This window comes from Streptomyces kurssanovii (assembly GCF_040677245.1).
Classification (GTDB): domain Bacteria; phylum Actinomycetota; class Actinomycetes; order Streptomycetales; family Streptomycetaceae; genus Streptomyces; species Streptomyces kurssanovii.
The window spans coordinates 1-44,919 of record NZ_JBFAQK010000063.1; the positions used below are offsets into that span (position 1 = coordinate 1).

Annotated in this window: 44 protein-coding genes, 1 tRNA gene and 1 pseudogene; 22 read left to right on the forward strand and 24 right to left on the reverse strand. The window is 70.9% G+C overall.

All coding sequences use genetic code 11. From position 1 onward, the window contains the following. Window positions 1-111 precede the first annotated feature (111 nt). Window positions 112-2,277 carry an MMPL family transporter gene (locus tag AB0K36_RS29450; RefSeq protein ID WP_364600121.1) on the reverse strand — a complete coding sequence of 722 codons (2,166 nt, stop codon included), beginning with the start codon at window positions 2,275-2,277 and terminating at the stop codon, window positions 112-114. A gap of 120 nt (window positions 2,278-2,397) precedes the next feature. Further along, the gene (locus tag AB0K36_RS29455; protein WP_159691093.1) at window positions 2,398-2,970 is read right to left on the reverse strand and encodes a TetR/AcrR family transcriptional regulator; all 573 of its coding nucleotides are present in this window, start codon (window positions 2,968-2,970) and stop codon (window positions 2,398-2,400) included. 262 nt (window positions 2,971-3,232) lie between these two features. Here AB0K36_RS29455 and AB0K36_RS29460 point away from each other — a divergent pair, with 262 nt between their 5' ends. Next, the gene (locus AB0K36_RS29460) at window positions 3,233-6,547 is read left to right on the forward strand and encodes a S41 family peptidase (protein ID WP_364600123.1); all 3,315 of its coding nucleotides are present in this window, start codon (window positions 3,233-3,235) and stop codon (window positions 6,545-6,547) included. 234 nt (window positions 6,548-6,781) lie between these two features. Here the strand turns inward: AB0K36_RS29460 and AB0K36_RS29465 are convergent, their stop codons facing one another. Continuing rightward, on the reverse strand, window positions 6,782-7,408 hold the full coding sequence (locus AB0K36_RS29465) for a MerR family transcriptional regulator (RefSeq protein WP_189469478.1): 627 nt from the start codon (window positions 7,406-7,408) through the stop codon (window positions 6,782-6,784). A gap of 172 nt (window positions 7,409-7,580) precedes the next feature. Here AB0K36_RS29465 and AB0K36_RS29470 point away from each other — a divergent pair, with 172 nt between their 5' ends. The 4 genes from AB0K36_RS29470 (at window position 7,581) to AB0K36_RS29485 (ending at window position 11,256) form a co-directional block, all read left to right on the forward strand. Continuing rightward, window positions 7,581-9,131, forward strand: a complete 1,551-nt coding sequence (locus AB0K36_RS29470) for a flavin-containing monooxygenase (RefSeq protein ID WP_364600125.1) — start codon at window positions 7,581-7,583, stop codon at window positions 9,129-9,131. Beyond that, entirely contained in the window at window positions 9,128-10,036 is a 909-nt protein-coding gene (locus tag AB0K36_RS29475) for an alpha/beta fold hydrolase (RefSeq protein ID WP_364600127.1), read from the forward strand. The genes AB0K36_RS29470 and AB0K36_RS29475 overlap by 4 nt, the downstream gene beginning before the upstream one ends. After that, window positions 10,033-10,914 carry an SDR family oxidoreductase gene (locus AB0K36_RS29480; protein ID WP_364600128.1) on the forward strand — a complete coding sequence of 294 codons (882 nt, stop codon included), beginning with the start codon at window positions 10,033-10,035 and terminating at the stop codon, window positions 10,912-10,914. The genes AB0K36_RS29475 and AB0K36_RS29480 overlap by 4 nt, the downstream gene beginning before the upstream one ends. A 108-nt stretch (window positions 10,915-11,022) precedes the next feature. Then, the gene (locus tag AB0K36_RS29485) at window positions 11,023-11,256 is read left to right on the forward strand and encodes a hypothetical protein (protein ID WP_364600130.1); all 234 of its coding nucleotides are present in this window, start codon (window positions 11,023-11,025) and stop codon (window positions 11,254-11,256) included. A gap of 252 nt (window positions 11,257-11,508) precedes the next feature. Here AB0K36_RS29485 and AB0K36_RS29490 read toward each other — a convergent pair whose 3' ends face one another. Continuing rightward, window positions 11,509-12,204 carry a hypothetical protein gene (locus AB0K36_RS29490; RefSeq protein ID WP_364600131.1) on the reverse strand — a complete coding sequence of 232 codons (696 nt, stop codon included), beginning with the start codon at window positions 12,202-12,204 and terminating at the stop codon, window positions 11,509-11,511. Between the two features lie 167 nt (window positions 12,205-12,371). Here AB0K36_RS29490 and AB0K36_RS29495 point away from each other — a divergent pair, with 167 nt between their 5' ends. Then, complete coding sequence (locus AB0K36_RS29495; protein ID WP_364600133.1) at window positions 12,372-13,460, forward strand: helix-turn-helix domain-containing protein; 1,089 nt, start codon at window positions 12,372-12,374, stop codon at window positions 13,458-13,460. Between the two features lie 24 nt (window positions 13,461-13,484). On the opposite strand, the gene AB0K36_RS29500 is transcribed toward AB0K36_RS29495, so the two are convergent. Further along, complete coding sequence (locus AB0K36_RS29500; RefSeq protein ID WP_364600135.1) at window positions 13,485-14,282, reverse strand: exodeoxyribonuclease III; 798 nt, start codon at window positions 14,280-14,282, stop codon at window positions 13,485-13,487. 50 nt (window positions 14,283-14,332) lie between these two features. Here AB0K36_RS29500 and AB0K36_RS29505 point away from each other — a divergent pair, with 50 nt between their 5' ends. Further along, window positions 14,333-14,821, forward strand: a complete 489-nt coding sequence (locus AB0K36_RS29505) for a GNAT family N-acetyltransferase (protein WP_364600137.1) — start codon at window positions 14,333-14,335, stop codon at window positions 14,819-14,821. A 109-nt stretch (window positions 14,822-14,930) separates the two neighbouring features. After that, complete coding sequence (locus AB0K36_RS29510) at window positions 14,931-15,875, forward strand: trypsin-like serine peptidase (protein ID WP_364600139.1); 945 nt, start codon at window positions 14,931-14,933, stop codon at window positions 15,873-15,875. A 191-nt stretch (window positions 15,876-16,066) separates the two neighbouring features. On the opposite strand, the gene AB0K36_RS29515 is transcribed toward AB0K36_RS29510, so the two are convergent. The 6 genes from AB0K36_RS29515 to AB0K36_RS29540 all read right to left on the reverse strand — a co-directional run bounded on the left by AB0K36_RS29515 (window position 16,067) and on the right by AB0K36_RS29540 (window position 19,194). Continuing rightward, on the reverse strand, window positions 16,067-16,324 hold the full coding sequence (locus AB0K36_RS29515; RefSeq protein WP_364600141.1) for a hypothetical protein: 258 nt from the start codon (window positions 16,322-16,324) through the stop codon (window positions 16,067-16,069). Then, window positions 16,321-17,346 carry an HTTM domain-containing protein gene (locus AB0K36_RS29520; protein ID WP_364600143.1) on the reverse strand — a complete coding sequence of 342 codons (1,026 nt, stop codon included), beginning with the start codon at window positions 17,344-17,346 and terminating at the stop codon, window positions 16,321-16,323. Before AB0K36_RS29520 ends, AB0K36_RS29515 begins: the two co-directional genes overlap by 4 nt. Continuing rightward, window positions 17,343-17,987 (reverse strand): DUF5819 family protein, encoded by a 645-nt coding sequence (locus tag AB0K36_RS29525; protein ID WP_364600145.1) that lies wholly within the window; start codon window positions 17,985-17,987, stop codon window positions 17,343-17,345. Before AB0K36_RS29525 ends, AB0K36_RS29520 begins: the two co-directional genes overlap by 4 nt. After that, window positions 17,984-18,328, reverse strand: a complete 345-nt coding sequence (locus AB0K36_RS29530; protein WP_364600147.1) for a hypothetical protein — start codon at window positions 18,326-18,328, stop codon at window positions 17,984-17,986. Before AB0K36_RS29530 ends, AB0K36_RS29525 begins: the two co-directional genes overlap by 4 nt. A 32-nt stretch (window positions 18,329-18,360) precedes the next feature. Then, window positions 18,361-18,657, reverse strand: coding sequence for a hypothetical protein (locus AB0K36_RS29535; RefSeq protein ID WP_364600148.1), 297 nt, complete (start codon window positions 18,655-18,657; stop codon window positions 18,361-18,363). Window positions 18,658-18,858: 201 nt separating this feature from the next. Further along, window positions 18,859-19,194: a helix-turn-helix domain-containing protein gene (locus tag AB0K36_RS29540; protein WP_364600150.1), complete on the reverse strand. Its 336-nt coding sequence runs from the start codon at window positions 19,192-19,194 to the stop codon at window positions 18,859-18,861. A 189-nt stretch (window positions 19,195-19,383) separates the two neighbouring features. Here AB0K36_RS29540 and AB0K36_RS29545 point away from each other — a divergent pair. Beyond that, window positions 19,384-20,070 (forward strand): annotated as a pseudogene (locus AB0K36_RS29545) (phytoene desaturase family protein); the annotation flags it as partial. A 51-nt stretch (window positions 20,071-20,121) separates the two neighbouring features. Further along, complete coding sequence (locus AB0K36_RS29550; RefSeq protein WP_364600192.1) at window positions 20,122-20,862, forward strand: phytoene desaturase family protein; 741 nt, start codon at window positions 20,122-20,124, stop codon at window positions 20,860-20,862. A 103-nt stretch (window positions 20,863-20,965) separates the two neighbouring features. Here the strand turns inward: AB0K36_RS29550 and AB0K36_RS29555 are convergent. The 7 genes from AB0K36_RS29555 to galU form a co-directional block, all read right to left on the reverse strand. After that, window positions 20,966-21,039: transfer RNA gene (locus AB0K36_RS29555), tRNA-Ala, on the reverse strand. A 157-nt stretch (window positions 21,040-21,196) separates the two neighbouring features. Beyond that, window positions 21,197-22,315 (reverse strand): divisome protein SepX/GlpR, encoded by a 1,119-nt coding sequence (gene sepX / locus AB0K36_RS29560; protein WP_364600152.1) that lies wholly within the window; start codon window positions 22,313-22,315, stop codon window positions 21,197-21,199. A 136-nt stretch (window positions 22,316-22,451) separates the two neighbouring features. Beyond that, window positions 22,452-23,081, reverse strand: a complete 630-nt coding sequence (locus AB0K36_RS29565; RefSeq protein ID WP_364600154.1) for a GNAT family N-acetyltransferase — start codon at window positions 23,079-23,081, stop codon at window positions 22,452-22,454. Then, window positions 23,078-23,584, reverse strand: coding sequence for a MogA/MoaB family molybdenum cofactor biosynthesis protein (locus AB0K36_RS29570; protein ID WP_364600156.1), 507 nt, complete (start codon window positions 23,582-23,584; stop codon window positions 23,078-23,080). The genes AB0K36_RS29565 and AB0K36_RS29570 overlap by 4 nt, the downstream gene beginning before the upstream one ends. Then, window positions 23,581-24,090, reverse strand: coding sequence for a cyclic pyranopterin monophosphate synthase MoaC (moaC, locus tag AB0K36_RS29575; protein ID WP_364600158.1), 510 nt, complete (start codon window positions 24,088-24,090; stop codon window positions 23,581-23,583). The genes AB0K36_RS29570 and moaC overlap by 4 nt, the downstream gene beginning before the upstream one ends. 72 nt (window positions 24,091-24,162) lie before the next feature. After that, the gene (glp, locus tag AB0K36_RS29580; RefSeq protein WP_364600160.1) at window positions 24,163-25,464 is read right to left on the reverse strand and encodes a molybdotransferase-like divisome protein Glp; all 1,302 of its coding nucleotides are present in this window, start codon (window positions 25,462-25,464) and stop codon (window positions 24,163-24,165) included. 4 nt (window positions 25,465-25,468) lie between these two features. Further along, window positions 25,469-26,395, reverse strand: a complete 927-nt coding sequence (gene galU, locus AB0K36_RS29585; protein ID WP_364600162.1) for a UTP--glucose-1-phosphate uridylyltransferase GalU — start codon at window positions 26,393-26,395, stop codon at window positions 25,469-25,471. Between the two features lie 94 nt (window positions 26,396-26,489). Between galU and AB0K36_RS29590 the strand changes: the two genes are divergently transcribed. After that, complete coding sequence (locus tag AB0K36_RS29590) at window positions 26,490-27,107, forward strand: 5-formyltetrahydrofolate cyclo-ligase (RefSeq protein WP_364600164.1); 618 nt, start codon at window positions 26,490-26,492, stop codon at window positions 27,105-27,107. On the opposite strand, the gene AB0K36_RS29595 is transcribed toward AB0K36_RS29590, so the two are convergent. After that, a complete protein-coding gene (locus AB0K36_RS29595; RefSeq protein ID WP_364600166.1) occupies window positions 27,073-29,904 on the reverse strand; it encodes a penicillin acylase family protein in 2,832 nt (943 codons plus the stop codon). The two genes, AB0K36_RS29590 and AB0K36_RS29595, sit on opposite strands and share 35 nt — an antisense overlap. A gap of 216 nt (window positions 29,905-30,120) precedes the next feature. Between AB0K36_RS29595 and AB0K36_RS29600 the strand changes: the two genes are divergently transcribed. The 6 genes from AB0K36_RS29600 (at window position 30,121) to mscL (ending at window position 36,089) form a co-directional block, all read left to right on the forward strand. Next, a complete protein-coding gene (locus AB0K36_RS29600; protein ID WP_364600184.1) occupies window positions 30,121-31,632 on the forward strand; it encodes a potassium/proton antiporter in 1,512 nt (503 codons plus the stop codon). Between the two features lie 287 nt (window positions 31,633-31,919). Continuing rightward, window positions 31,920-33,191, forward strand: coding sequence for an MFS transporter (locus AB0K36_RS29605; RefSeq protein WP_364600168.1), 1,272 nt, complete (start codon window positions 31,920-31,922; stop codon window positions 33,189-33,191). A gap of 68 nt (window positions 33,192-33,259) precedes the next feature. After that, a complete protein-coding gene (locus tag AB0K36_RS29610; protein ID WP_189469090.1) occupies window positions 33,260-33,586 on the forward strand; it encodes an FmdB family zinc ribbon protein in 327 nt (108 codons plus the stop codon). An 81-nt stretch (window positions 33,587-33,667) separates the two neighbouring features. Beyond that, the gene (locus AB0K36_RS29615) at window positions 33,668-34,531 is read left to right on the forward strand and encodes an S-methyl-5'-thioadenosine phosphorylase (protein ID WP_364600170.1); all 864 of its coding nucleotides are present in this window, start codon (window positions 33,668-33,670) and stop codon (window positions 34,529-34,531) included. Between the two features lie 340 nt (window positions 34,532-34,871). Further along, a complete protein-coding gene (locus AB0K36_RS29620; protein ID WP_364600172.1) occupies window positions 34,872-35,447 on the forward strand; it encodes an RcpC/CpaB family pilus assembly protein in 576 nt (191 codons plus the stop codon). Window positions 35,448-35,570: 123 nt separating this feature from the next. Beyond that, complete coding sequence (mscL, locus tag AB0K36_RS29625) at window positions 35,571-36,089, forward strand: large conductance mechanosensitive channel protein MscL (RefSeq protein ID WP_364600186.1); 519 nt, start codon at window positions 35,571-35,573, stop codon at window positions 36,087-36,089. Window positions 36,090-36,121: 32 nt separating this feature from the next. Here mscL and AB0K36_RS29630 read toward each other — a convergent pair whose 3' ends face one another. Then, a complete protein-coding gene (locus tag AB0K36_RS29630; protein ID WP_005316407.1) occupies window positions 36,122-36,328 on the reverse strand; it encodes a hypothetical protein in 207 nt (68 codons plus the stop codon). 317 nt (window positions 36,329-36,645) lie between these two features. Here AB0K36_RS29630 and AB0K36_RS29635 point away from each other — a divergent pair, with 317 nt between their 5' ends. Continuing rightward, a complete protein-coding gene (locus AB0K36_RS29635) occupies window positions 36,646-37,698 on the forward strand; it encodes a P1 family peptidase (RefSeq protein ID WP_364600188.1) in 1,053 nt (350 codons plus the stop codon). A gap of 144 nt (window positions 37,699-37,842) precedes the next feature. Further along, entirely contained in the window at window positions 37,843-38,631 is a 789-nt protein-coding gene (locus tag AB0K36_RS29640; RefSeq protein ID WP_364600174.1) for a DUF6227 family protein, read from the forward strand. A gap of 104 nt (window positions 38,632-38,735) precedes the next feature. Here the strand turns inward: AB0K36_RS29640 and AB0K36_RS29645 are convergent, their stop codons facing one another. Then, window positions 38,736-40,349, reverse strand: coding sequence for an MFS transporter (locus AB0K36_RS29645; RefSeq protein WP_435877959.1), 1,614 nt, complete (start codon window positions 40,347-40,349; stop codon window positions 38,736-38,738). 63 nt (window positions 40,350-40,412) lie between these two features. Here AB0K36_RS29645 and AB0K36_RS29650 point away from each other — a divergent pair, with 63 nt between their 5' ends. Beyond that, window positions 40,413-41,372 (forward strand): helix-turn-helix transcriptional regulator, encoded by a 960-nt coding sequence (locus AB0K36_RS29650; protein ID WP_364600176.1) that lies wholly within the window; start codon window positions 40,413-40,415, stop codon window positions 41,370-41,372. Window positions 41,373-41,463: 91 nt separating this feature from the next. Here the strand turns inward: AB0K36_RS29650 and AB0K36_RS29655 are convergent, their stop codons facing one another. Then, complete coding sequence (locus AB0K36_RS29655) at window positions 41,464-42,465, reverse strand: sigma-70 family RNA polymerase sigma factor (protein ID WP_189469078.1); 1,002 nt, start codon at window positions 42,463-42,465, stop codon at window positions 41,464-41,466. A 148-nt stretch (window positions 42,466-42,613) separates the two neighbouring features. Here AB0K36_RS29655 and AB0K36_RS29660 point away from each other — a divergent pair, with 148 nt between their 5' ends. Next, a complete protein-coding gene (locus AB0K36_RS29660; RefSeq protein WP_364600178.1) occupies window positions 42,614-43,165 on the forward strand; it encodes a GNAT family N-acetyltransferase in 552 nt (183 codons plus the stop codon). 75 nt (window positions 43,166-43,240) lie between these two features. Here AB0K36_RS29660 and AB0K36_RS29665 read toward each other — a convergent pair whose 3' ends face one another. After that, on the reverse strand, window positions 43,241-44,038 hold the full coding sequence (locus AB0K36_RS29665; protein ID WP_364600180.1) for a dioxygenase family protein: 798 nt from the start codon (window positions 44,036-44,038) through the stop codon (window positions 43,241-43,243). Window positions 44,039-44,167: 129 nt separating this feature from the next. Here AB0K36_RS29665 and AB0K36_RS29670 point away from each other — a divergent pair, with 129 nt between their 5' ends. Continuing rightward, complete coding sequence (locus AB0K36_RS29670) at window positions 44,168-44,683, forward strand: MarR family winged helix-turn-helix transcriptional regulator (RefSeq protein WP_189469073.1); 516 nt, start codon at window positions 44,168-44,170, stop codon at window positions 44,681-44,683. 55 nt (window positions 44,684-44,738) lie between these two features. Here AB0K36_RS29670 and AB0K36_RS29675 read toward each other — a convergent pair. Continuing rightward, window positions 44,739-44,919 (reverse strand): hypothetical protein (locus tag AB0K36_RS29675; protein ID WP_364600182.1); only part of this gene is annotated, 181 nt, incomplete at its 5' end.

A 44,919-nucleotide genomic window follows, 5' to 3' on the forward strand; every position in this document is an offset into this window, starting at 1 on the left:
GCGGGCGTGGGGGGGGGGGGGGGCGGGCGGGGGGGGGTGTCGGGGGGGGGCGCGGCGGACGCCGCGCCACGGGGCACCTCCGGAGTTCATGTCCTCCCTGGTCGGGGAGCGTCAGACGCGGACCAACTCGCGGTCCCCGTCCGGGTCGCCGGGGCTCTCGGCGAGCTCTTTGTGCAGCTTCTCGCCCTCCACGTCGACGTTCGGCAGCACCCGGTCCAGCCAGCGGGGCAGCCACCAGGCCTTGTGGCCGAGCAGGGCCAGCACCGCCGGCACGATCGCCATGCGGACCACGAACGCGTCGAAGAAGACGGCGATCGCGAGACCGAAGCCGATCATCTTGACCATCTGCTCGCTGGAGCCGATGAAACCGGAGAAGACAGCGATCATGATGACGGCCGCGGCGGCCACCACCCTGGTCCCGTGGCGGAAGCCGGTGACGATCGCCTCGCCCGGCCGCTCGCCGTGGACGTACGCCTCCCTCATCCGGGTGACCAGGAAGACCTCGTAGTCCATGGCGAGACCGAAGACGACGCCCACCATGAAGATCGGCATCATCGACATGATCGGGCCGGTCTGCTCGACCCCGAACACCGAGCCCAGCCAGCCCCACTGGAACACGGCCACGACCGCGCCGAGTGCCGCGACGACCGACAGCAGGAATCCGAGGGCCGCCTTGAGCGGCACCAGCACCGACCGGAAGACCACCATCAGCAGCAGGAAGGCGAGCCCCACGACGAGCGCCAGGTAGGGCAGCAGCGCGTCGTTCATCTTCTGCGAGAAGTCGATGTTCATCGCGGTGGCGCCGGTGACGAGGACCTCGTCACCGCTCCGGTCGCGGATGTCGTGCACCAGGTCCTCGGTCTGCACAGAGGAGGGCCTGTCCTTCGGGATCACCGTGATCATCGCGGTGTCGCCGGCCTTGTTGAGGGTCGGCGGGGTGACGGCGGCGGCGCCGTCGAGGCCCTTGATGACCTCGACCGTGCGGTCCGCCACGCTCTTGTCGCCGTCGACGACGACCATCAGCGGACCGTTGAAGCCGGGCCCGAAGCCGTCGGAGAGCAGGTCGTACGCCTTGCGCTGGGTGGTGCTCGTGGGCTGCGCGCCGTCGTCGGGCAGACCCATCTCCAGCGATGCGGCCGGTATCGCCATGGCCCCGAGGCCCACGACGCCCGCGAGCAGCACGGCGACCGGGCGGCGCAGCACGAAGCGCGCCCAGCGGGTGCCGGCGTTCGGCTTGTCGGAGACGGGCGCGCCCTTGCGCACCTTGCGGCCCAGCACCCGCTTGCCCGCGAAGCCGAGCAGCGCCGGGATCAGGGTGAGGGCGATCAGGACGGCGATGACGACGGTGCCGGCGGCGGCGAAGCCCATCTTGGTGAGCATCGGGATGTTCACCACGGCCAGGCCGACGAGGGCGATGACCACGGTCAGGCCGGCGAAGACGACAGCGGAGCCCGCCGTGCCGACGGCCCGTCCGGCCGCCTCCTCGTGCTCCTTGCCCTCGGCCAGCTCGGCACGGTAGCGCGAGACGATGAACAACGCGTAGTCGATGCCGACCGCCAGGCCGATCATCATCGCGAGGGTCGAGGTGGTCGAGCCGAGGTCGAGGACGTTCGCCAGGGCGGTGATCGTGGAGATGCCGATGCCGACGCCGATGATCGCGGTGAGCAGCGGCAGCCCGGCGGCCACCAGCGAACCGAAGGTGATGACGAGGACGATGCCCGCGACGACGACGCCGATGATCTCGCCCGCCCCGGTCTCGGGGACCGCCTGCAGCGCGTCACCGCCGATCTCCACCGTCAGACCCGCTTCGCGCGCCTCGGTGCCGGTCTCCTCCAGCGCCTCACGCGTCGCGTCGGTCAGCTCCATCGAGCTGACGGCGTAGGTGACGGAGACGTACGCGGTGGAGCCGTCCCGGGAGACGGCCTTGGCGGTGTACGGGTCGGTGACCGCCGCGATCTGGTCGGAGCCGTCCTTGAGCTCGGAGACGGCCTTGTCCACCTCGGCACGGTGACCGGCGTCGGTCATCTTCTCGCCGTCGGGGGCCTTGAAGACCACCCGGGCGGTCGCGCCGTCGGCGCTGCCGCCGGGGAAGCGCTCCTCCAGCAGGTCGAAGGCCTTCTGGGCCTCCGTCCCCGGGATGGAGAAGGAAGAGGACGTGGCGGTGGACGCGGTGGCCGCGCCGACCCCGGCGACGGCGAGCAGCGCCACCCACAGCAGGGCGACGAGACGGCGGCGCCGGAAGGCCGACCGTCCTAGCTTGTAGAGAAACGTGGCCACGAGGGCTACTCCCGTAAATGAGGGTGAACAGGGCATGGGGAGCCGGCCCGACGACGAGAGCGGCGCGCGTCAGGTGCTGTGCTGTGGTGCAGCGGGGAGGGGTGTCGCGACCCGGGGAGGTCAGACGCCGAGGGCGGGGAGGACCACGGCGTCGAGATAGTCGGTGAGGAAGGCTTGGTCGGGGGTGCGGTCCTCGATCAGATGCCGGACGACGAACGCGCCGACCAGCATGTGCGGTACGTAACCCAGTGCCGGGTTGTCCGCGCTGACCTCACCCCGGTCCACGGCCCGCCGCAGCAGCGCGTCGAGTCCGGTGATCTCCGGCTCGATGAGCAGCTCACGCAGGGCTTCGTGGAGATCGGGATGGGCGTGGATCGCCTGGGCCAGACCCCGCATCAGCGCGGAGTCCTTCTCCATCTGACAGTCGTCGGTGCGTCCGATCATGGCGTGGAAGTCGCCGCGCAGGGTGCCGGTGTCGATGTCGCCGACATGCACCGGCTTGCCGTGCTTGAGCGCCGTGGCGACCAGCTCGGGCTTGCTCTTCCACTGGCGGTAGAGCGTGGCCTTGCTGGAGCGCGTACGGGCCGCCACGGCGTCCATGGTCAGGGCGTCGTAACCGACCTCGCGGAGCAGGTCGAGCACTGCTTCGTACAGCTGCGCCTCGCGCTCCGGGGTGAGCCGGCTGCGTGTCATGCCTGCCTCCCGGGTCGCGGTGATCGAACGAAACCGTTTCGTACACTTCGAGAGTACCCGGGGCGCCATCGAAACGAAACCGTTTCGATTGTGGCCTCGGTCACGGACGTTCCCGGCCACCGAGTTCCGCGCCACGGACGTCGCGGGCCGCGGACGTTCCTCCCGGTCAGGCCCCACGGGGTCGCGCCGCACAGCCGGCCGCCCCGCGATTCACCCCGCCCCACAAGTTGCCGCGGCCCTTGGGCGCGGAAAGCATTGGGGGGTGAGTGACGACGCCGCGTATCTCCGCTACCCGCATCTGTACGGCGACCTGCTGTGCTTCGCCGCCGAGGACGACCTGTGGATCGCGCCGCTGGTCCCGGAGGGGAAACAGCCCGACCGGGCATGGCGGCTGACCGTCGACCGCACCAGGGTCGGGCACCCCCGGTTCTCGCCCGACGGCAGGCACATCGCCTACACGAACTGGCGCAGCCTCGACCCGGAGATCCATCTCGCGCCCGTCGAGGGCGGCCCCGCGCGCCGGCTGAGCTACTGGGGGTCGACCGACACCCGGGTCTGCGGGTGGACCCCCGACGGCCAGATCCTCGCCGTCTCCTCGCACGGCCAGCCCTTCTCGTACTTCTCCTGGGCCTACAGCGTCCCGACCGACGGCTCCCCCGGCGGCCGGCTCCCCTGGGGACCGGTCTCCGACATCGCCGTCACCGACGAGTCGGAGGGGCCCTCCCACCCCGGCGGCACGGGCTGTGAACGGCGCACCCTGCTGCTCACCGGCAAGCCGCCGCACGAACCCGCCGCGTGGAAGCGCTACCGCGGTGGCGCGACCGGCCGGCTGTGGCTGCAGGGCGAACAACTGCTCCCCGACCTGAACGGGCACCTCGACTGCCCCATGTTCATCCACGGCAACGGCACCTCCCGGTGGTCGGAGGACGACGGCCGGATCGCGTTCCTCTCCGACCACGAGGGCGTGGGCAACCTCTACTCCTGCCGCCCCGACGGAACGGGACTGCTGCGCCACACCGACCACGACGCCTTCTACGCCCGGCACGCCGCGAGCGACGGCCACCGGGTCGTGTACCAGTGCGGCGGCGATCTGTGGATCGTCGAGGACCTGACCAGGCCCGACTCGGTGCCGCGCAAGCTGGAGGTACGGCTCGGCGGGCCGCGCGCCGGCCGCCGCACGTATCAGGTGCCGGCCGCCAACCATGTGGGCGCGGTCTCGGTCGACGAGACGGGGCGGGCCAGCGCCGTCAACGTGCGCGGCAGCCTGTACTGGCTCACCCACCGCGACGGCCCCGCCCGCACCATCGCGGACACCCCCGGCGTGCGGGTACGGCTGCCGGCGATGCTGGGCAGCGGCGGGCAGGTCGCCTACATCACGGACGCGGACGGCGAGGACGCCGTCGAGATCGCGTACCTGCCGCGGGCGACCGGCGACCGTGAGCCGCGCCGGCTCGCGTCGGGACAGCTGGGGCGGGTGCTGGAGGTGGCCGCCGACAGCGAGGGCGAACGGATCGCCATCGCCTCCCACGACGGCCGGCTGCTCCTGATCGACACCACGGAGGAGTCCACGGGCGAGGTCACCGAACTGGTCCGCTCCGTCAACGGGCCCGTGCGCGACCTGTCGTTCTCCCCCGACGGACACTGGCTGACCTGGTCGCAGCCCGGCATCGGCCGCTCGCTGCGGCAGATCAGGATGGCCCGGATCGCCGACCGCACGATCGTCGACGTCACCAACGGCCGTTTCGAGGACGAGAATCCGGTCTTCACCCGCGACGGCCGCTACCTCGCCTTCCTCTCCTGGCGCGGCTTCGACCCGGTCTACGACGTGCACACCGGCGACCTGTCCTTCCCGCTCGGCTGCCGCCCCTATCTGGTGCCGCTCTCCTCCGCGACGCCCTCGCCCTTCGCTCTCACACCGGAGGGCCGGCCGGCCGCCGGCGGGCTCGACCCTCTGGAGGAGTCGCCCGACAGCGCGGTGCTCGTCGAGATCGAGGGCCTGGAGAACCGGGTCACGCCGTTCCCGGTCGCCGCGTCCAAGTACTCGGCGCTGCACGCGGTCGCCGGCGGCGGCCTCGTCTGGCTGCGCTGGCCCATCTCCGGCGCGCTGGGCGAGACGTTCGTCAACCCGGCCGACACCTCCGGCAGGCCCACGCTGGAGCACTTCGACATCTCCAAGGCACGCAAGACCGAACTGGTCGGCCATCTGGACTGGTTCGCGGTGAGCGGCGACGGCACCCGGCTCGTCGTCGTCGACGAGGGCGACCTGCGCGCCGTGCCCGCCACGGAGACCGGCGACCTCGACTCCACCGTCTTCCTCGACCTGCGCCGCATCCTGCACGAGGTGGACCCGGTGGCCGAATGGCGCCAGGCGTACGCGGAGGCCGGCCGCATCATCCGCGGCTACTTCTGGGAACCGGACATGTGCGGGATCGACTGGGACGGGGTGCTGGAGCAGTACCGTCCGCTGGTCGAACGGGTCGCCTCTCCCGACGAGTTCGCCGACCTGATGCGCGAGGTCCTCGGGGAACTGGGCACCTCCCACGCCTACGTCACCGCGGCCCGGCGCAACGAGGGACCGCCGCACTACCAGCGCGCCATCGGCCTGCTGGGCGCGAACCTCGTCTGCCGGGACGGGAAATGGGTGGTCAAACGCATCCTGCCGGGCGACTCCTCCGACTCCAAGGCCCGCTCCCCGCTGGCCGGCACGGGAATCAGGGAGGGCGCGATCCTGACCCATGTGGACGGCCGTCCGGTCGACCCGGTGGCGGGGCCGTACCCGATGCTGTCCGCGGCGGGCGGCACGACGGTGGAGCTGACGTTCCTCCCCGCGGAGGGTGAGATCGGCGGCCCCCCGCGAAGGGTCGCGATCGTCCCGCTGATCGACGAGCGGCCGCTGCGCTACCAGGACTGGGTGGCCAAACGGCGCGCGGTGGTACGGGAGGCCAGCGGGGGCAAGTGCGGTTACCTGCACATCCCCGACATGGGCGGCTCCGGCTGGGCGCAGTTCAACCGCGACGTGCGGATGGAGGTCTCCCGGCCGGCGCTCATCGTGGACGTCCGCGGCAACGCGGGCGGCCACATCAGCGAGCTGGTCATCGAGAAGCTGACCCGCAGGATCCTGGGCTGGGACCTCACCCGCAACGCCCAGCCGGTCTCGTACACCTCGAACGCGCCGCGCGGGCCGGTCGTGGCGATCGCGGACGAGGCGACCTCGTCGGACGGGGACATGATCACGGCGGCGTTCAAACTGCTCGGCCGCGGCCCGGTGGTGGGCACCCGCACCTGGGGCGGCGTGGTCGGCATGACGGGCCGTCACCGGCTGGGCGACGGCACGGTGATCACGGTCCCGATGAACGCGGCATGGTTCGACGCCTACGGCTGGTCGATCGAGAACCACGGCGTCGAGCCGGACGTGTACGCCCTCCGGACACCGCTGGACTGGGCCGAGGGGCGCCATGTGGGCCTCGACGACGCCATCCGGCTGGCCCTGGACATGCTCAAGGCGGCTCCGGCCGCGGTGCCCCCGGACTACTCCGAGGTCCCCGACCTGCGCAGGCCGCCGCTGCCGCCGCGCTGAACCGCTCCCGGGGCAAGGGCCGGTCATGTCTCTGGAGCGGGGCGCGGCCGGGCCTCCGGACCGGGGCGCGTCCGGCTCCGAACCAGCCCCGTCCGGCTCCGGACCGGGCCGGCCAGGGCCTTCGGACCGGGGCGCGGCCGGGCCTCCGGACCGGGCTGGCCAGGGCCTTCGGGCCCCGGGGTGGTCACGGCCTTCGGGCCCCGGGGTGGTCACGGCCTTCGGGCCCCGGGGTGATCAGGCCGGAGGCGCCTGGCGCAGTCGGCGGTCCATCGCCATGGACAGCTCGGCCTCCACCACGCTCTTCGCGAGCGGACGGAGCTTGTCCAGCTGCCCGTCGGCGCTGTGGGTGGTGAGTACGTCGACGAACAGCCCGGCCAGGGCCTCCGCGTGGACACGGACCCGGCGGCCCGCATCCAGCACCACCGACAGCGGCACACCCTCGCGCACCAGCGCGGCGGAGACGTCCAGCAGTCGGCGGCTGATGTGGACGATCTCCTCGCCGTCCGTCGCCAGATAGCCGAGCTCCAGCGCGGTGGCCAGGTTCTCCGGGGTGACCTGCCCCTCGAAGTAGTCGGCGAGCGCTTCGGGGGTGAGGCGGACCGGGGTCTCCTCCGTCGGTTCGCCGAGGCCGAGGACCTCGCCCACGTCCCGTCCGCTCTCGAAGGCGGTGGCCAGGTCCGCGATGCCGTTGAGGGTGTGACCGCGCTCCAGCAGGGCGGCGATCGTGCGGAGTCTGGCGAGGTGGTGCTCGTCGTACCAGGCGATCCTGCCCTCGCGGCGGGGCGGCGGTATCAGCCCCCGCTCGCGGTAGAAGCGCAGTGTGCGCACCGTGATGCCGGCCTTCTCGGCCAATTCCTCCATGCGGTACTCACGCGCTTCCTTCACACCAGAAGCCTATGTTGTACCGCCGGTAACTTGTGGCGTCCTACCCCTACCGCTCGGTATGGAGCTGCTCTACCCTCCCAACCATGCCAGTGATTGCTGGCAACGTTTTTGTGTTCGGTACGGGACCGTTCCAGCGGGAGGCGGCGGCATGAGCCAGCAGCAGCACGAGCACGTACGAGTGGCGGTGATCGGATCCGGATTCGGGGGCCTCGGTGCAGCCGTCCGGCTGCGCCGCGAGGGGATCACCGACTTCGTCGTCCTGGAGCGCGCGGACTCGGTCGGCGGCACCTGGCGGGACAACGACTACCCGGGCTGCGCCTGCGACGTCCCGTCGCACCTGTACTCGTTCTCCTTCGCCCCCAACCCCGACTGGCCCCGGACCTTCTCGGGCCAGGAGCACATCCGCGCCTACCTGGAGCACGTGGCCGACACCTTCCGGCTCCGTCCGCACCTGCGGCTGAAGCACGAAGTGCTGATGATGCGCTGGGACACCGACGAGCTGCGCTGGGAGATCGAGACCTCGCAGGGCACGCTCACCGCCGATGTCGTCGTCTCCGCGACCGGGCCGCTGTCCGACCCGAAGATGCCCGACATCCCCGGCCTCGCCGGCTTCCCCGGCAAGGTCTTCCACTCCGCCCGCTGGGACCACGACTACGACCTGCGCGGCAAGCGCGTCGCGATGGTCGGCACCGGCGCGTCCGCGATCCAGATCGTGCCGTCGATCCAGCCGGAGGTCGCGAAGCTCACCCTCTTCCAGCGCACACCTCCGTGGGTGATGCCCCGTGTCGACCGGAAGATCTCGGGGGCGGAGCGCTGGCTGCACCGGCAGCTGCCGTTCACGGGCACCGCGCGGCGCGGACTGCTGTGGGGCATCCGCGAGTTGCAGGTCCAGGCGTTCACCAAGCGGCCGAACGAGCTCGGGCTCGTCGAGCAGCTCGCCAAGGCCAACATGCGCAAGGCGATCAAGGACCCGGCACTGCGGGCCAAGCTGACGCCCGACTACCGCATCGGCTGCAAGCGCATCCTGCTCTCCAGCACGTACTACCCGGCGCTCGCGCAGCCCAATGTGGACGTCGTCGCCTCCGGGCTGACCGAGGTGCGCGGCTCGACCGTGGTCGCCGCCGACGGGACGGAGGCCGAGGTCGACGCGATCGTCTTCGGCACCGGCTTCCACGTCACCGACATGCCGATCGCCGAACGGGTCGTCGGCGCCGAGGGCATCACGCTCGCCGAGGCGTGGAAGGACGGCATGGAGTCGCTGCGCGGCGCGACCGCCGCCGGCTTCCCCAACTGGATGACCATCATCGGTCCGAACACCGGACTCGGGAACTCGTCGATGATCCTGATGATCGAGTCCCAGCTGAACTACATGGCCGACTACATGAGGCAGTTGAAACTGCTCGGCGCCGGCTCCGCCCTCGCCGCCCGCCCCTCCGCCGTCCACGCGTGGAACCGGCGGGTGCAGGAGCGGATGAAGCGGACCGTGTGGAACACCGGCGGCTGCACCAGCTGGTACCTGGACCAGAACGGCCGCAACACCACCATCTGGCCCGGCACCACCACCGAGTTCCGTGGCGCGACCCGCCACGTGGACCTCGCCGAGTACGAAGTGGTCCGGGCCGGCGCCGGCAAGCAGCCGGTGGAGGCCGCCGGCGCACAGGGCGGCACGGGCACGAAGGACGCGGAGGTCGTCGCATGAGCCGGCTATTGCGTCGCACCGACGCCCCGCCCGTCGCCGACCGCGAACTGACCGCGGTCTCCGCCGACGGAGCCCGTATCCACGTCGAGGTGCACGGCCCCGAGGGAGCCCCCACGGTCGTGCTCGCCCACGGCTGGACCTGCTCCACCCTCTTCTGGGCCGCCCAGATACGGGACCTGGTCCCCGACCACCGCGTCGTCGTCTACGACCAGCGGGGCCACGGTCGCACGCCGGCGGGAGCGGTGGGCACCGAGCGGCTGGCCGACGACCTGGAGGCGGTGCTCGGAGCCGTCCTCGCGCCCGGCGAGAAGGCCGTGCTCGGCGGGCACTCCATGGGCGGCATGACGATGATGGCCGCGGCGGGCCGGGCCGGCTTCCGCGAGCACGCGGCGGCCGTGCTGCTGTGCAGCACCGGCAGCGCCCGGCTGGTCGAGGAGTCCGTCGTCCTGCCGATGCGGCCCGGCCGGCTGCGGACCAGGCTCACGCATCTGATCCTCGGGGCCCGCGCACCGCTCGGACCGGTCACGCCCGTGTCCCGGCGCATCCTCAAGTACGGGACGATGGGCCCCGGTTCCTCTCCGGAGCGGGTCGACGAGTGCGCGCGCATCGTGCACGCCTGCCCGCGGACCGCCCGGGTGGCCTGGTCGCAGGTCCTCGGCGAACTCGACCTCGACAAGGGCGTACGGGCCCTGGACGTGCCCGCGATCGTCGTCGGCGGAACCGCCGACCGGCTCACGCCGATGGTTCACGCCAGGCGGCTGGCCGCCGAACTCCCGCAGTGCCTCGAGCTGGTGGAGCTCGCGGGGATGGGCCACATGACGCCGGTGGAGGCCCCGGAGGCCGTCACCGCCAAGATCCGTGAGCTGACCGGCGCGTACCTGGACACGAAGGAGGAAGCCGCATGAGCAGGGTGAGCCTGGAAGGGCAGGTCGCGGTCGTCACGGGCGCGGCGCGCGGCGTCGGCGAGCTGCTGGCACGCAAACTGTCCGCACGCGGCGCGAAGGTGGCGCTGGTCGGCCTCGAGCCGGACGAACTGAAGAAGGTCTCCGAGCGGCTCCACAGCGAGAGCGACCACTGGCACGCGGACGTCACCGACCACGAGGCGATGGCCAGGGTCGCGCAGGAGGTCAAGGAGCGTTTCGGCAAGGTCGACATCGTCGTCGCCAACGCGGGCGTGGCGTCCGGCGGTCCGTTCCTGCACTCGGACCCGGTCGCCTGGCGGCGGGTCATCGAGGTCAATCTGATCGGAAGCGCCGTGACGGGGCGGGCCTTCCTGCCCGTACTCCTGGAGAGCCGCGGGTACTTCCTCCAGATCGCGTCGCTCGCCGCGATCACGCCCGCGCCCATGATGTCGGCGTACTGCGCGTCCAAGTCGGGGGTGGAGGCGTTCGCGCACAGTCTGCGGGCCGAGGTAGGCCACCGCGGTGTGCGGGTCGGTGTCGGGTATCTGTCCTGGACGGACACCGACATGGTGCGTGGCGCCGACCAGGACGACGTGATGCGCGAACTCCGGCAGCGGCTCCCGTGGCCGTCGAACCGCACCTACCCGCTCGGCCCCGCGGTGGACCGGATCGTGGCCGGCATCGAACGCCGTTCCGCGCATGTGTACGCGCAGTGGTGGCTGCGGGGGATGCAGTCGATCCGCGGTTATCTCCCGGCGGTCATCGGCACGGTGGGACAGCGCGAGATGCGCCGGTTCGAACCGCGCCTCGACGGCGTCTCCACGGGCCTCGTGGGGGCCGGCGGGGCGGCCGACGAGGCGGGCCGGAAGCAGAACCACTGAGCGTAACTGATCGAAATGCGTGCTTTGTCCGTGCGTGCAACGCTGGTCGCAGCCCCGGGGGCATGACTGCCCCCGAACCCCCCACACCCCTCTTAGGAGTGACATTTCATGGGCATCTCAGACCAGTTCAAGGACAAGGCGCAGGAGCTCGCGGACCAGGCGAAGCAGAAGGCCGGCAAGGGCGACCAGGCGGAGCGCGCACGCCGCGCCCGCGAAGAGGTCTCCGAGCGGACCCAGCAGGGTCGTGAGCAGCAGGGCGCCCGGTCCCGGGAGTCCATGCAGGAGCGTGGCGAGAGCGCGATGCGCGAGCGCCGCGACAGGGTCGAGGACTACGACGCCTGACGAGGCGGCGTAGGTCTGCGGCCTACGGGCCGCGCAGGGCGCACCCGCCCATGGCGGGTGCGCCCTTCCTTGCGTGGGCCGGGCCACCGGACCGGACGCCCCGTGTCGCCCGGCCCGGCCGCCCGGCCGGCTCCGGTCCCCGGCCTTCCGGCACCGGATCACCGGCCCCGATCACCGTCGCCGGTGTCGGTGTCGGTGTCGGCGTCGGCCCGGCCACCGGGTTCGGCCCGCGCCGGCACCGGTGGCCGGAGCTCAGCCCGCCGCCAACGAAGCGGCGCCCACCGGGCGTTGCCAGACCTCCGCGACGGCGAGGTAGGCCGTCGACGTGGGCCGCGCCGCCGTACCTCCGACACGCGGCAGTCCGGCGACGGCGCGCCCGCCGACTCGGACAGAGCCGTGCCCGCACGGACCGAGGACGAGACTGAGGCTGTGCTCGAGCCCGCCGCCGAGAGGGAACGCGTCGGTGGCGAACGCACGCCTGCCGAGGACGTCGCCCATGGCGACGCGCACGTCGGCCGCGTCGGCCCGCAGGCCGTGCGCCAGGTCCACCCGCACCCGCACCGGCACCCGGTGCACGACCGGCGCGGGCCACAACAGGCCCTCCGCCTCCGGGAAGTGGCGCACGAAGTCCCGCTCCAGCCACAGCGCCAGCCGCGGATCGGAGCCGTAGAGGTGCACCTGGTCCCGGTGCCACAGGACGAGGACGTTCCCGGCGCCGTAGGGGGACCAGTCGACCTGCCAGACCGAGGCGTACGCCGTGAGCCGGTCCCCGTCGTAGAGCACCAGACCCGGATTGGCGCCGACGACGACCGGCTCCCTGGCAGCCGGGGCGTTCGCCGGGCGGGCCGTGGCCGCGGCGGCATGACCTGAGAGGCCGGCTCCGCCGACGACGGCGAGGGCGCCGGCGGCGGTACCGCTCAGAAGGAAACGGCGACGATCGACGGGCATGAGGTGCACTCCTTCACCTGGTACGGGGTGACGCGGTGACGACGACGACCCAACAGGAGCCGGAGTCCGCGGCCCACGGATTCGAGCGTGCTCGAATCGGATCGGTCCCCCGGGCCGCGTGGCACACTGGGCGCGCCCGGACCGGGGGCGCGGGGGAGGCGGACGGCGTGACGGTACGGATTCCGGTGTCGGCGGACACCCTCGGGCGTTCACGGTTCGCGATCTGTGCCGCGACGGAGACGGTCAGCGGCATCCGCCGAAGGGCCCTGCGGCTGCAGCCCGCGCACCTCCGTCGCCGCCTCGACCGCGCCGCGACGGGAGCGGATCCCCGTTCTCTCGAACTGCTCCACGGCCTGATCCCGCACGACCACCCCTACACGCCCGACTTCCTCACCCCGTCGCCGGGCAGCGCCCTGGTCTCCGTGGAGCGGGCCGCGGACGTGGTACGCCGGACCCCGCCGGACGAGGTCGACCACCACCTGGACATCGCCTTCCGCGGGCGCGCGGTGCGTCCGGAGGTCGCCGACGCCTTCCCGAGCACCGCGGCGTACGAGAGGTGGCGTCGCCCCATGCCGCCCCCGGTCGCCGACGCGCTGCGGGCCGGCCCCGCCGCACTGGCCTCGCGCGTGGCGGACGCCCTCGTCGACTACTTCACCGCCGCGCTCGCACCGGAGTGGGACGCGATCCGTGCCGTTCTCGAGGACGATGTGAGCCACCGCGCCGAGAAAATGGCCGGCCTCGGCGCGGGAGCCATGATCGACGACCTGGGGGACGGGGTGCGCTGGCGGGACGGCGAGATCCGCGTCGCCCGCCCGTACGACGTGGTGGTCGACTGGGCCACCGACGGTTTCGTCCTGGTCCCCTCCACCGCCGTGGACGCGCAGGTCCTGTTCAGCGCCGAGCGTCCACGGCCGCCCGTCCTGACCTACCCCGCGCGCGGGGTCTCCCGGCTGTGGGGTTCCTCCCCGGAACAGGGCGACGATGCGCTGCGCGAACTGATCGGCGACACCCGGGCCCTGCTGCTCGCCGGCCTCGACGAACCCCGCTCGACCTGGGAGTTGAGCCGCGACATGGCTCTGGCGCCCGCGACGGTCTCCTACCACCTGGGCATCCTGCGACGGGCCCGGCTGGTCCGCGGCCGCCGGCGACGCCGTGTGGTGCTCTACCAGCGGTGCCCGCTCGGCACCCGGCTGCTGGGCCGGGAGGAGGGTGACCCTGGCGACCTGGGCGACCTGGGCGACCTGGGCGAGAACTGACGGTCCGCGCCGTCCGGACCGGGCCTACTGGCCGTAGACGACCGTCACCGGAGCATGGTCGGACCACCGCTCCCCGTGCGTCGCCGCCCGCTCGACGTGCGCCTTCACCGCGCGGGCGGCGAGCGCGGCCGTCGCCACCTGGTAGTCGATGCGCCAGCCCGTGTCGTTGTCGAAGGCGCGTCCGCGGTAGGACCACCAGGTGTACGGGCCTTCCTGGTCCGGGTGGAGGCCGCGGACCACGTCCACGTACTCCGCCTCGGAGAAGACCCGGCCGAGCCACTCACGCTCCTCGGGGAGGAAGCCGGAGCTCTTCCTGTTGGCCTTCCAGTTCTTGAGGTCGGCCTCCTGGTGGGCGATGTTCCAGTCGCCGCAGACCACGACCTCGCGGCCGTCCGCCGCCGACCGGGCCCGCAGTTCCTTCAGGTACGGCAGGAACTCGCTCATGAAGCGCATCTTCTCGTCCTGGCGCTCCGTGCCGACCTCGCCGGACGGCAGATACAGGCTCGCCACCGTGACACCGGGCAGGTCGGCCTCGGCGTACCGCCCGCTGCCGTCGAACTCGGCCGAGCCGAATCCGATGCGCACCGCGTCCGGTTCACGCCGTGTGTAGAGGGAGACGCCGGCACGGCCCTTCGCGGCCGCGGGAGCGTGCACCGTGAACCAGCCCTCGGGGTTCCGGACCTCCGGGGGCAGCTGATCGGCCTCGGCGCGTACCTCCTGGAGGCAGATCACGTCGGCGGCGGTGGTGGCCAGCCACTCGACGAAGCCCTTTTTCGCGGCGGCACGGAGACCGTTCACATTCACGGAGGTCACGGTGAGCATCCCGGCACCATACCGGCCGACACCATTCGCATACACGTACGCTTCTCAGCATGCATGTCAGAACCGTGAGCTTCGACCACCCGGACGCCGTGAAGCTCAATGACCAGGTCCAGCTGGAATACGTGGAGCGTTACGGGGACGACGAGGGCGACGCGACGCCGCTCGACGCCTCGATGTTCGTCCCGCCGAGTGGCCTGTATCTCATCGCCTACGACGACCAGGACCGCCCGCTGGCGACCGGCGGCTGGCGCACCCAGGACGAGAACCCGGAGGGGTACTCGGACGGCGACGCCGAGCTGAAGCGGATGTATGTGATCCCGGAGGCACGCGGCCTGGGCCTGGCCCGCCGCATCCTGGCCGCGCTGGAGGAGGACGCCCGCGAGGCGGGCCGGACCCGCATGGTGCTGGAGACCGGAGACATGCAGCCGGAGGCGATCGCGCTGTACACCTCCAGCGGCTACGTGCCGTGCGCCAAATTCGGCCACTACCGGGAGTACGAGAGCAGCCTGTGCATGGCGAAGTCTTTGACGCGCCCCTGACATAGTTGCGCGTTTCGTGGCACCCTGCCTCACGCACGTCGATCCGCACCGTCCTGTCCCCCACCCCGCCCGGTGATCCCGCGGGCGGGCACGGCAGAAGGAGACATGCGTGAGACGCCACCGCTTAGCCGCCTCGGTCCTGACCGCCGTCGGCGCCCTGCTCGCCGGGGCGCTGTCCGCCACCTCCGCCGGCGCCGCCCCGTCCCCCTCCCCCACTCCCGCGTCCTTCGCCCCCGAGCAGGCGGCCAAGGGCTTCTGGACCGCCGAGCGGATGCGCGGCGCCACCCCGCTCGACGTGATCCGCGCCACGCCGGGCACCTTCCGGGCCCCCGCGTCACCGGCCGGCGAGGAGACGGTCGTGGCGCCCACGGCCTTCCCGCAGGCCGGCGGCCCGTGGACGGGCGGCGGCTCGGTGGTGAAGACCTCCGGCCGCGTGTTCTTCACGTTCCAGGGCCGTACCGCATCCTGCTCCGGCAACTCGGTCACCAGCACCAACGGCAGCACGGTCATGACGGCCGGCCACTGCGTGAAGTACCAGGGCTCCTGGCACACCAACTGGATCTTCGTCCCCGGCTACGCCGACGGCCAGGCGCCGTACGGCCAGTGGAGCGCGACCAAGACGCTCGCCACGGACCAGTGGGCAGCGAGCGAGGACATCAACTACGACGTCGGCGCCGCCGTCGTCGCCCCGCTGAACGGCAGGACACTCAGCCAGGCCGTCGGCGCCCAGGGCCTGAAGTTCAACGGCGGCTACAACAAGGCGATGTACGCCTTCGGCTTCCCGGCCGCCGACCCGTACGACGGCTCCAAGCTCATCCACTGCAGCGGCAACAGCTCGAAGGACTTCCTCTTCTCAAAGGACCACAGCCTCGGCTGCAACATGACGGGCGGCTCCAGCGGCGGCCCCTGGTTCGAGTCCTTCGACGAATCCACCGGGACGGGTCTGCAGGTCTCCGTGAACAGCTTCGGCTACACGTTCCTGCCGAACCGCATGTTCGGCCCGTACTTCGGGGCGGAGGCGAAGGCCGTCTACGACAAGGCCCAGGTGTCGTGAGCCGTCCCCCTGGGCTGAACCGCCAGGTATGACGAGAGCCCTGGCCGCTCCCCGGCCGGGGCTCTCCCGCGGGCCGGACAGGCGCCCGGGAGAGCCCTGGCCGCTCCCGGGCCGGGCTCTCCCGCGGGCCGGACAGGCGCCCGCTGTGCCCGGCAGACGCACCGGGACCCGCGTCGCTCGGCAACACGGGCCTACGTGCGTGCGCGCTCCGCGTCCGCCAACCGGGCCCTGGCGAACGGATACACCAGCGCGTAGCCCAGGGCGACGCAGCCCGCGGCGATGCCGGCCCAGCGCAACGACACGTCCCACTCCTGGCCGAAGAAGCGCGCCAGGCCGGACAGTACGAGGAACGTGACAGCCGTCATCAGCACGGCCGACCAGAGGTACGCAAGCCGTGACTTGAGCCGGCCCGGCAGGAAGTTGCTCAGTAACTCCGCCAACAGCATCATGTCGTGACCTCGGACTCTCGGGGTGCGGGCTCGGGCAGTCGGGTGGGCCGGGGGCGCTCGGCTTCGGCACGCGCCCGATCTTTCCACGTCCCCTTGCCGGTGATCCGTTCCGCTGTCCGACGGGCGAGGGCGAGCGCCCTGTCGATGCCCCCGCTGAGGAAGATGAGATCGCAGGCGATCATCGTCAGGGCGAAGCTGGTCAGGCCCATGAGCGCCGCGATCGACACATGGAAGCCGATGGAGGCGAGAGCCGCCCAGGCACGCAGCCGCGGCACCAGGATGCTGACCGGAAAATAGACTTGAAAGAGCACCGAGGCATAGGTGCCGAGATAGACGAGGAGATCGCTTCCGTAGACCAGGTCGGACACACCGGGCCAGGTGAACTCGGGGATGCGGAGGATGTAGAAGAGGGCCGTGCCGTCCTGCCAGACGTCTCCCTGCACCTTGTACAGGCCACTGACCATGTAGACGAGGCAGATCTGGGCCGCGATCGCGAGGACTCCGAGGTTGTGCAGGGGCGTCGACAGGGCTCGCACACTGCCCGGCAGGCGCCGCGCGACTGCGCGGGCCGCTCCGGTGGAGAACGAGAAACGGTCGTAGCAGCGGGTGAGCATCAGCATGGGGATGACGAGATAGGCGAGGTTGTCGCCGCCGTCGATGATGGCGAACTGACGCTGGTAGACGGACCACAGGAAGACCCAGTGCAGCGCGAGCCCCACCCGTCCGCCGACGCCGAGCGTCACGGCCAGGGCGACCAGCGCCCCACCGTGGAAGACAGCCTCCGACCAGGCCGGGGAGGCGCTCCAGGCGTAGAGACTGAAGGTGCCGGAATCGCGGATCTGGCTGACGAACTCGTGCTGGGGGACGACTCCGTCGGGGCCGAAGAGATAGGCCCGGTCGCCGTACTGGCTCACGTAGTACATGAGGCCGACGAACCCGAGCAGACAGCGGGCGGCCGACACGCCGACGATGCCGGCGGGACGCGACGTCCAGGCGTCGAGGGTCGAGAGCAGCTTCCTCACCGCAGCTCCTCCACCTTCCGCCAGGCGAAGTCCTCCACCTCGACCTTGCCCTCGGCCTCGGGGTCCTTCCGCTTCGACCACGGGGGCAGTTGGTGGATGTACATGCGGACCTGTATCTCGCTCGGTCGCCCGCCGCCGCACGGTGCCGGCATCTGTCCCATCGAGTACCGGGAGAGGAAGGTGATCGTCTCGTTCCTGGAGGACTTCTCGAAGGGGGTCGCGGGGATGAGCGGCTTCTTGTCGTTCTGGGCGTTCTGACGCAGCCGGTTCATCAACTCGTCGTGGTTGCTGATGGACTGGAGGCCGTTGGTCACGAGCCGCGACATACGGGACGGGAAGAACCGGCTGTCCTGGGCCGCCTTGATGTGCGGGTACGTGACGTCGTAGAAATCGGTCACGCTGCCGTCGGAGCACTTGGCGCGAGCGAGGATTCCCCGGTCATCGGTGATGGGATCGGGGGCGAAGAGCATCCAGTTCTGCGCGAAGTAGGGCTCCAGGTAGGAGTTGACCGTCTCTTCGTAGCGCACCTTCGCGGGGCTGAGCGGGGCCTGGGAGAGCGCGGACATGGTGAAGTGCCCGCCCAGGAGGGCGGTGCCGACGAGCAGCACCGCCCTCCTGAGTGCTTGGTGCGGCAGTCTCACTTGTCGAAGGCCACGTCAGCCGTGACGGGAGCCTGGTGGGGCACACCGGCCGGCGGCGCACCCCAGAGGCTGCCGATGAGGCTGTGGTTGCTGGCGCCCGAACCGGTGGCGGCCTTGCCGTGGACGTAGGCCTTGCCCGCGGCCTTGCCCACCGCCTTGGCGGCCTTTCCTGCGAGGCTGCCGATCACCTGCGGTGTGTCGATCGGGCCGGCCTGGGCGGTGGCCGCGGCCTGCGAGACGGGGGCCGCGGGGGCGGCCTGGGCCGAACCCTGCAGCGTGACGGCGATCAGCGAACCGCCGAGCGCAACGCCCACCGCGGCGGCGGCGAACTTCTTCTTCATGGGGATCCCTCGTTTCAGGTGATGATGAACGGCTACTTGTCGAACACCACGGCGGCGTCGACCCCGGGAGCGGGGATGTGCGCCCGCGCCGACTCGTCGCCCCGCACGCCTGCGGCCTTGGCCGCTCTCGTGGCCTTGGCCGCGTTGGTGGCGAGGTTGGCCGCCTTCAGCGCGGCGCTGCCGACCCACTGCTCGGACTTCGTGCCGTGGGTGGACGTGACGACTCCCGGGTTCTGCGCGACGGGCGCGGCGAGTGCGGAGCCCTGTGCGGAAACGATCAGAGCCGCTCCACCCGCCACGACCGCGGCGGATGCGATCAACTTCTTCAAGTCGCTTCTCCTCAGCGATGTCCCGAATTCCGACTGAAAGGAACCGACGGGAACAACAGAAAGCGGGCCGACGAGGCGTCGACCCGCTCCACTATTTCTCAGGGAAAACGATCTGACCAGTGACATCTTCGGCATCGCCGCCCCCGGCGACACCGGCATTGACAATGCCGAAGACGGCAATGCCGGACATGGCAATGCCGATTACGACAGCAGAACCTCGCGCTGCCGGTCCCCGACCAGAGCCGCCTGAAGACGTGACTCCACTCCCAGCTTTCTGGTTATATTTGCGAGATGAGCGCGCACGGTGCGCGAGGCGATGCCGAGCTCGCGCGCCAACTCCTTGTCCGGCATCCCGTCCGCCAGCATGAGGAGGACTTCCCGTTCACGCCTGGTAAGCTCCAGAACCCTCTCGGATGCCGCATCCATATTTGCGGACCCAGATCGGGAATTCACTTCTTCGTGACTCACTGCTTTCCCCCTGGACATATGTTTCGCAATTTCACTTCCCCGCGTTTCTTCCGCCTGTCGACCGGTCACGCCAACAGGCAACAGCGACCCAACACCTTACCCGCGATCAGAGGGCTCACCTCGGCCCTCACGGCGGAAGGGGGCATTCCGGTAACCGGAGGGAAAGCGCCCCGCATGCCACGCGTTCGAGCCATATGACGAACACATCCGGCCGCACCCTCCAACCGCTCGCCGGTGGATCCCGCCCCAGGAGAAGTAATGCCAATTGACGCGGTGGTCGTGGGCACAGGCCCGAACGGCCTGGCAGCGGCCGTCACGCTAGGACGAGCCGGCCTGTCGGTCGAACTCCACGAGGCCGAGGACACCATCGGCGGAGGCCTGCGAACCGAGGCCGTCTTCGAATCGGACATCGTTCACGACATCTGCTCTGCCGTGCACCCGATGGCCGAAGCCTCCCCGTTCTTCAAGGAGTTCGACCTGGCATCCAGAAATGTGCGAATGCTCCACCCCGCCGTCAGCTATGCCCACCCGCTCGACCGGGGAGCTGCCGCACTCGCATATCGTGACCTCGATTCGACCTGTGAGCACCTGGGCGAGGACGGAACACGGTGGCGCCGTCTCATGCAGCCTCTTCTGGAGCGATCCTCAGGGATTGCCGATCTCATATTGAAGGGGCAGCGCCGCCTCCCTGAGGATGTCCCCGCTTCCCTGCTCATGGCGAGCCGTGTTCTGACGCACGGCACACGGTTCGGCGTCGGCCGATTCGCCACGGAGGCGGCCAGATCCCTTCTCGCCGGGGTGGCCGCGCATGCTGTGGGCCCGCTTCCTTCGATCCCGGGCGCGGCAGTAGCCATGCTGCTCGGCCATCTCGCCCACGGAACCGGGTGGCCTCTCCCACAAGGCGGGAGCGCCCGAATAGCCGACGCCATGGCGCAGGACATCACGGCGCACGGAGGAGTTTTCCGGACCGGCCATCGTGTGACAGATCTCCAAGAGGTGCTGCATTCCGCAAAGCTGGTACTGCTGGATGTCAGCCCCAAGGAATTCCTGAGGATGTCGAACGGCCGGCTCCCTCCCCGGTACCGGCGCGGCCTCGAGCGCTACCGCTACGGGCCGGGGGCGGCGAAGGTCGATCTCCTCGTCAGCGAGCAGGTCCCGTGGAAGAACCCCGCCGTCGGCGGCGCGGCAACGGTGCACCTGGGAGGGACACATCGGGAGGTCTTTGCCGCCGAGACGGCCGTCTCCGCCGGCGTGCCCGCTCCCGAACCGTTCGTTCTCCTGGTGGACCCGTCCGTCGCCGACCCCGGCAGAACCAGGCACGGGAAGCGCCCCCTCTGGGCCTATGCGCATGTCCCCAACGGCGACGACAGCGACCCGACGCAGCTGATCACGTCACGCATCGAGCGGTACGCACCCGGATTCACCGACACCGTGATCGCCGGTCGTGGCATCAGCGCCGCGTCCTACGAGGGGTACAACCCCAACTACGTGGGAGGCGACATCGGGGGCGGCGCGATGACCCTCCGGCAGTCGGTCCTCCGCCCCGCACCCCGCTGGGATCCGTACCGCACGCCCCTGCCGGGCGTGTACCTCTGCTCGGCCTCGACCCCGCCCGGACCCGGAGTCCACGGCATGTCCGGGTACCTCGCCGCACTGTCGGCGCTGCGCCACGAGTTCGGTGTCCGCAAGCCTCCGGCTCTGGGGCCGTGCTCGCACACCGCCGCACATCTCGGCTGAACCCTGCGCCCCGACTACACCGGACTCGTCGTCGGGGGTGAGTACTTGGCACAACAGGCGAGAGCCCCTGTCGGATGACTCCGACAGGGGCTCTCAGCTGCGGTGGACCTGTGGGGATTTGAACCCCAGACCCCCTCGATGCGAACGAGGTGCGCTACCAGACTGCGCCACAGGCCCTTGCAACGAGTGAAACTCTAGCATCCCGATCGGGGTGCTTGGAAATCCGTTCCCCGCTGGTCACCCGGCCGGTCTTCTTGCTGGTCACGGACGACGAACGGGGGGCGCTGCCGGTCGTCGGCAGCGCCCCCCGGGGCGTCTCGATCCGCCGGTGGTGTCACTCGTTGGCGGCGCGCGGCCGGTCCTCGTCGGCGTACTGGTCGAAGAGCGGTGTGCGGCCCCGGTCGCGGGCGCGGCGCGACTGGGAGGGGGTGCGGCGGCCCGGCGCGGCGCCGGCCTCCGGGTCCGGTGTCTCGCGCGGGGCGGGCGCCGGCTCGGCCACCGAGGAGCGGGCCGCGCTCCAGGTCTCCGGGTCGCTGACGTCGACGCCGCTCGACGCGCGGGGCGCGACCGGAGCGGTGACGTACGTGGGCAGCGGTACCGGCACCGGCTCCCAGCTGTCGCCGGTCACGGGGCCGCGCTGGCGCTGCTGGTCCACCCATTCCGCGTGATCGGTCTGCTCGACCAGCGCACGGCGGCCCGCCTCCTGCGGGGAGAGCTTCGGCGCCGGTTCGGGCTCGGCGTCCTCCGCCTGCTCCATGGGCCCGTCCCCCGGCTCGGCCGCGGCCGGCGCCGGCTGGTGGCGGCGCGGGCGGTTCTCGCGCAGCCGCTGAGCCGCGGCCTCCGCCCGCCGCCGGTCCATGGTGAACGCGAAGCGCCGCCGCTCCTGGGCGCGCATCTGCACGATGTAGGCGCTGAGGAGCACGGCCGGCAGGGCGGGCGCCCACAGCAGCCCCAGTCCGCCGACCGCGGCGACCACCGCGCCGAGGGTGAAGGCGAGGAAGAGGACGATCGTCGTCCGTCTGCGCCGGGCGAGGACCTTGCTGCGCCGCGCGCGCTCGGCGGCCGCGGCACGGTCGGACCGGCGGCGTGGGGCGGGGCGCCGGGCGGAGGTCCGACCGGCGGGCCGGTCCGTCTCCTGCTCGGTGTCCTCGGTCACGTCCCGGCGGACTTCGGTGCGGGGCGCGGCGAAGGCCCGGACGTCCACGGAACTCAAACGGTCCGTGTCAGCGTCCGGGTCCACGTCGTGCTCGGGCTGCTCAGCGGTGCGTTCCCGCAGCTCCTTGGCGTACCGGCGCTCCATCGCCGCTCGTCCGGACAGCAGCCGGATGGCGGTGGAGAAGCGTTCCGTCGGACGGGCTTCGTTCAGCTCGTCCTGCCTGCGGAGCCACATCGGCACCAAGTAGGCGGCCCAGGCCCCGACGATGACTGCGTAGATGAGGCCGCTGCTGCTCACGCAACACACCGTAGAGGGATTTGCACAAGGGCATCCGCCAATTGGCCCGGTGTGTCGCACGATCTGGCTGATATCACGGACTTTTTTTGTGATTGTTCAGATCGGTTCATGGCTACCGCTGACCAATTTCGAACACTTATTTTATTTCCCGGGCGGTTCCGGGTCGTGCCTGGTGCCAGCGCCTGAGCAGCCCCTCCGGCACCTCCTCGGCCGTCAGCGCGAACACCAGGTGGTCCCGCCAAGCGCCGTCGATGTGGAGATAGCGGGGCCGCAGACCCTCTTCCCGGAATCCGAGTTTCTCCACCACCCGGCGGCTCGGTCCGTTCTCGGGCCGAATGCAGACCTCGATGCGGTGCAGACCCACCGAACGGAAACAGTGGTCCACGGCCAGGGCGACAGCCGTCGGCATGACCCCGCGGCCAGCGATGCTTCGGTCGACCCAGTAGCCGACATGGCCGGAGCACATCGAGCCCCAGGTGATCCCGGCCACGGTCAGCTGCCCGACGAGCCTGCCCTGGTACTCGATCACGAACGGCAGCATCCGGCCCGCGTTCGCCTCCGCCCGCAGATGGCGGACCATCTGCCGGTACGTCGGCCGCTGGATGAGCGGCCCGCCCGGCGCCGGGGGCGGGATCGTCGCCTCCCAGGGACGCAGCCAGTCGCGGTTGCGCCGGTTGACCTCGCGCCAGGTGCGCTGGTCGCGCAGCTTTATGGGGCGGAGGGTGATGTCACCGTCCACCAGGACGACCGGCCAGCTGACGCTCATGACGGTCTGGGATGGTCGCCGCCGCGCAACTGGTCGACGGCATGGCGCAGGATCTGCTCAAGCACCGCGAGCCCGTCCCGCACGCCCCCGGTGGAGCCGGGGAGGTTGACGATCAGGGTGCGGCCGGCGACTCCGGCGACTCCGCGCGAGAGCACGGCGGTGGGCACCTTCTCGCGTCCGTACGCGCGGATCGCCTCCGGGATGCCGGGGACCTCGTGATCGAGGAGGGCGCGGGTCACTTCGGGCGTGCGGTCGGTGGGCGAGACGCCCGTACCGCCGGTGGTGACGATGACGTCGTACCGGTCGGCCACTCCGGCGCGCAGCGCATCGCCGACCGGGTCTCCGTCAGGGACGACCCTGGGGCCGTCCACGGCGAAGCCCATCGCGGTGAGCTTCTCGGCGATGAGCGGGCCGCCCGTGTCCTCGTACACCCCGGCCGCCGCCCGGTTGGAGGCGGTGACGACGAGCGCGCGGTACGGGGCCGTGGCGTGGTCGGCGGTCATGCGTGCGCTCCTTCTGCTCCCTCGTGTCCCCCGCGGGTCCAGTCGCCGGACTTGCCGCCCGTCTTCTCCTCGACGCGGATGTCGGTGATCACCGCCGCCTTGTCGACGGCCTTGACCATGTCCACGACCGTGAGGGCGGCGACGGAGACCGCCGTGAGTGCCTCCATCTCCACCCCCGTGCGGTCCGTCGTCTTCACCGTGGCGGCGATCTCGACCGCGTCGTCGGCGACGACAAGGTCGAGCTTCACGCCGGAGACGGCGAGGGGGTGGCAGAGCGGGATCAGGTCGGGCGTGCGCTTCGCGCCCATGATCCCGGCGATCCGTGCCGTGGCGAGCGCGTCACCCTTCGGGACGCCTTCGCCGCGCAGCAACTCCACGACGTACGGGGAGACCAGGACGCGGCCGGTGGCGCGCGCGGTGCGGGCGGTGACGTCCTTCCCGGATACGTCGACCATGCGGGCCGCCCCCGCCTCGTCGATGTGCGTCAGCCTGCCGTGCGTACTCATGTGCGCCTGTGCTCCCGGTCCGGTCCCGTCAGGGCCTGTGTGGTCAGACACGGTACCGCCACAGGGGGCCGGTCAGCCCAGGAGGACCACGCCGACCTCCGTGCCGGGCTCCACCGAGGTGTCGGACTCCGGGACGACGATCAGGCAGTCGGCGTGGGCGAGCGCCGCGATCAGATGGGAGCCCGAGCCGCCGACGGGAGTGACGCTGCCGGCCTCGGCGTCGTACCTGCCGCGGAGGAACTGGCGCTTCCCTGCCGGGGAGCCGATCGCCTTGTCCGCCTTCAGCACCGCCCGTGCGGTGGGGCGGTGCACGTCCGGCAGGCCCATGAGCGCACGGATCGCGGGCCGGACGAACAACTCGAAGGAGACATAGGACGACACCGGATTGCCGGGCAGGGCCAGCAGCGGCGTGTGCTCGGGGCCGATGGAGCCGAAGCCCTGCGGCTTGCCCGGCTGCATCGCGAGCTTGCGGAAGTCGATCCCGCTGCCGGGCTCGTCCTCGTCGCCCACCGAGGAGAGCGCCTCCTTGACCACGTCGTACGCTCCGACGCTGACACCGCCGGTGGTGACCAGGAGGTCGGCGCGGATCAGCTGGTCCTCGATGGTGGCGCGCAGGGTCTCCGCGTCGTCGGTGACCGCGCCCACCCGGTAGGAGATCGCGCCCGCGTCCCGCGCGGCGGCGGCGAGCGCGAAGCTGTTGGAGTCGTAGATCGTGCCCTCGGTCAATTCCTCACCGGGCTGGACCAGTTCGCTGCCGGTCGACAGGACCACCACACGGGGCCGGGGGCGGACCCGCACGGTGCCGCGGCCGATCGCGGCGAGCAGGCCGATCTGGGGCGGGCCGAGGACCGTGCCCGCCGCGAGGGCCAGGTCGCCGGCCTGCACGTCGCTGCCCCGGGCGCGCACATGCGCACGCTCCTCGACGGGGCGGTGGACGCGGACCTCGCCGCTCGCCCCCTCCGGGTCCTCGCCGGCGGGGCGCATCGTGTGCGCCGCTCCCCCGCCGGTGCCGCCGTCGGTCCACTCCACGGGGACCACGGCCTGCGCGCCGGGCGGCAGCGGGGCCCCGGTCATGATGCGGGCGGCCTGGCCGGGGCCGACGGTGGGCAGCCCGCCGCTGCCGGCGGCCACGTCCCCGATGACGGTGAGGACGGAGGGGAACTCCTCCGTCGCGCCCGCGACATCGGCGACGCGGACCGCGTACCCGTCCATGGAGCTGTTGTCGAACGGTGGCAGCGCGACGGGGACGGTGACGTCCTCCACGAGGACACAGCCCTGGGCGTCCGGCAGCTGAAGCTCGATCGGGTCGAGCGGGCGGATCGCGGCGAGGATGTCCTCGAGGTGGTCGTCCACCGACCAGGTCGTGCTGCTCACGGTGCTACATCTCCTCGTTCACAAAACTGCGAAGCCAGTCCCGGAACTCCGGGCCCAGGTCCTCACGTTCGCACGCGAGTCTGACAATGGCACGCAGATAGTCGCCCCGGTCACCGGTGTCGTAACGGCGGCCCTTGAAGATCACTCCGTGGACCGGGCCGCCGGAGCTCGACTCCGTTGCGGCGGTCGACTGGTCCGCCTCCGTGAGCTTCTGGAGAGCGTCGGTGAGCTGGATCTCCCCGCCGCGGCCCGGCTCCGTCTCCCGCAGTACGCCGAAGACGGCCGGGTCGAGGACGTAGCGGCCGATGATCGCGAGGTTGCTCGGCGCGTCCGCGGTCTCCGGCTTCTCCACCAGGTCGGTGATCTTGACGACATCGCTGTCGCCGGTGGGCTTCACCGCGGCGCAGCCGTAGAGGTGGATCTGGGACGGGTCGACCTCCATCAGCGCGATGACGCTGCCGCCCTCACGCTCCTGCACCTCGACCATGCGGGCGAGCAGGGGGTCGCGCGGGTCGATCAGGTCGTCGCCGAGGAGGACGGCGAAGGGCTGGTCGCCGACATGGGGCTCGGCGCACAGCACGGCGTGGCCGAGCCCGCGCGGGTCGCCCTGGCGCACGTAGTGCATGGTCGCGAGGTCGCTGGACTCCTGGACCTTCGCGAGCCTGCCGGCGTCGCCCTTGCGGGAGAGCGCCTCCTCGAGTTCGTAGTTGCGGTCGAAGTGGTCCTCGAGCGGGCGCTTGTTGCGTCCTGTGATCATCAGCACGTCGGAGAGGCCGGCCGAGACGGCCTCCTCGACCACGTACTGGATCGCCGGCTTGTCGACCACAGGCAGCATCTCTTTGGGCGTGGCTTTCGTGGCAGGCAGGAACCGGGTGCCGAGGCCTGCGGCTGGGATGACAGCCTTGCTGATCCTGGGGTGCGACTGAGTCATGCGCAGCACCATATCCGGTGAGTATGGGCGGAAGATGATACTCCGGTTAACTTCGTCCTCACAAAGACGTGTACAACACATTTACGGGTGGGCAATGAACGCCGACATGTCGGAAAAGAGCGTGCTACGGGCCGAACTGCTCGGCGCACGACGGCTCCTGTCCATGGAGGACGTGGCGGAGACCGCCGCGGTTCTCGCACGGCACGCGCTGCTGCTCCCCGAGCTCGCGGACGCGGGCACCGTGGCCGCCTATGTGTCCGTGGGGCGCGAGCCCGGCACACGCGCGCTGCTCGACGCGCTGCTCTCCAGAGGTGTACGCGTCCTGCTGCCCGTCCTGCTGGACGACAACGACCTGGACTGGGGGGTGTACCGGGGCGCCGACCACCTGAAGCGGGCCGGACGCGGGCTCCTGGAGCCGGACGGGGAACGGCTCGGTCCGGACGCGGTGCTCACGGCCGAGGCCGTACTGCTGCCCGGACTGGCCGTCGACGCCCGGGGCATGCGGCTCGGGCGCGGCGGCGGTTCGTACGACCGTGTCCTCGCCCGTCTCGCCGCCGCAGGCGCCGAACCGGCCCTCGTGGTGCTCCTGCACGCGAACGAGGTGGTCGAGCAGGTCCCGGCGGAACCGCACGACCACTCCGTTCACGCGGTGGTGACGCCCGGCGGCGTCACCCGGTTCACGGGACGGAATAGCCCGGAGGAACGAGGGTGAGCGTATCGGCGGTGCCGGCCGTCACCGCCTCCTTGCTGTAGGCCCAGTCCAGCAGCTCGCCGTCCGCCCACATGTCGGTCTGGTCGGTGTAGTGCGCGTTGTACGCGTGGCCCGAGGCGCCGGTGAGGTTGATCCACCGGGACTCGTCCCACTCGCCGACGTTGACCACCATCCGCATCGACGGCACCCACACGACCTCGTAGCCGCCCGCCGCGTTCCAGCCTGTGGCGTTCACCGCGGCCTCGCCGCCGCCGAGGTTCCACGGGCCGCGGTTGAGCATGGTCTGCAGGAAGCCCGGGCCGTCGGTGCCCAGCGTCTGGTTCTTCAGGGTGAGCTGGTGCAGGCGGCCCCAGCTCCAGCTGGAGGCGTCCTTGCCCAGCCTGGCCGTCAGCTCCCATCGGGCGTCCGCCATCGCACGGCCGAGCAGTTCGTCGCGGCTGTCGGTCGCCTGCTCCGTACGGGTCCTGGGCGACTGCCACCAGGCGTTGTCCTCGTCCTTCAGCAGCCGTCGCACCACCTCGAACCAGCGGTCGCCACCGTCGGGCTGGGCCGAGTCGGCGTCACGCCGGCCGCACTCGCGCACCCGCTCCTCGAGGTCGTCGTCCGGGGCCGTGCTGTCGGCGGGACGGACGCTGAGGCACTCGCCCTCGACGCGCAGCTCCTTGGGGAGCTTGTTGCCGAACGCCAGCTTGAGGACGTTCCGCCACACCGCGTTGAAGTACGCGGCGGCGCCGGAGTCCGGCTCCTGGGTGTAGTCCCAGCCCTCGAGCAGCTTCTGCGCCTCGCGGACGTACGGGTCGGAGATGTCGATCTTCAGCAGATAGGGCGTGAGCAGCTTCGCGATCTCGCTGCTGTTGTCCGTCTGCATGGTGCGCATGTCTTCGGTCGAGATCTTGCCGCCGCCCTGGATCTTCGACTCGATGAGGTCGTTGATGCGCTGGCTCCGGGCGCCGTAGCCGTAGTCCGTGGTGATCAGGTACGGGTACTTCTCCGCGTCGATGACGGCCTGGTTGGCGGTGACGATGTAGCCGCGGTCGGGGTTGTACTCGTACGGCAGCTCGTCGAAGGGGATGTAGTCGGTCCACTTGTACGCAGGGTCCCAGCCGGGCGCGGGGGTGGAGCCGTCGCCCTGGGCACGGACCGGGATCCGGCCCGGGGCCTGGTAGCCGATATTGCCCTTGGTGTCGGCATAGACCAGGTTCTGCGAGGGGACCTCGAACTTCTGCGAGGCCTTACGGAAGCTCTGGAAGTCCTTGGCGCGGTTGAGCTCGAAGACGGCGTCCATGGTCCTGCCCGGCTGGAGGGCGGTCCACTGCAGGGCGACTCCGTAGCCGGACGCGCGGTCGGGCGCGGCATTGGACACGGGCGCCTTCTGGCCGACCTTCTCCAGCTCTTCGCTGCGGTCGGAGACCAGGGGGCCGTGACCGGTGGAGCGGACCGTGATCGTCTTGCTGGCGCCGCCCGCGACCTTGATGACCTCCTTGCGGGTGGTCAGCTGCTTCTCCTCGTCGCCGACGAGGTAGCTGTCGCCGGTGAGCTTCTCGAGGTAGAGGTCGGTGACGTCGGCACCGAGGTTGGTGAAGCCCCAGGCGATGTCCTGGTTGTGGCCGATTATCACGCCGGGCATGCCTGAGAAGGTGTAGCCCGCGACGTCGTAGCGGCACTTCGCGGAGGTCTCACGGCAGTGCAGGCCCATCTGGTACCAGAGCGAGGGCAGCTGGGGCGCGAGGTGCGGGTCATTGGCCAGCAGGGGCTTGCCGGTGGTCGTGTACTCGCCGTCGACCACCCAGGAGTTGGACCCGATGCCGTTGCCGCTGGGACCCAGCAGAGCGGGGACCGCGTCGAGGGCGTCGGAGAGCGCGGCCAGCTGCGAGCTCGCTCCGGAGGCCGCGTCCGCGTCACCGCCGGCACTGCCGGTGCCCGTACCCGTACCGGTGCCAGTACCGGTTCCCGTACCGGTACCGGTGCCCGTGCCGTCGCCCGTGTTTCCGCCGGTGGAGCCGTCCTCGAGGTCGGACGGCTTGGCCGCCGGGTCGAACTTCCCGGTGGCCTGGCTGATGCCGCCCTCCTGCACGATCGGCTTGTTGCGCTCGAACGGATAGGACGGGTAGAGGTCCTTGATCTGCTTCTCGCTGAGCCTGCTGGTCAGCAGGGAGCGGTCGATCTCGTCCTCCATGTTCCCGCGCAGGTCCCACGCCATCGCCTTGAGCCAGGCCACCGAGTCGACCGGCGACCACGGCTCGGGCTTGTAGTTGTTGGTGAAGGACAGCGCCGCGTACTCCACCGAGATCTCCTCGGCGGAGCGCCCCTTGAGGTACGCGTTGACGCCTTCCGAATAGGCCTGGAGGAACTTCTTCGTCTCCGCGGAGAGCTTGGTGTCGTACTCCTCCTGCGCGACGTGGCGCCAGCCGAGCGTGCGGAGGAACGCGTCCGTCCCGACCTGGCCGGAGCCGAACATCTCCGAGAGCCGGCCGGAGGTCATGTGCCTGCGGACGTCCATCTCCCAGAAGCGGTCCTGCGCCTGAACGAATCCCTGGGCGCGGAAGAGGTCCTCGTCGGTGTCCGCGTAGATCTGCGGGATGCCGTGGTCGTCCCGCTTGACCTCGACCGTGCCGCCGAGCCCTTCGAGTTGGATCGACCCGGTGGTCTGCGGGAAGGAGGCACGCACCGTACTGATGCTCCAGTACGCCCCGTAGCCGACGCCCGCCACGAGGGCCAGCACCAGGACGAGCACGAGCAGACGGGCGCGTCGCCCCTTCTTCTTCTTGGGGGAAGAGGCGGTTGTGTTGGCGGGCATCGCTGTCCTTCGAGGGGCAGGGTGGTCCTGGGAATGCTGAGGCAACTCTAGGCGCAGCGCCCGACCGGCCCGGACGCGGTATCCACAAGGCACCCTCGTCCACAGACAAACAGATCATCAGACCGTCAAGAACGCGTTAAAGATTAGGTAAGGTAACGAAGTGTCGCCCGCCGGTACGAAGATCCGGCCGCAAGGCGCGAGGGGAAGGATCGGCCACTGACTGTCCACCAGCTCAACGAACTCCTGCTCATCTGCTCGCTCGTCCTGCTCGTCGCCGTGGCGGCTGTGCGCGTCTCCTCGCGCAGCGGGCTTCCCAGCCTGCTGCTGTATCTCGGCATCGGGATCGCCATCGGCCAGGACGGGCTGCTCGACGTCCAGTTCGACGACGCCGAACTGACGCAGGTGATCGGCTACGGCGCCCTCGTGGTGATCCTCGCCGAAGGTGGACTCGGCACGAAGTGGAAAGAGATCAGGCCCGCGCTGCCCGCGGCCGCCGCGCTGGCGACGGTCGGTGTCGCGGTGAGCGTCGGCGTCACGGCGGCCGCCGCCCACTATCTGGTGGGACTCCCGTGGCAGCAGGCCCTGATCGTCGGCGCGGTCGTCTCGTCGACCGACGCCGCCGCGGTCTTCTCCGTGCTGCGCAAAGTGCCGCTGCCTTCCCGGGTGACCGGCGCGCTCGAAGCGGAATCCGGCTTCAACGACGCCCCCGTCGTGATCCTGGTGGTGGCGTTCTCCACGACCGGGCCGATCGACGCCTGGTACATGCTGGTCGGCGAGATCGCGCTGGAGCTGGCCATCGGCGCGGTCGTCGGACTCGCGACCGGCTGGCTCGGCGCGTACGCCCTGCGGCATGTGGCCCTGCCCGCCTCCGGCCTCTACCCGATCGCCGTCATGGCGATCGCGGTCATGGCGTACGCGGCCGGCGCCATGGCGCACGGCAGCGGGTTCCTCGCCGTCTATCTCGCCTCGATGGTCCTCGGCAACGCCAAACTGCCGCACTCCCCGGCCAATCGCGGATTCGCCGAAGGACTCGGCTGGCTGGCCCAGATCGGCATGTTCGTCCTGCTCGGCCTGCTGGTGACACCGCACGAACTGCTCCGCGACTTCTGGCCCGCGGTGATCGTCGGCCTGATGCTGACCGTGGTCGCGCGCCCGGTCGGAGTCTTCATCAGCCTGCTGCCCTTCCGTATCCCGTGGCAGGAACAGGTGCTGATGTCGTGGGCCGGCCTCCGCGGCGCGGTGCCCATTATTTTCGCGACGATCCCCATGGTCTCCGGCGTCGAGGGCAACGACCGGATCTTCAACATCGTCTTCGTCCTGGTGGTCGTCTACACCCTGGTGCAGGGGCCGACCCTGCCCTGGCTCGCGAGGCGGCTGCGGCTCGGCGACTCCTCGGAGGCCGCCGACCTCGGCATCGAGTCAGCGCCTCTGGAGCGGCTGCGCGGACACCTGCTCTCGGTCGAGGTTCCCGAAGGGTCGAAGATGCACGGCGTGGAGGTCGCCGAGCTGCGGCTGCCGTCGGGCTCCGCCGTCACCCTCGTCGTCCGCGACGGCAAGAGCTTCGTGCCGCTGCCGTCGACGGTGCTGCGGCACGGCGACGAGCTCCTCGTGGTGGCGACCGACCCCGTGCGGGACGCCGCCGAGCGGCGCCTGCGGGCGGTCGCACAGGGCGGAAAGCTGGCGGGCTGGCTGGGCACAGGGGGCGGTGCACGCCGCCGGCATCTGTGACCGGCGGACCGGATCAGCGGGTCAGCCGGTGATCCAGTCCGTGCATCACAAGGAATACGTGAGGTGATCCCTGTCATTTCCCAGGATGCGGCAGGGGAAAATCCCTGTACCATGAAGGCACACTGATCGACCAACTCTGCCTGACGCAGAGCTGGCGCGACCGTATGGCGGCCGCGGAGTCCCTCGCTGTGGACCCCGGTATCTACCGCAGTTCCGCGCAAGAGGACAGCTCTCGGCGGCTCCCGACACCCAGGGGAGCGCTACCAGGCGGCAGAAAGGCAAGGACCGTGGAGTCCACGGTCGCGTCCGGCAAGCGTCCTGGTTACGGGCAGCTGCTCCGTACCGCAGGCGCTTGGACGTTCCTGCTTCCCGGGTTCGCCGCCCGGCAGCCCTTCGCGATGCTCACCATCGGCATCGTCCTGCTCGTCCAGCACACCACCGGCTCGTACGGCAGCGCAGGCGCCGTCGCAGCCGTCACCGGCGTGTCCATGGCGCTGTTCGCACCGCAGAGCGGCAAGCTCGCCGACCGCTTCGGCCAGCGCGCCGTACTGGTGCCCGGCGTGCTCGTGCACACGGCTTCAGGCGCCGCGCTCACCGTGCTGGCCCTCACCGGCGCCCCCCTGTGGGCGCTGTTCGCCGCGGCCGTGCCGACCGGCGCCTCCGTTCCCCAGGTCGGCCCGATGGTGCGGGCCCGCTGGGCCGCGCGCCTCCAGGGCTCGCCGCTGATGTCGACGGCCGCGGCCTTCGAGTCGGTGACGGACGAGTTCACCTTCGTGGTGGGACCTGTCCTCGCCACGGCGCTGTGCACCGGGGTCCACCCGGCGGCCGGCCTGATCGCCGAGTCGACGCTCACCCTGGCCGGCGGACTGCTGTTCGCCGCCCAGCGCCGCACCCAGCCCGCCCACGGCCACTCCCTCGCCGACACTGCGGGTGAGCGCACCTCCGCGCTGTCCGTGCCCGGCGTGCGGGTCCTGGCGGTGGCCTTCCTCGGCATCGGCTCCGTCTTCGGCGGCATGCAGGTCTCGCTGACCGCGTTCACCGAGGAGATCGGGCAGCCCGGCATGAACGGTCTGCTGTACGGCCTCTTCGCCGCCGGCAACATGCTGGCCGGCGTCGCCGTCGGCGCCATCGCCTGGAAGACCGGCCCGCGCCGCAGGCTGGTGCTCGGGTACGCGGGCCTCACTCTGGCCGCGTCCGTCCTCTGGACGGCACATTCCGTGGTGCTGCTCGGGGCTCTGGGCCTGATCGTCGGCCTCTTCATCGCCCCCGCGCTGATCAGCGGCTACACCCTCGTCGATTCGCTCGTACCGGCCTCCGCCCGCACCGAGGCCTTCACCTGGCTGACGGGTGCGGTGGCGCTGGGTCAGGCCGCCGCCGTGACGGTGGCCGGACAGCTGGCCGACAAATACGGTGCCGGCGCCGGATTCGCCGTGCCGCTGGTGGGCACCGCGCTCGCGCTGATCACCCTTGTGACCCTGCGTTCGCGTCTCACGCCGCGTACCTCCGGACGGGTCGCGGCGCGTGGGATCGGTCACCGAGTGCCGGTGACGGTGGACTGATTCCGCGGAATACGTCACTATGGATCGTCGTTAGCACTCATCGAGTGAGAGTGCCAGGAGGAAGACAAGTGCCGACCTACCAGTACCAGTGCACCGAATGCGGCGAGGGCCTCGAGGCGGTGCAGAAGTTCACCGATGACGCCCTGACCGTATGCCCCAGCTGTGACGGACGCCTGAAGAAGGTGTTCTCAGCGGTCGGCATCGTCTTCAAGGGTTCCGGCTTCTACCGCAACGACAGCCGCGGCTCGTCGTCGAGCAGCTCGCCCGCGTCGACCTCCTCGTCCTCGACGGGCACGAAGTCCTCGTCGGACACGAAGGCGTCGTCCCCGGCCGCCTCCTCGACGGCTTCTTCCTCGTCCTCGAGCACGTCGAGCACGTCCGGCTCCGCAGCCTGATCCTTACGTTTCCGAGACCCCGCCCGGCACCTGACCACGGCGGGGTTCTTGGCATGTGCGCCTGCGGCTACTGTGATCGCCATGGCGACCAAGTCGAACGCAAGCGAAGCGGCCGGCCCGGCGGAGATCGGTGTGATCGGCGGCTCGGGCTTCTACTCCTTCCTGGAGGACGTCACCGAGATCGAGGTCGAGACCCCTTACGGTCCGCCCAGCGACTCCCTGTTCATCGGTGACGTCGCCGGACGGCGGGTCGCCTTCCTGCCCCGTCACGGGCGCGGCCACCACCTGCCGCCGCACCGCATCAACTACCGCGCCAACCTCTGGGCGCTGCGCTCCGTCGGCGTCCGCCAGGTCCTCGGCCCGTGCGCGGTCGGGGGCCTCGTGCCCGAGTACGGCCCCGGCACGCTGCTCGTGCCCGACCAGTTCGTGGACCGCACGAAGGCGCGGGCGCAGACCTACTTCGACGGCCTGCCGCTGCCCGACCGGACCGTCCCCAACGTGGTGCACGTGTCGCCTGCCGATCCGTACTGCCCGCGAGGGCGCAGGACCGTGCTGGACGCGGCGCGCGGACGCGACTGGGAGCCGGTGGACGGCGGGACCCTGGTGGTCGTCGAGGGGCCCCGCTTCTCCACCCGGGCCGAGTCCCGGTGGCACGCGGCGATGGGCTGGTCGGTGGTGGGCATGACCGGGCACCCCGAGGCCGTCCTCGCCCGGGAGCTCGAGCTCTGCTACACGTCGATCACGCTGGTCACCGATCTGGACGCCGGCGCCGAGGCGGGCGAAGGCGTCTCGCACGAAGAGGTGCTGAAGGTGTTCGCGGCCAACGTCGACCGGCTGCGGACGGTCCTGTTCGACGCGGTGGCGGGTCTGCCGTCGAACGACGAACGCGACTGCACGTGCGGCAACGCGCTGGCGGGGATGGACCCGGGCATCACGCTGCCGTAGCGCGGCGAGGTCGCGTCCTGGGGTGAGGTCGCGTCGCGGGCGGGCGGGGCTGCGCGGTCGCGGGCGCACGTGTCGGGCGGCGGGGTTGTGCGGTTGCGGGGCGCATTGCGTCGCAGGCTGCGAGGTCGTGGGACGCCATGATCATCTCGCACGGCTGCGAGGTCGCAGGACCGGGGCGCTCGCGCTGGGACACGCTCCGACACCCATTCCGGTGAGCGAGTTGTCCACATACATCGCACTGTCCACAGGCTTCGGCGGGCCTGCGCCGGAACGTGGATCGTGATGAGCGGTCGGTCACGGGCGCAGGGCCCGGACCACTCCTCGCGACAGGCGGTGCGACATGTCCTTCGTGCACTCCTCCCCTCCCCCCTCTCCCGCGCCGGAGCCCTTGGGCGTACCGCCGTTCGCCCCGCTGCGGGTCCGCGGCGGGGCGCAGCGGCTTCGCCGAGCGCTGTGGCGGCAGCGGCGAACCATGGCCGCGGGCCTGGCGGTGACGGCCGCGGCGCTCGCCGCGTCGACGGCCCGGGGAGCCGACGTCACGGGCGGGCCGGGGCAGGAGGCCCGGGGCGGTCCGGGCGCCGGTGTGCCGGCTGCCGCGTCCCCGGAGCGTGAACCGCGTCCTGCCACCGAGCTGGTGTCCGCGCCCGTGCGCATCGCGGACGCGGCGACGGTGCGGCTCCTGCGGCCCGGGGACCGCGTCGACGTCATCGCGGCCGCCGACCCTCCCGCGGCCGGAGGCGAGGGGGCGGTTGCGGCGAAGGTCGTGGCGTCCGGGGTCCGGGTGACCGAGGTTCCGGCCGGGACCGAGGACTCCGCGGACGGCGGCGCACTCGTCGTGCTGTCCGTGCCGCGGGCCACGGCGGCGGAGCTGGCGGGCGCCGGTGCGACCTCCCGCTTGGTGGTGACGGTGTGCTGACTCGTACTGACGTAGCCCCGGGTAATCCCATAGCGGCTGCGGATTGGACAAGGAGGCCGGGCGCTGACGTAAGTTGCCGAGCCGTCCCCCTCCTTTACTACATGTATGAAGAGAGGCTCATTCGTGAGCGAGAAGAAGCCGAGCGTCCTCGAAGGCTTCAAAGCCTTCCTGCTCCGTGGCAACGTGATCGACCTCGCGGTCGCCGTCGTCATCGGTGCCGCTTTCACCAACATCGTGAACGCTGTGGTGAAGGGCGTGATCAACCCGCTGGTCGGGGCGTTCGGAACGAAGGACCTGGATGCCTACAGCTCCTGCCTGAAGGACCCGTGCAGGCTCGGCCCCGACGGCGAGATGCAGGGCATCCAGATCATGTGGGGATCGGTGCTCGGCGCGACGCTCCAGTTCCTGATCACCGCTGCCGTCGTCTACTTCCTCATGGTGCTGCCCATGTCGAAGTACCTCGCCCGCCGCGTGGCCGCGCAGAAGGCGAAGGAGGGTGTGCAGGAGACGCTCGAGGTGACCGAGCTGGAGGTGCTGAAGGAGATCCGCGACGCCTTGGTCGCGCAGCGCCGTACCGGCTCGACGGCTGCCGGCGACGACTCCGGTCCGGCCGGCGCACCGGAGCCCGGCGCCGGTCGCTGACGCGGCCGACGGCCCCTCGGGGCTCGTACGGCTCAGATGTGGTGGGGCGGCTTCTCGTCGAGGAAGCGTGCGAGATCGGCGGCGCTGTCGCTGCTCGCGGGAGGCCGCTCACCCCACCCACGGTCCGTATCGTCCGCCGATTGCTGGTCCAGCGGATCGTCGAAGATCAGCCTCGGCTCGGGTCGTTGCTGTCCGGGCTGCTTCGCATCGCGCGGTCCGGGGGCGGGGGCGGTCCTCATACCTCCAGGGTACGGCCGAGGGACCCCCTGCCGTCACCTGTCTTCCCTCACCCTGACGACGGCCCCCGGATCCGGGCCGGGCCGGGTGGCCCATCGGTCGGCACGCCGCGAGCGGGCAGGGCGGAGCCCAGTGGCCCTTCAGGTCGGCACGGCCGCGCATGGACCACCGCTGCGGGCAGCGCTCATCGGCACCGGAATCGCGCGGACGCCGAGCACCGGATCGAGATCTGCTGGAGCACCGGTCGAGACCGCGCCGCGCGTCCGCGTGACCGCCGCCGCGCACGGCCGGCCCAACTAACCTGGCGTACATGGTCGTTATGAAGAGGACTGACGGGCCGACCGACGGCCTCACGGATGTGGCGGGTCTGCGGGTCGGTCACGCACAGGTCACCGGAGACGGTGCGCTCAGCGGCACGACCGTCGTCCTCGCGCCGGAGGGCGGCGTGGTCGCGGCCGTCGACGTCAGGGGCGGTGGGCCCGGCACCCGGGAGACCGACGCGCTCGATCCGCGCAATGTCGTCCAGCGCATCGAGGCGGTCGTCCTGACCGGCGGCAGCGCGTTCGGGCTCGAGTCGGCCGCCGGGGTGATGGCGTGGCTCGAGGAACAGGGCCGGGGCGTACGGGTCGGCCCTGACCCCTCGCAGGTCGTGCCCGTCGTGCCGGCGGCGTGCGTCTTCGACCTGGGGCGCGGCGGCGACTGGTCCGCACGGCCGGACGCCTCCACAGGCCGGGCGGCGGTGGAGGCGGCCGCCGCCACCGACGAGGGCGCGCGGGTCGAGGCGGGTGCGGTCGGTGCCGGGACCGGCGCGGTGATCGGGCACTTCAAGGGCGGTGTCGGCACGGCGAGCACCGTCCTCGAGTCCGGCATCACCGTGGCCGCGCTGGTCGTGGCGAACGCGGTGGGCTCGGCCGTCGATCCCGGGACCGGCGCGCTCTACGGCGAGTTGATCACCGAAGGCGTGGATCGCGCGGCGCTCCCCTCCCCCGCGGTGCACACCGCGGCGCAGCTGCGCCTGACCGAGGCGCGCGAGAAGAACGGTCCCCCGCCGCTGAACACCACCCTCGCCGTCGTGGCCACCGACGCCGATCTCACCCGCGCGCAGGCGCACAAGCTCGCGGGGACGGCGCACGACGGCATCGCGCGCGCTGTGCGGCCGGTGCACCTTCTCAATGACGGCGACACGGTGTTCGCGCTGGCCACGGGCTCGGTGGCGCTCGCCGAAGGCAATCCGCTCGCGCTGAACGACGTTCTCGCCGCGGGCGCCGACATGGTGACGCGGGCGATCGTGCACGCCGTGAGATCCGCCCCGAGCGTCGACGGACCGGGCGGCAGCTTCCCTTCGTACGGGGAGTTGTACGGCATCGACTGACGTATCGGACAGCCGAGTTGGGGGCGCGCGGGAACTTCTGCCACGCGCCCCTTCGTTTTACCCAACCCTGAAGCGCGTTGTCGGACCGAAGCGCTACTTTTAGCAATCACCAAGTGACTTGTGGCGACGGCCTGGAGACCCCTCTTGAACGATCCGAACGATCCGTACGAGACAACCGAGACGCACCTCGAGCGACTCCTGGGTCGGGCGCTCAACTCCTTCGACCTGCCCGACGCAACGGTCGAGCGGCTCGGCTGCGCACTGGCGCACGCCAGTTCACTCCATTCCTCTCACCACAGCGCGTCGCTGCACCGGGCCACGTACCGCCACGCCTATCTGCTCGGTGACGGCAGTTCGCTCGTGCTGTGGGAGCTCGTGCACAACACCGGCCGCGACGGCACGGAGCAGCACGAGCTCTACGCGGAGGAGTCCGAGGCCCGGCTGGCGGCGTCGCGACTGCCCGCCGGCTTCCCGGGCTTCGCCGGTACGGGGAGCGCCGCCGGCCAGGGCAGCACGTTCGAGCAGGAGCTCGGCATCGACCTGGACGCCGATCTGGAGCTGCTCGCCGCCCTGATGGCGCCGCCGCCTGCCCCGCTGCCCCCGATGTACGCTCCGGACGATTCCGCCGACCACGCCCGCCGGGTGCTGCGCCGCGCGGAGAACGCCGACCGGCCGGGCGACGAGACGGCCCGTCTGCTGCGCAGCGCCTTCGCCCACCACATCACCCAGGTCTTCGGGCGCCAGTTCCGCGTCGCCGGCAAGGACGCGGGCTTCACGCTCTACGAGCACGCCTTCCTGCTGCTCGACGGTACGGAACGGAGCCTGTGGGAGGTCGAGCACACGGCGACGCCGGACGGGCGCCACATGTGTGAGGTCTACGAGGCGGAGCAGGACGCCCGCGCGGCCATGGAGCTCCGGGCGCGCGTCCGCTAGCCGCCTTCGGCCCCGCGGCCGTGCTCAACGGTCCGGGCCGTGCCGCGCGCGAACGCAGGGTGCCCGCGCCGCGGTGAGCGCGGCGCGGGCACCCTGCGGACCGGTCAGCGTGAGAGGACCGGTTCCGTCTCCGGCTTCGCGAGCGGTCCCGTCGCGCCTTCCGCCGGAACCCCGGCCCCGTCGTCCTCCGTCAGGACGTCCTCCGACACGACGTCGTCCGTCGCGCCGCCCTCCATGTGCTGCTTCGGCCGGGCCGGCAGGGCGAACATCACCAGGAAGATGACACCGAGGACGGCCGCGACCCACCACAGCGAGTTCTCGAAGGCCTGGGCGAAGGCGCCGCCGACGGCCTCGGGTGCGAGCTGCTCCTCGTCGATCGATCCGAAGAAGACCAGCGACACGAGGCCGAGGCCGAGCGCGGTGCCCATCTGCCCGGTCGTGTTGATCAGTCCGGACGCTGATCCGGCGTGCTCGCGCGGGACTTCGGAGAGCACCGCGTCGGTCAGCGGCGCGACGATCAGCCCCATGCCCACACCCATGACGACCAGCGGAAGGATCATCTGCCAGGGCTGGACGGCCATGCCGTAACGGTCGGCCTCCCAGATGTAGACGAGCAGCCCCGCCGCCATGGTGGCCGCGCCCGCCTGAAGCACCTTGCGGCCGAAGCGCGGCACCAGCAGTTGCACGGACATACCTGCCGCCGCGGAGACGGTGATGGAGAACGGAACTCCGGTCAGGCCGGCCTTCAGCGGGCTCCAGCCGAGCCCACTCTGCATGTAGAGCGTCCAGACGAGGAAGAAGATGCCCATCACGATGCCGAAGGTGAGCTGTACGGCGATACCGGCGGCGAAGCTCTTCACCTTGAACAGCGACAGTTCGACCAGCGGAGAGCCGTCCTTGCGCGTCTTGTACTTCTCGTACGCCAGGAAGGCGGCGAAGACGAGCAGGCTGCCGGCCATGCAGAGGTGGCCCCAGAGCGGCCAGTTGAGCTCGCGGCCCCGCGTGAGCGGGTAGATCAGCATCAGCAGTCCGAGCGTGACCAGCACGACGCCGACGAGGTCGAGCTTGAGGGCCTTCGGCGCACGCGACTCGAGGATGTACTTCCGCCCGAGGATCAGTCCCGCGATGCCGACGGGCAGGTTGATCAGGAAGATCGGCCGCCATTCGAGGCCGAACAGGTTCCACTGCGTGAGCAGTGCGCCGAGCAGCGGGCCGGACACGGCGCCCAGTCCGACGATGGCGCCGAACAGGCCGAAGACCTTGCCGCGTTCGTGCGCCGGGAAGGTGACGTGCACGATCGCGAGCACCTGCGGGACCATCATCGCGGCGGCCGAGCCCTGCAGCAGCCGGGAGGCGACGAGCATCTCCTCGTTGGCGGCGAACCCGCAGAGGGCGGAGGCGAGCGTGAAGCCGGTGATGCCGATGAGGAACAGCCGCTTGCGGCCGTAGATGTCACCGAGCCGGCCGCCCGTGATCAGGCCGGCGGCGAAGGCCAGCGCGTATCCGGCGGTGATCCACTGGATCGCTCCGAACGACGCGCCGAGGTCACGCTCGATGCTGGGGATCGCGATGTTGACGATGGTGACGTCGACCAGGTCCATGAAGGCGGCGGTCATGACGATCGCCAGCGCTATCCAGCGGCGGCGGTCATGGCGGGCGTCCGGCGCCACATCGGTTACGGCTGCCGTTTCGGCAACGGCGGGCTGCTGTGAACTCATGACGAGGAATCTAGGCGGGGTATAGGACAGAACATGTCCTAGATCGCGGGCATCCTGAGAAACATGACGGACACTCCGGCACGACTTCTGAATCTGCTCTCGCTCCTCCAGACGCCCCGGGAATGGCCCGGCAGCGAGCTGGCCGAGCGCCTCGACGTCAGCCCGCGCACGATCCGGCGCGACATCGACCGGCTGCGCGACCTCGGATACCCGGTCGAGGCCACCAAGGGCGCGGTCGGCGGATACCGGCTGGTCGCGGGCGCCGCGATGCCGCCGTTGCTGCTGGACGACGAGGAGGCCGTGGCGATCGCGGTCGGGCTGCGGGCCGGGGCGGGCCACGCGATCGAGGGCATCGAGGAAGCGTCCGTGCGGGCGCTGGCCAAGCTCGAGCAGGTGCTGCCGTCCCGGCTGCGCCACCGGGTCACCACACTCCAGGCGGCGACCCTTCCCCTCACCAGGGGCGACGGCGCGACGATCGATCCGCAGACCCTGACGGTCATCGCGGGCACAGTGACGGCGCGCGAGCGGCTCCGGTTCTGCTACCGGGCGGGGGACGGCGCGGAGACGCGGCGGCAGGTGGAGCCGTACCGCCTCGTCTCGACGGGGTGGCGGTGGTACCTGGTGGCGTACGACATGGGACGGGAGGACTGGCGGACGTTCCGCGTCGACCGGGTGACGGAGCCGTTCGCGACAGGGGCCCGGTTCACGCCGCGTGAGATGCCCGCCGGGGACGCGGCGGAGCTGCTGAGCCACTCGATGTCACGGCACCAGCAGGAGCACGAGGTCGATGTGAGCTTCGAGGCTCCGGCGTCGTTCGTGGCGGCGCGGCTGCCGGAGCACCTCGGCGCGCCTTCGCCGACGGGCGAGGGCACATGCCGGCTCCGGGCCAGGTCGGCGGATTCGGTCGAGTGGCTGGCGCTGCGTCTGGCGCTCGTGGACTGCGAGTTCACCGTCCACGGCCCGCCGTCGCTGCGCGAGTACATGACGGACCTGGCGACGCGGCTCGCCAGGGCAACAGGCTGAGGGGGCACCGCCGACGGCCGGCGCGCCGCTTCCGCGCACCGGTCATGGACGGGCCGGCCCGGGGGCGGACCGTCTCTCAGCCCCCGGGCTCCTAGGCGGCCGGCTCGAAGCCCGTGTCGCGGGCCATCCGCTTGAGCTCGAGCAGCGCGTGCTTCTCGATCTGGCGGATCCGCTCCCGCGTCAGGCCGTGTTCCTTGCCGACCTCGGTCAGGGTGCGCTCCCTGCCGTCCTCGATCCCGTACCGCATGCGGATGATCGACGCGGTGCGGTTGTCCAGCTTGCCGATCAGGTCTTCCAGCTCCTCGCTGCGCAGCAGAGTGAGCACCGACTGCTCCGGCGACACGGCGGACGTGTCCTCCAGCAGGTCGCCGAACTGGGTCTCGCCGGCGTCGTCCACCGACATGTTCAGGCTGACCGGGTCACGGGCCCAGTCGAGGACGTCGATGACCCGCTCGGCCGTCGAGCCGAGCTCCTCGGCGATCTCCGACGGCTCCGGGTCCCGGCCGTTCTCCCGATTGAACTCGCGCTGGACGCGACGGATGCGGCCCAGTTCCTCGACCAGGTGGACGGGGAGCCGGATGGTGCGGGACTGATCGGCTATGGACCGGGTGATCGCCTGACGGATCCACCATGTCGCGTACGTGGAGAACTTGAACCCCTTGGCGTAGTCGAACTTCTCGACGGCGCGGACCAGGCCTGCGTTCCCTTCCTGGATCAGGTCGAGCAGCGGCAGCCCGCTGCGCGGATAACGCCGGGCGACGGCCACGACGAGACGCAGATTCGAGCGGATGAAGATGTCCTTGGCACGCTCACCGGCCTCGGCCAGCGCCTCCAGCTCCTCCCGCGTGGCTCCGCCGGCTTCGCTGTCTACTTCCTTGTCGAGGATCTGACGGGCGTAGACACCCGCCTCGATGGTCTGGGACAGCTCGACTTCCTTGGCGGCGTCGAGCAGCGGCGTACGCGCTATCTCGTCGAGGTACATGCCGACCAGGTCGCGATCGGCGATCTCCCCGCCCACGGCGCGAACACTGCCTGCCCTGTCGGTCGCCCCACCGGAGTCGGACTGACGGCGGGCGACGGCACGGGTTGCCATGCGAGCTCCCTTGCTGAGTAGGTCGCGACACCCTCCCGGGTGCCCTGCATCCGAAGGAAACAACGACTGGAATCCGGACAGAATTCCCATCAGGTGCATCGATTTCCGCGATCATGCAGTACCCTATCCGGCCGACCCAGGAGGACGGATGCTGCCGGAACAGGCGGAGGTGCAGGTCAGGGCGGGCGCGGAGGCCGACCTCGCGGCCCTCACGGACATCTACAACCACTACGTCCGTGAGACCCCGATCACGTTCGACACCACGGTTTTCACCCCTGAGCAGCGCCGCTCATGGCTGCACTCCCACCCTGAAGACGGCCCGCACCGCCTTCTGGTTGCTCAGGATGTCCGGTTTGCCGGACCGAATCCCCCGGACCACCCGACACACGGGATCCTGGGCTACGCCACCAGCAGCCCCTTCCGCCCCAAGGCGGCCTACTCCACATCCGTCGAGGTCAGCGTCTACTGCGTGCCGCGGGCCGCCGGACGCGGTATCGGCACCCTGCTCTACAAGGCGCTCTTCGAGGCCCTGGCCGACGAGGACGTGCACCGGGCCTACGCGGGCGTCGCCCTGCCGAACGACGCGTCCGTCCGGCTGCACACCCGTTTCGGCTTCCGCCACGTCGGCACGTACGGAGAGGTCGGGCGGAAGTTCGGCCGGTACTGGGACGTGGCCTGGTTCGAGAAGCACCTGGACTGAGCCGGTCGGCCTCCTGAGCCGCGCCGGACGCGGCGGGACGGGGGCGCAGGAACGCCGGCCGGCGTCGAGCAAGCGTCAGCCGAACTGCACGGACCGCTTCGCCAGCCCCATCCAGAAGCCGTCGATCACGCTCCGGCCGTTGCCGATCTCCGCCTCCGACGCCCCGATGGTGACGAAAAGTGGCGCGAAGTGCTCGGTCCGCGGGTGGGCGAGCCGCCCGGCGGGGGCCTTGTTCTCGAAGTCGAGCAGTGCGTCGACGTCGGCGTCCGCCAGCGCTCGCCGCCCCCAGTCGTCGAACTCGGTGGACCAGCCGGGCGTTCCGTCGTGCCGCAGCGCCGCGAGGTTGTGCGTGAAGAAGCCACTGCCGACGATCAGTACGCCTTCGTCCCGCAGCGGGGCGAGCCTGCGCCCGATCTCGAGCAGCCTCTGCGGATCGAGCGTGGGCATGGAGATCTGCAGCACGGGGATGTCCGCGTCCGGATACATCTCCACCAGCGGGACGTACGCGCCGTGGTCGAGCCCCCGGTCGGGGATGTCCTGCACGGGCGTACCGGCGCGGCGGAGCAGTTTGCGTACGGAGTCGGCGAGTTCGGGGGCTCCGGGCGCGCCGTAGCGGACACGGTAGTAGTGCTCGGGGAAGCCCCAGAAGTCGTACACCAGGGGCACGGTCCGGGTCGCGCCGAGGGCGAGGGGCGCCTCCTCCCAGTGGGCGGAGACCATCAGGATCGCCTTGGGCCGGGGCAGTGTGTCGGACCAGGCGGCGAGCTGGCCCGGCCACAGCGGGTCGTCGGCCAGGGGCGGGGCGCCGTGGGAGAGATAGAGCGCGGGCATGCGCGGCGCGTCGGGGGTGGGGGGTGCGGGGGTGGCGTTCATGACTGGCGGCTCCCGGTCTGCTGAACCCGGTCTGCTGACCCGGCGTACTAAAAGCTTGAACTTTCAAGCTGATTCCAGCCTAGACCCACTTAGTTCAACTTTCAAGAACAGGGTCGTAGAGTGGGATACATGAACAGGGCACTCAATGGTGAGGGCGGTCAGGAACCACGCTGGCTGAGCGACGAGGAGCAGCGAGTGTGGCGCTCCTACCTCCACGCCACCACCCTCCTCGAGGACCACCTCGACCGCCAGCTGCAGCGCGACGCGGGCATGCCGCACATCTACTACGGACTGCTCGTCCAGCTCTCCCAGGCGCCTCGCCGCCGCAAGAGGATGACCCAGCTGGCCATCGACGCCAAGATCACCCGGTCCCGGCTCTCGCACGCGATAGCCCGGCTGGAGAAGAACGGCTGGGTCCGGCGGGAGGACTGCCCCTCCGACAAGCGCGGGCAGAACGCCGTACTGACGGAGGAAGGCTTCGGGGTCCTCCGGCGGACCGCACCCGGCCATGTCGAAGCCGTGCGCCAGGCGATGTTCGACCGGCTCACACCGGAACAGGTCGCGCAGCTGGGCGAGATCATGCAGGTCATGGCGGAGGGACTGCAGCCCCAGGACACCGGAGCGGACCTGCCCTGGCTCAGGTGACCGACGCGGCGCAGGGCCCGCCGGGCTGAGGTGACCCGCGCAGGGCCCGCCGGGCTCAGGTGACCCCCGCACAGCGCAGGCCCCGCCCGTATCCGGTCCCGTGACCCCGCACAGCGCAGGGCCCCGTCCGGGTGCGTTTCGCACCGCCGCGCCGCCGCAAGCTTCGCCGCAGCCGCAGCCGCAGCCGCAGCCGCAGCCGCAGCCGCAGCCGCAGCCGCAGCCGCAGCCGCAGTTGT

What these genes read in the sequence shown, in the direction of transcription:
- AB0K36_RS29455 (WP_159691093.1), bottom strand. Translation starts at nt 2,970, where the DNA reads ATGACACGCAGCCGGCTCACCCCGGAGCGCGAGGCGCAGCTGTACGAA.
- AB0K36_RS29465 (WP_189469478.1), bottom strand. Translation starts at nt 7,408, where the DNA reads ATGGAGGAATTGGCCGAGAAGGCCGGCATCACGGTGCGCACACTGCGC.
- AB0K36_RS29470 (WP_364600125.1), top strand. Translation starts at nt 7,581, where the DNA reads ATGAGCCAGCAGCAGCACGAGCACGTACGAGTGGCGGTGATCGGATCC.
- AB0K36_RS29475 (WP_364600127.1), top strand. Translation starts at nt 9,128, where the DNA reads ATGAGCCGGCTATTGCGTCGCACCGACGCCCCGCCCGTCGCCGACCGC.
- AB0K36_RS29480 (WP_364600128.1), top strand. Translation starts at nt 10,033, where the DNA reads ATGAGCAGGGTGAGCCTGGAAGGGCAGGTCGCGGTCGTCACGGGCGCG.
- AB0K36_RS29485 (WP_364600130.1), top strand. Translation starts at nt 11,023, where the DNA reads ATGGGCATCTCAGACCAGTTCAAGGACAAGGCGCAGGAGCTCGCGGAC.
- AB0K36_RS29490 (WP_364600131.1), bottom strand. Translation starts at nt 12,204, where the DNA reads ATGCCCGTCGATCGTCGCCGTTTCCTTCTGAGCGGTACCGCCGCCGGC.
- AB0K36_RS29500 (WP_364600135.1), bottom strand. Translation starts at nt 14,282, where the DNA reads ATGCTCACCGTGACCTCCGTGAATGTGAACGGTCTCCGTGCCGCCGCG.
- AB0K36_RS29505 (WP_364600137.1), top strand. Translation starts at nt 14,333, where the DNA reads ATGCATGTCAGAACCGTGAGCTTCGACCACCCGGACGCCGTGAAGCTC.
- AB0K36_RS29515 (WP_364600141.1), bottom strand. Translation starts at nt 16,324, where the DNA reads ATGATGCTGTTGGCGGAGTTACTGAGCAACTTCCTGCCGGGCCGGCTC.
- AB0K36_RS29530 (WP_364600147.1), bottom strand. Translation starts at nt 18,328, where the DNA reads ATGAAGAAGAAGTTCGCCGCCGCCGCGGTGGGCGTTGCGCTCGGCGGT.
- AB0K36_RS29565 (WP_364600154.1), bottom strand. Translation starts at nt 23,081, where the DNA reads ATGAGCGTCAGCTGGCCGGTCGTCCTGGTGGACGGTGACATCACCCTC.
- AB0K36_RS29570 (WP_364600156.1), bottom strand. Translation starts at nt 23,584, where the DNA reads ATGACCGCCGACCACGCCACGGCCCCGTACCGCGCGCTCGTCGTCACC.
- moaC (WP_364600158.1), bottom strand. Translation starts at nt 24,090, where the DNA reads ATGAGTACGCACGGCAGGCTGACGCACATCGACGAGGCGGGGGCGGCC.
- galU (WP_364600162.1), bottom strand. Translation starts at nt 26,395, where the DNA reads ATGACTCAGTCGCACCCCAGGATCAGCAAGGCTGTCATCCCAGCCGCA.
- AB0K36_RS29590 (WP_364600164.1), top strand. Translation starts at nt 26,490, where the DNA reads ATGAACGCCGACATGTCGGAAAAGAGCGTGCTACGGGCCGAACTGCTC.
- AB0K36_RS29595 (WP_364600166.1), bottom strand. Translation starts at nt 29,904, where the DNA reads ATGCCCGCCAACACAACCGCCTCTTCCCCCAAGAAGAAGAAGGGGCGA.
- AB0K36_RS29615 (WP_364600170.1), top strand. Translation starts at nt 33,668, where the DNA reads ATGGCGACCAAGTCGAACGCAAGCGAAGCGGCCGGCCCGGCGGAGATC.
- AB0K36_RS29620 (WP_364600172.1), top strand. Translation starts at nt 34,872, where the DNA reads ATGTCCTTCGTGCACTCCTCCCCTCCCCCCTCTCCCGCGCCGGAGCCC.
- AB0K36_RS29630 (WP_005316407.1), bottom strand. Translation starts at nt 36,328, where the DNA reads ATGAGGACCGCCCCCGCCCCCGGACCGCGCGATGCGAAGCAGCCCGGA.
- AB0K36_RS29635 (WP_364600188.1), top strand. Translation starts at nt 36,646, where the DNA reads ATGAAGAGGACTGACGGGCCGACCGACGGCCTCACGGATGTGGCGGGT.
- AB0K36_RS29645 (WP_435877959.1), bottom strand. Translation starts at nt 40,349, where the DNA reads ATGAGTTCACAGCAGCCCGCCGTTGCCGAAACGGCAGCCGTAACCGAT.
- AB0K36_RS29650 (WP_364600176.1), top strand. Translation starts at nt 40,413, where the DNA reads ATGACGGACACTCCGGCACGACTTCTGAATCTGCTCTCGCTCCTCCAG.
- AB0K36_RS29655 (WP_189469078.1), bottom strand. Translation starts at nt 42,465, where the DNA reads ATGGCAACCCGTGCCGTCGCCCGCCGTCAGTCCGACTCCGGTGGGGCG.
- AB0K36_RS29660 (WP_364600178.1), top strand. Translation starts at nt 42,614, where the DNA reads ATGCTGCCGGAACAGGCGGAGGTGCAGGTCAGGGCGGGCGCGGAGGCC.
- AB0K36_RS29665 (WP_364600180.1), bottom strand. Translation starts at nt 44,038, where the DNA reads ATGAACGCCACCCCCGCACCCCCCACCCCCGACGCGCCGCGCATGCCC.
- AB0K36_RS29670 (WP_189469073.1), top strand. Translation starts at nt 44,168, where the DNA reads ATGAACAGGGCACTCAATGGTGAGGGCGGTCAGGAACCACGCTGGCTG.